Source organism: Bacillus cereus group sp. BfR-BA-01347, from assembly GCF_022663835.1.
GTDB lineage: Bacteria > Bacillota > Bacilli > Bacillales > Bacillaceae_G > Bacillus_A > Bacillus_A thuringiensis_K.
In genome coordinates, this window is record NZ_JAKUGG010000004.1 from 173,015 (window position 1) to 230,685 (window position 57,671).

Sequence of the window (57,671 nt, forward strand, 5' to 3'; positions counted from 1 at the left end):
CAAACGAATTCAGCATCACTATTCGTAACTTTTTTACACGTATTTAATAGCTCTTCCATCGTCAAATCATAATTCGGACCTGTTACATTGAATGTACCTGCATTTTTGTTTTCTGCCATGTTTAGTCCCCAGTTTGCGACATCTTTTATATCAACTATTTGCACTGGACGATCTTTTCTTCCTGGAACTAACACTTTACCTCCTTTTGCTACACGCTGAATCCAGTATGGAAGTCGATCTGTATAATCAAACATCCCTGAAAGAAGTCCTGCTCTTACGTGTAAAACACACCTCGGCCAATACTTCTCTGCTTCTTTTTCACATAATACTTTCAGCGCACCATAATGCTCATAAGGAGAAACTTCACCATTCTCTACAGCCTTTATTTGCTCTTCCGTTGGTTCAGGTTGTAATATATAGTCTTCTTTTATGTCATGCGGGATCCAATCTTTATATACGGAAAGGCTTGAGATGAATATATAATGTTTTATATTATCTTTTAAGACATCTCCAGTATTCCGAATGTGATGCGGAGAAAACCCACATGTATCCACGACAACATCCCATTTTCGATTTTCTAAACTTGATACATCACCATTTCTGTCACCGATAAGCTGCTCCACTTCAGGAAAAATTTCTTTGTTTGTTCCGCGGTTAAATAATGTAACTTCATGCCCTCTGTTCAAAGCCTCTTCTACAACAGCTCTTCCCAAAAATCGTGTACCACCTAGTATTAAAATTTTCATGGTTCTCCCCCATTCATCATTAAAAATCCTTTCTTTTGTTAAACGATTTTTTGCTCTTAAAAGTTACGGGTGGAATGCAGATTTTCACTATAATCTTAGTTCTATAAAATAAAAAGTAATTATTAGCGCCCATTCTTTACCTTTACACAATCTCCCCATCAATTAACTCAATAATTCTATTACACTTATTCGCTACCTCAATATCATGCGTTACAATAATAATCGTTCGTCCTTCTTCATTCAGTTGTAATAGTAGATCCATAATTTCTTCTCCTGTTTTTCTATCTAAATTCCCTGTCGGTTCATCAGCCAAAATTATTTCTGGTTCGCCTACTAACGCTCTAGCAATTGCGACTCGCTGCTGTTGTCCACCTGAAAGCTCGTCCGGTGTTTTATGCGTATGTTCTTTTAAACCTACTTTTTCTAAATAGAACTTCGCCTTATTTTCTCTTTCTCGTTGCTTTAGCTTTCTATATGTGAGTGGTAGTGCTACATTATCTAGTACAGTATGTTCTTTTAACAATGCAAAATATTGAAAGATAAATCCAATCATTTCATTTCTTGTTTTATGAACTTTATTTGCTCTTATTTCAGTTAATGTTTTTTCATTTAACGTATATTCACCCTCATTTGGCAAATCAATTAACCCTATAACATTTAATAGCGTACTTTTCCCCGATCCTGATCGACCCATTATCGCTATAATTTCGCCCTTATTTATCGTTAAGTTTATACCGTTTAATGCGAACGTATTATGGTTCTTGTTACTATACACCTTCTTAATGTCTTTCAATTCAATTAAACTCATTATTCCATCCCACCTATTAATGTTTTCGGTTCGAGTTTTCTAATAAATAAGAAGACAATTACATTCGAGACAATGATGATCAATAATAAGAAAAGAAATACTAAAAATAATATAGGCATGTCCAATTTAAAGTCTAATGCCGATACTGCTTTAAAATCCTTTGACATTTGCAGCAGCTTCCCATACCTCCATGAAAAGTAAGCTATTGACATTCCTAAGCCAGCTATTGCTACAATAATGTTTTCTAAAACAATTTGAATAAACATTCCAAATTTACTTTCGCCAAAAACTATTTTTATACCAAATTCTCTCTTTCTCATTAAAATAGAAACGATGGTTGTTACTGCCATTCCGACTATCGAGAATAGAATGAATAAGACTCCTACTATAAGTTGAGGTATTTCAGAATAGCTGTTAAGAGTAACATCTATATTTATTTCATCACCTAAATTTTTCAAATGAAACGTACCGCCGTTTCCTTTAAGTTGAATTAATTCTTCTAGTTTCTTTACATCTGCATCTTTTCGTAAATGTAAAACTGTACTTTGATGCAGTCTTAAAAACATTCCTTCATAATTTTCATATCTATTAGATGACATAGGCATTATCATTGCGTAATCCAACTTCAAATAAACGTTCGTTGTATTATTATCTACGATAAATTTATTCTCTGGTAAAAAGCCTATAATTGTATATTGATTATTAATTGTATCCCCAACTTGAAAATATTTCTTAAAGTAAGAACCCATTAATACTTTTGTTTTTTCTTCACTATTTTTGGGAAAATCTTCATGCAAGAAACCCTCTTTAGGTTTTAAATGTAAACCTAATAATTTATAGTAATTTTCATCTACAACAATTGTTTGAACAGTAGGTCTTTCATCGTGAAACGTTTTATGTTTCAAATCAGCAATCATACTGTTTTGAAGTGGTCTATTACTTGATTCTATTTCAATTAAACTCTCCTCGTATGTACCATACGAAATCACGTCTTTATTTTGATGAATTGTATTATAAACCGCTTGAATTTGCTCTTTATTAAATTGATTGCTTTGTAACCTATCTGTCATCCTTTCAAAAGTAACTAAATATGTTTTATCCACATTTAATGCTGAGCTGGATTTATCGTTTAAATGGTGTAAATTATAAAATACATTAATTGAACTCGTTATAGTTGCTAATCCAAATGTAATTTGTATTAGCAGAAGTACCGAAAATAGAAATCTCTTTTTTAATGCTATGAACGCACTTTTTATTCTCATCATTTTTACTCCTTTAATGCTTTAGCAGGTTCACTTTTAAGCACATATACAAATGGTATAACAGAGAGGATAAAAGCTATACTAAGTGAAAGAAATACACACATTACAATATGAGTAGGCTGTAAACTAATGCTATAGCTTGTAGACTCTATAATACTTTCACTCAAAGTGCTAAAAATCCATTGTATGCATATCGCACAGGCTGATGCGGTAATTGCACATAAAAATAATTGACTAAATATAAAAATAAAAAGATTTACATTAATTGCTCCCAAAGATTTCCTTAGCGAAAGACTTTTTTTCTTCGTATAAATCCAATAATAACTTACTACTATACTGGTAATTAAAGCTATACAAAAAAGCCTAAATGGAAAACTTAATAACTCTTTCACAGCTTTACTTGAGTTTTTTTCTTTCTCAAAATTCTCTTTTTCACTTATCACTTTGGCATTTATATCTTTATTGTTCTGGTTTATATGCTGTATGAAAGTGTTTATTTCCTTTATAGGGTTTTCGTTAGAACGAACGATCATTTGGAATGTATTTTCATTTTGGATCATTTTTTTCACTTCATCTGGCATATCATTTAAAGCGACGTAAATTTTAATATTATACTCATATCCAGTATTTGCTCCAGCTACACCTTTAACTGTATATTCCTTATTAAATAGTTTTATTGTTTCCGTATCCTTATAAATTTTCTTCCCGACTATTACACTATTTTCTTCATTTTGTTCCATCTGAGAACCTTTTAGCAAAGGTGGAGACCAATTTTTATTAAGGAGACCATTCATTGTTGCTCGGCCGATACCCGGAATAGTAATACGAATATCATTTGTAATAACACTAGCATTTTTAAAATCAGTCTCTACTAACATCTGGAATTGTTTAAAATTTAATTCGCCTATATTAGTAAGTTGAACGGAATAGTAATAATTAAAATAACCATTCTTTCTATCATAAAATTTCTCATCATAATAATCTTTCGTCGACATTGCTATAAGTATCGGCCATATTGTCAATACAAACGCAATAAATAACATAATGAATATTGCTTTGTTTACCACTATTTCTTTTAATACTAGATTCATATATCCTCCTCATTTTAAAAACCGCGAAAAAGGTATTTATCCTTTTTCACGGTTTTTGTTGATTGTTATCTAATTACCATTTCCTTAGAGGTGTAGGCACTATCCCCTTTCATTACCCATTCATGACCCGAATAACCAGTAGTAATTGGCCCTCTGGATGAAACTTTAACGTTCACACGATCTGTAATTTTAGCATTATTCTTTTCTGCCTCTTTAGAAGACCCATCATCAAAGCTAGCCCTTACAGTCATCTTGTAAAAATGAGGTTCATTTGTTTGCGCAGTGTAGGCGTGTCCTGTAGCCTTTCCTCCGCTCCCTTCCCATTTCCCATAAGAATCCCAACTAATCGAAGCAAATGAAACGGAAGAAACCATACCTAATAAACAAGCAGTTAGCCCTGTAGTAGCTAAAGTTTTTTGAAGTAAGTTTTTCATATAAACTCAATCTCCCTTGTTTAAAATATTCACTTAAATATTTAAGTATTTTCAGGCCTTGTCCTCATTATACATAAAAAAAATAATCTCATATTAAAAAATCCTAATTTTTACATTTTCCACACAACCCTTACATTGCTCTGAACTTTCCGTCATAAAAGAAAAAGATGGTATGAAACTCCCATTCACACCATCTTTTTGCTTCCGTTATTTATTTGATCCTGTATAAGGAAGAATGTATTTCACAATCAATTCCCATCTATCCCGTGCATTCGGCATAACTTCAGAAGCAATTACTACAACCAAATCCTTCTCTGGAATACAACAAATCATATTCCCACCATCACCCATTGCACAATACGAATAGACACCCTCTTCTTCTCGTAACCACCATAAGTAACCATATTGATTTGAATTCATCGCTATTGATTCTTTTATCCATGATTTTGATAGTATTTGTTTTCCATTATGAATACCTTCATTCAAATACATCTGTCCAAACTTAGCCATATCCCTAACCGTTAACGTTAGTCCCCAGCCGCCCGCCGAAATACCATTTGGATCGTGAACCCATCCTTTCACATCTTTTCCGAATAAGTCATCAAATCCAAATGCTTTCATATTATAGTTTGGAATTTCTCTCATGCCGAGTGGCTGAAATAAGTATTCATTCGCAAATTCACGCGCATTTTTTCCTATTGCGTTCGTTATGATCGCTGATAGTATATGAGCTCCTGCAGATGAATATTTAAAAGATCCAATTTCTCCGCCGTTTCCTATCCTATTTAACGTATATTGTATCCAATCTTGTTGTGTACATAGTTCTTCTAACGGTTCCTGCCAGTCTACGAATGGATGTGGAGCTGTCATCGTTAGAAGATGGCTTACTGTTACTTCAGATGAATTAACGTTATATTCCGGGAAAAATTCTATTACTCTTTGATCAACGCTTTTTATATAGCCCTTATCTATACATATCCCAATTAGCGCAGAGATTATCGTTTTTGTGACTGACGCTATGTGAAATGCATCATCTGGACCGTAACCGTTATAATATTTTTCAAAAATAACATTACCTTTCTGCATTACTAACATACCATTCATATTTTCATATTCTTCTTTTATAATCTGATCTAACTTTTCAGCAGTTTTCATTATTCTTTCCCCTTTAACCTGTAATTAAAAAGGTTCGATAGGTACATATATATCAACTATATGTTTATGCTTTGGATGCTGCTTTGGGTCATTTCTATATACTTCAAAAGGATACGAGTCTCTCGGTTTATATCCGCTATTTGGCAGCCACTCACCATATATAAAGTTCCACGCTCCCTTATATTCATCTTGGAATATTTCAAAATGTCCTACTGCATACTTGCCTGAAGGTATTATCATTATTCCAATATCACTCGTTTCTACTGCGGACGCATCCGGAATTGTTATACATAAACTTGTTCTTAAATGATAGTCCTCAGTAAATTCATGATGATCGTGGTAAATGGTTAATACTTTCGTATCCTCAAATACATGATATTTTTTCTTCGCCGCGTAACGAAATAATTTTTCTATCATTTCTGGAAAAGCTATAGCTAACTCTTCATATGTACCTGTATGTCTTATGTATGCGACGTTTATATTATCCGCTGTTACAATTTCAACATTTCCTCGAACCTTCTTACATTCATTGTATTGAGGAATTCCCCTTACGTCTTTGCAATTCTTGCTATTATCGTTTCGATATTGAGATGGACTTATTCCGTAATGACTTTTAAATGTGCGGGAGAAAACTGCTGAATCTGTAAACCCGAAGTGATACGCAATATGTGTAATCGTCATATCTGTGCGATATGTAAGTAGATTTGTTGCCCTTTCTAACTTCAATCGGTTTACATACCGTGATAATGGCTCGTCTACTATCCCCTTGAAAATCCGATGAAAATGAAACTTTGAAAATCCTGCTACATCCGCTAGCTCTTCAATGGATAGTGAACTGTCTATGTTTGATTCTATATAATCTTGAACCTTATGTATGCGTCTTACATACTCATTTCTACTCTGTTTATTCTCCATACTCTTTATCTCCTCACAACAAAAAGAACCATCCCAGAATACTTTTAGGACGGCTTTCTATTCGTAATAGATTCTTCCATATTCTATTGTTAAATCGATATAATTTCACTATATTTTTTAAATTGATGGTAATGTGGCGGTCTCCCGATTTAATTGAAAGAAACAACTATTTTTTTATAGCCCTACGCAAATTAGTAATATTATTGGGATTTAGCTCCCATTGTCTCATAAGTTCTCTTTGTCTTGTTTTTAAGTCTTCAAATGGTTCTTCCACTATGTCGATTTTATTAAATTTCCCTTCGAAAACTAAAGCATTTTTTATCTTTTTATATCCACCAAAACCTAAGTCATCATTTAGTAACCAGACTACTCTCTGTATTTTTGCGAATAAAATACCACCTGTACACATTGGACACGGTTCCAACGTGCTATAAATAGTAAACTTCTCATTTTTTATTTTTGCATCAAACATTGCTTCCCCTGCATTGCGAATAGCGTCTATCTCTGCGTGAGCTGTTATGTCTTTTTGTGGATGCACTCTATTTCTTCCTCTTGCAATGACATTATTATTTCCATCAACAATAACTGCTCCTACTGGATATGTGTTTTCTTTTAATGCCTTTTCTGCTTCTTCCAATGCCATCTCCAAAAAATATCTATCTCTTTCAAAATGCATATAAATCCCCTTCTTTTGATGAAATTATTTTACAGAAATTGCTTTTGACATCCCACTCACTTCTATCAAATTAACAAAACAAAAAAGGATATCATTATGTCTGCAACAACGGGGCAAGAATGGTGTTTTAATATAAACTTAATTGAATAGAATTTGTGATAAAATCCCATCTTCATTAAGCTAAGAAAAACAAATACTCTAAAACGAGAAATTTTGAGGTATCATAAAAATTTTCAAATTTTTAATTCTTGTTTTGACGTTTCTTTTGTATGCTCCCTATAACTCCAAATACAATCGCTACTGCTAAACATACGATTGAGAAAGTTTGTAATACGTTTGTCGAAAAATAGCCTACCCCTAACACTACTGCTAAAACGATTCCTGCTACTAACATTCTCCGTTGCTGCATATCCATGCAATCATTCCCCTTTTATTTACACATTTTTCAAAAACAAAACTCTACTAGCACCGTTCCCATCATAATTTGTATGTACCGATACACCCTCTACCTCATCATCCCCGGCCTCAATTCGAAAACCGATTTCTTGATGAAACTGTATCGACTTTTTGTTAATTGGTGACGTAATTGCTTTTACAACTTTACGGTTATTTGCACGTGCGACATCAAAGAAATACGAATACAATGTCGATGCAATTCCTCTTCTTCTATACTTCGGATTGACACCGATAAAATGAACGTACGCTTCCTCTTTATGCGTTTGTGAGAAGAATCCGCATAAGAAACCTAACGTTTCTCCCTCTTCTTCAATAATAAAACTCGTTTCTTGAAAGTGAATAAAGAACAATTTTGGCAACATGGCAGCCATGTCTCTCCCGCCCCACCAATCATTTAAAACAGAATGAATCTTTACATAATCTTCCCCTTGGATGTTTCTTACTCGCATATGTTTCTCCCTCTCACTCACTTCATTTTTTCATAAATTTTAATGACTGTTTCTACTAATAGGATGAATGCCCATATTATGTATAAATGGACCGGTTGAAAAAGCCATTAAAATTGATCCTATTAAATAAATCACACTCATTATTTTTAATATTTTTATAGAAAGATACGAAGTTTGTTCTTGCTCCACTTGTGATAATTCGATTTCTCCGTTCTCAATTCCTTTTTGTAAACAGTCTTCACATAGAAATTATTCCTTAATTTTTTTACCACCGTGCATCGTACCTGTTCTTTCTTTACATCTTGAGCATTTTCGATTTATCATGTTGTTACCACTCCAATCTATTAAGATTATACTTATACAATTCTATTTTTACCTTAATATCCCTTTTATGTATTTTATAGAGAAAGGTCGTGTTTTATGATTTCAAAACTCACGTTTGGCTCGAAAAAACGTACCGTTCATTATGTATTAAGACCTAGTTGTTATGCGATTATTTTCCATTCATCTTCTTCAAAGATTGCTGTTATCCAAAAAGGAGACCGTTACTTTTTACCTGGTGGCGGTATGGAAGGTAATGAAACAAAAGAAGAATGTTTGCACCGTGAACTACTAGAGGAATTAGGATGGGCAATTAAAATTGATCAGTATGTCGGTAATGCGGCTCGATATTTTTATGCAGAAAAGGAAGATATATATTATTTAAACGATGGATTTTTTTATATTGCGAATATGGTGCAGAAACAAACTGAAAACTGTGAGGAGGATCATGTTCTAAGGTGGATGTCTCCATTGCATGCTATAAAGCTTCTCATACACGATCATCAAAAATGGGCCGTTGAACACGCGCTTTTATTACGAAATAAAAAATGATCTCCTTCTATATGAAAGAGATCATTTTTACTGTTAACTTACTTTTTTCAAATTGAGAGCAGGCTTTTTCATTCCGCCTTTTTTTACAACATATAAACCGATAAAGATAATAAGCCCGCCAACGAGTTGCATCATATTAACTTGCTCCCCAATTGTCACTGCCGCAAAGATAACTGCGAATAAAGGTACAAGATACATATAAACCATTACTTTTGTTGAGCCTATTTGACTAATACCGACATACCATATTGCTAGTCCGAAGATGGTCGCGAAGATGATTGAATATGCTAGTGATCCCCAGCTTGGCGTATCTACTGGCCATGTTAATGAATTTACGTTGAATAAACAGTATATAACTAGCGGTACAATTCCAATTAAAGTAGACCATGATGTGACTCTCATTGCGGAGTATTTTGTGATAAGAGGTTGCGCTAATATTGGATACCATCCCCACGCAATTGCTGCGACTAATCCAATTACATTTCCGAGCCACGCATACTCATAAGTAGCTCCTCCTGTATGTCCTGTTAATAAAACGAATGCTGCACCAATAAACGCTACTATTGAACCAATTTGTACTTTCATCGAAAAACGTTCTTGTTTGTGTAATACTGCTAATATCCCTGTAAAAATAGGTGACATCGCAATTAATAATGAGGCGTTCGTTGCTGAAGTATATTTCACAGATAGCGTAAACATCGTTTGATACATTGCCGTACCAACGATGCCGACTGCTACTAATCGTAACCAATCTTTTCTTTCAATACGTAATGAACGTTCCATCATAAACGTAATAAGTAATAATACCGGAGATGCTACTAAAAATCGTAAACTATTAAATTGAATGGATGACATAAATGCCACGCCATACTTTCCAATTGTATAATTTGCTCCCCATACTAATGCAACTGATACTAGGAGCCATTCCATTTGCCATCGTTTCATCCGAATCTCCCCTTCCATATTTAGCATAGTAAAATTGGCTGGATATAACACCGTCCAATTGGCTGTTTTTTTACCCAGCCAATTTGTTATACTGAATATATATAAGAGATTCGGAGGCGTTTGTATGGAATGGAAGCTAGATAACGACAGTAAAATCCCCATTTATCAGCAAGTTGTTGACTTTATTGAAAAACGTATTACATATGGAGAACTTCCTCCAGGTAGCTTCCTCCCTTCCGAACGGAAATTAGCTACACAGTTAAATGTAAACCGAAGTACAGTAACGACTGCTTATAATGAACTACGTGCAATGGGAATTGTAGAAAGTACGACTGGTAAAGGTACACGTGTAAGTACACATATGTGGGGCGTTTCTCCAACATTAACGCCGAACTGGAGAAATTTCGTAGAAGGTGGTACGTTTTTACCAAACTTACCGTTACTTCGCCATATTCGGGCAGAAATACAACAAAATGAAAATATTATAGATTTCGCGAACGGAGAACTCGGTTGTAATCTTTATCCTCACGATCAACTACAAACGATTTTACGAGAACAACCGTTAACGCATTCATTAAGTTATGATCATCCGCAAGGCTATCTCCCGTTAAGACAAGCGGTCGTAAAATATATGAAAGAAGATTTAAAAGTTGAGGCGACTGAACAATCCATTATGATTACTTCTGGCGCACAGCAAGCACTTCACCTTATCGTACAATGCTTATTAAATCCCGGTGATGCAGTCGCTTTTGAAAGTCCTTCACACTGTTATTCCTTACCGTTATTCCAATCAGCAGGTATTCGTATTTTCCCGTTACCTGTCGATGAACACGGTATTAATCCAGACGATGTGCAAGAATTATATAGAAAGCATCGTATTAAAATGATCTTTTTAAATCCAAACTTCCAAAATCCTACAGGCACAATGCTGCATCCAAACCGTAGAAAAAAATTATTATCACTTTGTGCAGACTTACGAATTGCGATTGTGGAAGATGATCCGTCTAGTTTGCTGACACTAGAAAAGAAACAACCTTGTCCTACTTTAAAATCAATAGATGAAAATGGGACAGTCATTTATGTACATTCCTTATCTAAAATGATTGCACCAGGTTTACGAGTCGGCTGGCTTGTCGCCCCGCAGTCTGTAGTAGAAAGGTTATCCGACGCAAGACACCAAATGGAATTAGGTATGAGTATTTTCCCGCAGTGGCTTATGCAGCAATTTTTCGAAACTGTGCCATTTCACTCTCATATCGTACCGTTACGAAAACAACTCGCAGAAAAAAGAGACGTTATCGTTCGCGCCTTAAATGAGCAACTTCACGATAAAATCTCTTTTTCAAACCCAACCGGCGGTATATACATATGGGGAAAATTAAAAGAACCGATAAACGAAAAACAACTTATTATGCAAAGTTTAAAACAAGAAATCGCCTTTATGCCCGGTAGTATTTTCGGTGCGAAAGATGGTTATATACGTTTATCTTATGGAAAAGTGAATATTGATCAAATTGAGGAAGGTATTTCTCGTTTGCGTGAGGCTATTTTGGTTTGTGAAAAGTAACTTTAGATACAAACCCTCGTTTGACAAAACCTAAATCTACCATTATTATCAACACGAACCTAGTTACCCCGCATTAACGGGCAATAAAACTCCCAGCTCAAAATTTAGCTGTAACAAAGAAGTTAGGTGGGAGATTAACTGCCCGTAAATGCCCGATTGGTTCAACTAATAATCAGTGAAGGGTGAATCCCCCCACTGATTAAAGTTTCACTTTATAGGAGTGGTAAAAATGAAAATTTACGTTGATGCAGATGCTTGCCCTGTAAAAGATGTAATTATTTATGAGGCTACGAATGCAGAAATCCCTGTAACCCTCGTTACTAGCTTTTCTCATTATTCTAATGCAGAGCAGCCAAAAGGTGTCGAAACAATTTATGTTGATTCTGGAGCAGATGCTGCAGATTACCGAATTATGCAGTTAGCAAAAAAAGAAGATTTAATCGTAACACAAGATTACGGTCTTGCTTCGCTGGCTTTAGCAAAAGGCTGTATCGTTCTTCATCATAAAGGGTACAAGTATACGAATGATAACATTGAACAATTGTTACAAACACGATATTTAAGTGCAATGGTTCGAAAAAGTGGTAAACGTACAAAGGGACCGAAACCATTTACAGCAGAAGATAAAGAGAAATTTAGAGTGCTCTTTAAAAGTATGATTGCACTTCAGAAATAAACCTTCTATTTGTAGAGGAAGAAAAGAAGAGAATATCCAAATGAACATTCTCTTCTTGGGGTTTACCCGTTTAAAATGAAGGTAAATTATCTAAATTATTTTCTTTTATTCCATCCGGTTCACTACGTATAATATCTCTACCATACTTATGAAATACGTCCACATGAGCTAACTTCCCTGATTTTGCTTCACTAAGAGCAGTCGTATAATCTAACTCTCTCCCGCTACTTGTTTTAAAAGCAATCAAATCACCTTCATCATTTTTACGAACAGCAACAATTTGTTCTGCTCCTGAAGTAACTTCCTGAGCTATTTCAAATTGAGCTTGCTCTTCCCCTTGATGTAAATAATCATTATATACTTTTTCAAAGTCTTTTTTGTCCATTAAACTCACCTCCAACACATTTTATTAGTATGGTTGGGAGGTGTTGGTTTTATGTACCTTTCTATTAACTAAACAAGACTTTACTGCTTAATTTAAACTAAATTTAAGTGTTAATATTTTCCTGGGAACTTTATAATTTATTATATAGAGACGAAATATAATAGGGAGAGTGATTCAGGTGAATATAAATATTAATCGTTTAACTAATATTTGTTTAGAGTTTCAGCAATCTAGATTTTATGTTACTAGAATTCCTAAAGATTTCTTATCAATTGCCCAAAAACGTTTTTCTATACCAACAGAAGATCAAATCATCGCTTTTTTAAGTTGTAATTTATTTGGATCAGGCAAGTATGGTGTTTACTTTACAAGTTCGGGTTTATACTGGAAAAATTGGTTATTAGGTAAAGGAAATTTGAAATGGGAACAATTAAATAAAGTGCAACAAATTGAAATTGATAAAGATGGTTTCTTATCTTTTGATGCACAAAAAAGCTTCAATATTAACGGGAGTGATTATCCCCCACTGTTATTTAAAGAATTACTTATAGCCCTTACGAATTCATTCCAAAATTCAAAACAACATGATATACATCCAGTTATAAAAATTAATGAAATAAAATCAATTTGCTCTTTATTTGAAACGCACAATGAATTATTAGAACCTGATAATGGATTATTTGTAGACACTCATATTTCAGACAAAAAGTTAAAAGCAATTGAGGCACGATTTATCGTTCCAAAAGAAGAACAGATTATCGCTTTTTTAGATACATCTGTTCTTGGGAATATGGGGAAAGGATCTGATGGCGTATTAATTTGTCAATCAGGTATATATTTTAGAGAAACTTTTGTACACTTGTATTTCCCTTGGCATGTCTTTAAAGACATCCCTATTACTTTGGCTTCAGATGACTTGGAAATTGGGAAAGGAAATATATTTCACCTTCTACATGCTAGAATGACTAGTCAAGATATTTTATTGTTCATCAAGAATTTAAAACAGTATGTGAATAGTTTATATGAAGAAAATCCACAATTACATATTTAATACATTTGTTATTACATATAAGCTCGTGTATAGTTAAGTCTAAAATTTCAATTTCAATTACAAAAACGATCATTTTTGTAGGGAACCCACAGAAATGATCGTTTAAAAAATCTTATTCTTTATTTATATGCTGTTTTATGATGGAATCCGGTGAAGAAGCACACGCTCTAATTCGATGGCCTTTTTTAATATCTATGCCGTTTCTTCAAAATTTCCAATATATCATCTGTGTAAAAAACATACTCCACTCTTCTTTAGTTAAAAGTTTTTGGTTCTGTAACGACCTGATAGATGTTACTAATAAAACTTACACTAGAAATTTAAATATTCTTTTGAGTATTTTCAAATGAAAACATAGTACCCTCACTATTTGATTGTAAAGTGTATTTTATATCGAACATCTTTGATATATCTTCAATATTTTTCAAACCAAGTCCTGTACCTTTACTATTTATATCAAACCCAATCCCATTATCTCTAAAAGAAACAATATCTTCATCTATAATAATTTTGAGGTTTTTAGCTTTTGAATGTTTTAGGACATTTTGAAAAATATTATCAAATAACCTTTGAATCCATAACTCATTACTATTCCATATCAACTCTTTATCTTGTGGATTATATACTAATTCAATTTTATGAATGCTATACAAATAGCTCCATTTTTTAATCATATTTTCTATTAAATTATGTATATTAACTTCATCATTCACAATATAAGTATTCTCTAAGGTCTCTGTAGATTGAATATTAAATTCGTTAGTTAAATCACTTATATATTGTATCTGCTCATACATTGATTCAAGTACTGGTGCTTGTTCCTTGTACTCACCTTCTAAACAATATAATTGTAATCTGACCGCTGTTAAGGGTGTATTAATATCATGCCGTAATTTATTTAATAGTTCCTTTTTTATTTGTTCCTGTTGTTGTAGTTCTAATTCTCGATAAGTTGTTCTTTCTATAAGCAAGTTCACTGATTTAATCAGCTCTCCCATTTCATCATCGCTTTTAACATTTATTATATTAGGGATTTTTTTATCACTAGCTAAATCTCGAATCGTTTGATTTAATACATTAATTTTATTTAATACTGTGTTAATCGATTTTGAAAATACAAAAGCTAATATTAATAATGATAATAAAAATATGATTAACATCGTAGGATATGCATAGGATTCGTGAAAAGGAATGTTCTGATTTTTAGTTTTAAAGACAACATTATAAATAACTGATACTAAGATACTAATTGATAACAATAACAGTGGTACGCTAATAATAGCGGAGAATAATAGTAACTGATATTTTTTCTTTAAATTCATTTCTTCATATAGGTATTTAATCTATACCCTTCTCCATATATGTTCTGAATAATATCACCTGTTTTATCATCAATTTTGGTTCTAATTTTCTTTATATGTACGTTCATGATATTTTGATTTCTATCTTCGAGTTGCCATAGGTAATCATAGAAGTGTTCTTTAGATAAAACTCTATCTCTATTTTCATATAAATAAAAGAATATTTTACGTTCAATTGCTGTAAAAGCAACTTCATTACGCAAATCATTAATAAAAACTCTTTTATATTCTGCATCTATAAATAAATGGTTAATTTGCGTGAACGTACCATATTGATTATCTAACATTTTCTGAATCCTTAACAACAACTCTCTAGGGTCAAAAGGTTTTATCATGTATTCTTCTCCAATGGTCAAACCTTTTAGTTTACTATCCATATCATTCCTTGCTGATAGAAATATAATTGGAATATTTAATCCTAGATTTTTTATTTTCTTTGTAATTTGATAACCATCTTCGCCTGGTAACATAACATCCATTACGACTAAATCTATTTCATGAATTATATCAAGAACTTTCCTTCCCTCTTTCTCCCAACACACACTATACTTCTCACGCTGTAAAATTTTTTGTAATAAATCTCCTATAATCAAATCGTCTTCAACAATTAATATGTTATATACTTTCATTATGTAAGCCTTTCATCGCTAAAGTTACAATTGTTTAGTTCTTCACTACTTTATTCTTAATAAAATCCATAGCAATTTTGTATATTTCATCAGGAGCATATAAATAAATACTATGTGTACCTTCAATTATTTTTACATCAGCTATTAATAACTTGCTAGCAAACTCCTTATAATCTTTGTTTTTTTGCTTTGTATACTTCGAATCTTTATATTGCCTAGCAATTGCATCTATAAATAACATAGGTGTTTCTTTTGGGATCGATAAAGAATTTGATTTTTTACCGTTATTGTAGCTTTGTAAAAGTTCTTGCTTCATATCATCATTAAAAGCCCGCTTATACGTAAGCGCTTTATAAACATCTTTTTCCTGTTCGTTTAAAAAGGATTGACGAATGACTTCGGGATTATAAGTAATAGAGGGAGCTAATCTCTGAAAACCAATTTCCGTTAAAATATTCATCCCTTTTATTTTTAATGAATCAACCATACCTATTTTATTAGTCACGTACTGTTTAGGTAAACCAATATCTAACGCAATAATCCCTTTTACTTCACTTGGATATTTTTGTGCCCAATAAATGGCCTCAATACCCGATAAAGAGTGTGGTACTAAGATGTATGGTGGTTTATTCCCACTTCGAATAAGCGCTTCTCTTGTTTGTTCTAGTATCGTATCAATATCTCTATCATCTTGAAAAACATCACTGTATCCATAACCAGCTCTCTCAATTACAGAAATCTTGTTTTCTTTCGAAAATTTACTGTATAAGCCTTTCAACTCATAAACAGGAGCGGCAATTCCAGATCCGGCCATAAATACAAACGTATCTTCCCCGCTCCCCTCATTATAAACATTCACTTTTTTATTATCGAAATTAACAAGTTCACCTTTATTGTTCATTAATTTCGATTCCATTTTTAATTGACAGTTATGATATATAAATACAGCACCTGTACCAAAAAAAATAATACTAATACACATTAAAAAAATTATTTTCACTAACCTCAATATTTTTTTCATTTGACACCCCTTTCAGACTATACTAAAAGGGTACAATGTAAAAATAAATTTCTAATAAATTTTTCAAAATTAATATTTATTCTTGGTTTCTAAGGCTGGAGCATTTTTAATACCTACGCAAAACCCTCAAAGTCTCCAATATATCATCTGTAAAGGCTGTGCCACCCTCTGTCTCTAAAACTCTAAAATATAAACTTCTTAAGAAAGCTCTAATATTTTGTACTAAAATATCATACTGAGGATGCGGGATGTCTTCAACGATTGCTATACTATGTAACCAGTTGCTCCACTCTTCTTCTGTTAAAAGATTTTGATTACGTAACGACATAATTGGCGTTACTAATCTCTCATCCTCAAAGTGTATGTAAACATAGTCATTTAGGCGAACTTTCTGACGAACAGCAGCCAATATTGCATATGAAAATTCACGATTTTGTATTGTACGAGCTAACGCATCGAGTGCATCAGCAGCATGTGCAGTAGAGTGTGCCCATCCTTTTCCTTCTACGTAACCCCTTACATCCTCTTCTAAATAGACATATTCCAGCACTTGTTCTGTCACGCTGTATAGTTGTTCTTCAGATAATAGCGGCTCTCTTTCATGAACCGATAAAATAAGTGGCGGGATTAATACAGAGAACGCACGTTTAAATACAGAATCTGTTCCCTTTTCACCAATTTTATAAAATAAATAATCAGGGCTAATTGCTTGTAGCATTAGTCCTCTTAACTCTTTTTGTCTAAATACATCATTTGTAATCCATTTATGAAGCGTACTATAAATTAAATCATCACGTAATTCAGCATCAGGTGAACCGATATAATCTAGCATCCACTGTGCATATGGATATGCATCTACGTCTTCTGGTACAGCATAATTGTTATTTTTAATTTGTAGCAGTTCTTCTTTTAATTCTAGTACTTCATTCATTATATTTTTTCTCCCCTTTTTGCGTTTCTTATTGCCTTATCCCCCGTTTTTCACTTTCTAAAGCTAATATAATTATACGAGAATTATAACTATTAATAAAAGGCTATACATATACTTTTGATTGTGTATTACATTCGCTCTTGAAATATAACTTCTGGATTTGCTAAATCAGTATTCTGAAATACAACATCCGCACACTCTTTCGGATTATGCTCATCTATATACATCTTACAGGCAGCATGATATCTGTTTAAAAACATCTTCTCTGCTTCTTCATAACTTCCAAAAGCTTCAGTTTCCCGCTTAGCACCACGTTTTCTCGCAATCTCAAAATTTGTATCTACAAAGATTTTGTAATCAAATAAATGCGCAACGTCTTTTTTCAATAGAAACGTTCCATCTACTATTAATATCATATTTTGCGTGGCCAATAGCGGCTCATTATGTACAGGCATATCCGTTATTAAGTTATGAGAAATCGTTTCATATTGTAAATTCCCGTTAGGTCCTAAAGGCATTAATAATCTTTCTTTGAAAGCTGTATAATCGTGTGCATCTTCATAATACCCCCTTGCAGATTCTTTTCCTTTTGCATAGCGAATCACTCTTGGATTATGAAAATCATCAATGCTGGCGCGTGTTACTGGTAATCCTCGTTTTTTTATTTCTTCCGCTAGTTCGTTTGCAAATGTTGTTTTTCCTGATGCTGTAATACCACTTACTCCAACTCTTGTTGGATAGGTTAAGTTTAGCTTTAAAATATAATCTGCAATTTTTTTGATTTGTTGTTTTCGGTTCATGATATCTCCCTTTACATTTAGTTTACATAATATTATTACAAGTAATAATACATGTCGCTATTTGTCGGTAAGTCGATATTCTTTATCGAATCGTCGATATATCGAAAAAATCGTTGATATATTTTAAGTTACGATAGATATATTTGAAAAATCGTTGATATATTATGAATGGCTTACTTTCCCTTAAACCCTCGATATAAAGCGGTCCGTAATTCTTGTTTGTATTCTTCAATTTCGGGCATATCGAGTTCTTCTGCTAGTCTGATAGCTAATTCAATATCATACGGTACACGTACGAGTTGAATGGAAAAGCTTGCGGCTTCTTTTTCATTGTACGTTCCTTCAAATATTAAATAAGAAGCTTGTGTAATTTCAAGAGGATTTCCTACGCTACCAGCATTACATAACGTTTTTCCTCTGAAATTTTGAACGAATGCTTGGTGAACGTCACCGTAGCAAACGACATCTGGCTTTCTTTCTCCTTCTATGTTCTCTGTGACCTCACTGTTTTCGAACATACTAACACGCTCTTCTCTTGAAGCGTGCGGTTGAATTCTTTCATATAAACTTCTCGGTGAAGCGTGGAACATACGAATCAATTTGCCACTCATAAAAAATTCGATTGAAAATGGTAAGCTTCTTAAATAATCATTTTGTTCTTCCGATAATTGTTTTTGATGCCATTTTAACGCTTCAAATTCAGTCGGTTTTGTAATAAAATCATCCCAGTTACCCATTACAACTACTTCACATTCTTTACGAATGATTTCAATTACTTCGCTAGAATGAGGGCCTTTTCCGACTAAATCTCCAAGACAAATAATGCGTTCAATTCCTCTTAATTTAATATCTTTCAGTACAGAATCTAATGCCGGAATATTGCCGTGAATATCTGAAATTACTGCTATTTTATCCATATGAATCCCTCCATTACTTATAGTTTATTATATCCTCATGTTGTGATTGATACCATTTTGGAATATAGGATGAAAAATGATTATGATCTTCTAAAATTCTGTTCAATCTTTCTTTCATATCATCTACTAAATGGGGCATGCTTCGGTTTGTCCATACGATATCCGCTGGGAATGTCATTGCTGCATATAAGGAGTACAGTTTCCAAAAATGAAGTGACGGTTCTCCCCCGCAATAACCATGAACTTGTCCAACTGCAAATGGTTTACTTATTCTTGTAGTAAAAATCGCTACGTTATAGAAATCGTGTATTGGATCGCCAAAATCATATCCACCAAAATCGATAACGATAAACTCCTTATTATGAATCATACTATTTGCTGGATGGAAATCATCGTGTAAAAAGGTGATTGGACGATTTTTCAATAAATACTTATGATTTTCTACAAAGGTTAATATGGGCTTCAAATCGAGAAATTTCACCTCGTAACCTTCTAATGCTTCTATATATCTTTCATACTTATTCCATCGAACCGTTTCCCATTTATTACTTACACTTTCTTTTTCAATTGAATGAATCCTCTTTAATACTTCCCCTGCTTTTCTTCCTGCATAATACTGTTCTTCCACCGATAGCTTCCCTAAACCTTCTTCACCATTTACACCTTGGACCCATTCAAATACTTGAACACATTTATTTAATTCCTCAAGTTTTATGAAATGAATTAACTTCGGCGTTGGAATATGTAATAACTCTAATTGTTTCATATACGTATATTCTTCTTGTTTACGTTCAAAATGAACAGCATCACATACTTTTACAAAATATGTTACTGTGTTTTCTAACTCTATTTTATATTTCTCTTCATGTGAAAAACCTTTCGAAATAGCTGTACACTTTACAATACGAGGCCATTCTAGTTCTCTCTCTATCTCTCTAAGCATTTCTTCCACAACTTTCACCTCTATCAATATATGTACAAACTACCTAACACTTCATGCTCTCGTTTATTTTCACCTTTAAACTCCACTGCAAATGGATATTCGCCATGATTTTTTTTGTATTCTTGCACTAGACCTTCTCCAACCGGTTCACAAAACTGCACATGAATGTCACCAAACGATACACTTTGACACTCCGCATTCCATTCTTCATTTTTCACGACCGAGCTTGCAGTTAACTCCATTACTTCTTTCCATTTCTGCACCGTTTCTCGAACATTTTTCACCGCATAATGAACCGTTTCAATTTGTTGTACCTTGTTTTTATGTTCCGTGATTGTTCCAATGTTACGTAAATCTTTTCTTCTTTCTTCATCTGTTTCATTCCATTGTATAAAGAAAGGTAATTTCGGCCCGTTCTCTTCTTGCTTTACAAATAACATTTTCCATTCTAAAAGGCGACCATCTTTTCTCATACGTTTCCCTTCAAATGGTCCTTTTGTTTGTAAACCGTATTTACTAAACTTATCTGCTAATTCTTCAATGGCATCTGTTCGAATTGCGATTTGTAGCATCCCTTCGCCATCTTGTAATTTCACTACCGTTTCTTGTACTAACGGATTTTCTGCTTCTTTCGCTTTTTCTTCATGTTGAACTGCTAAAAATTCTATATATGATAAATCAAAATAACTTAAACTATTCCAAGTACCCCAATTCGTATGCTCTCCGCCTAATACAGTATGAAATCCAAGTTCCTGCATTTGTTTTGCTGCTTCCTCCGGTGTACCATGTACTGCGTGTACGAGATGATCGAATCGTAACATGTCTTTCTCCCCTTTCTCTCCATCCTTTTATTGTATATTTTATTTTTCTTTCATTCAATTCAAAAAACTTTAAAACCCAGTTGATTTATACGATTAATATGTATTATAATGAAACAAATTTAATTATTGCTGATTGGAAAAACCAAAGGCACTTTTCTCATACGGGAAAAGTGCCTTTTTCATTTATTATTACAGGGGGATTTTTTATGCAGAAATTAATTGTCTTTGCTATTATTGGATTTTTCGCTCAATTAATCGATGGAGCGCTTGGAATGGCGTACGGGGTAACGTCTTCCTCTTTATTATTAATGTTTGGTATTGCACCAGCTGTCGCTTCCGCATCTGTTCATTTAGCTGAAGTCGTTACAACCGCGGCTTCTGGTGCATCTCATATCAAATTTGGAAATGTTGATAAATATACAGTTTCCAGGCTTACATTGCCAGGAGCAATTGGCGCATTTGTTGGGGCATGTTTTTTAAGCAATTTACCTGGTGATGTCATTAAACCGTACATTTCTGTATTTTTATTTACTTTAGGGGTTTATATTTTATTACGATTCATCATTCAAAAACAAATTGTTGCTTCAAAAAAACGTATGTCTGCAAAACAACTTGTGCCGCTTGGCTTATTCGCTGGATTCGTTGATTCAACTGGTGGTGGTGGCTGGGGTCCGATTACGACACCTGTACTTTTAGCAAGAGGAAATGAAGCGAGAAAAGTTATCGGATCTGTAGATACGAGTGAGTTTCCTGTTTCACTCGCTGCAACAATTGGCTTCTTCATCTCACTTGGCTGGGAACAAGTAAGCTGGGTTTGGGTATTTGCGTTAATGCTTGGCGGTATTGTCGCTGCACCAATTGCTGCATGGTTAGTTCGCATCGTTCCAGCACATTTACTTGGCGTATTAGTTGGCGGTCTTATTATCTTCACAAATATTCGTACACTGCTTACTACATTTAAAGTGGATCCAACTATTATTTCACTTTCTTACGTTGCAGTTGGTCTTGTCGTTATTATTTCTATTTTCATTGCTGTTCGAAATCATTCCAATCGGCCTAACGCATCAACGGCTGAGTATCCGAATGATCAGAAGCAAATGCTACCATAACTATAAAAATACCGCCCAATTTAGAGCGGTATTTTTTATTTTTCTATTTTCCAATTAATCATCGTTTCTGTAGCATTTACTCTCTTCATATGTAACTTTTCTAAAACACGCATCGAACTATAGTTATCTAGGAGTGTCTCTGCAATTATTGTTTCTACCTCTCCTGTTTTGAAAGCCCAATCGATTAGTTCTCTTACAGCTTCTGTTGCATAGCCCTGATTCCAATATTTCTCAATAAATCCATAGCCAATTTCTACTGTTTGATCCTCTTTTGGTTTCCCTTTAAACCCGATATCACCTAAAACGCTATCATCTTCTTTCCGAAGAACATACCACGCCCCCCATGGTAATAAAGCCGAATCTTGTTTTACATTCTCTACATGCCCTACAATATGCGGACCGCTATTATATCCTTGCTCGTTAGCGACTTGAATACTCTCTTCTGTACACGGCACTATATAGAGCCTTTCTGTTTCTAATTTCATTTTGATTTCCCCTTTTTGCTTAAACGTTACTCTAATTATAACAAATAATATGACTTTATCATGAATGTCGAATTATATTTTTCTGAATTTTCTTTTTATTTAGAGGGTTTTTCAATATTTTTTGCGAAACATTTGTATAACAATTTTTTCTTTGCTTATTGCTACATAATAGTAGGTTCGGGTGGAGTTTTGCAAGCGTTTCCTATACAATAACCGATATTTTTTGACTTTTCTTAACAAAATATCTTGCAATATATTCAGAAAGTCATTACAATTGCCATATATTAAAAATCTTAGCAATATATAAATCCTCATCAATCCGATGAGGTAGAGGTTGCGACTTTTAAGAGTACGACGGACGAGACACAGAGAATGTCAGCTGACTCCGTTTGAAAGGAAAAGTTGCCGAAGTTTATATTTCTTCTCTGGAAATATGAGCTGGGGCTGTCTCCGAAAGGAACAGAACTGTCACGTTTACAAAATTACCGTGTAAACGTGGGGTGCTATCTTAACGGAAGGGTATGATGGGGTGGTTATTTGTGAAACGTTCCGCCAAATTCCTTTGGCGGTTTTTTGTATTTTTCTCCCCCGCTCCTTCCTAACCTACAAGAAAAGGAGTGTTGAACATGAATAGCGCAACAAATCAATCTACCTCTAAAACGCAAACTACACAAGGACAAGGTGAATTAAAACGCGGATTAAAATCGCGTCACCTTACGATGATTTCTCTCGGTGGTACAATCGGTACCGGACTATTTCTTGCCAGCGGTGGTGTCATTCATTCAGCTGGTCCTGGCGGTGCACTAATCGCATACGCCGCAATTGGAATTATGGTATATTTCTTAATGACAAGCTTAGCTGAACTTGCAGCTTACATGCCTGTTACTGGATCTTTTAGTACGTATGCAACAAAATTTGTTGATCCATCACTTGGTTTTGCACTTGGATGGAACTATTGGTATAACTGGGCGATTACAATTGCGGCAGAACTAGCGGCCGTAACATTAATTATGAAATTTTGGTTCCCAGATACCCCTTCTCTTATTTGGAGCGGATTATGTTTAGCTATTATTTTCCTTTTAAACTACTTATCTGTTAAAGGGTTTGGTGAATCTGAATATTGGTTCGCACTTATTAAAGTAGTTACTATTATTATCTTTTTAATTGTTGGTTTCATGATGATTTTCGGAATTATGGGCGGCGAAACGGTTGGATTCAAAAACTTCACTGTTGCAGATGCACCATTTAACGGCGGTATCATGGCAATTATCGGTGTATTTATGGCAGCTGGTTTCTCTTTCCAAGGAACTGAATTATTAGGAGTAGCTGCTGGTGAAACATCTGATCCAGAACGTAATATTCCGAAAGCAATTCGTTCGATCTTTTGGCGTATTCTTTTATTCTATATCCTTGCGATTCTCGTTATCGGTTTATTAATTCCTTATACAACTGAAAGCCTTGCAGCAAGTGATGTAACAGTAAGTCCATTTACACTTATTTTTGAAAAAGCGGGCGTTGCCTTTGCTGCTTCTGTTATGAACGCTGTTATTTTAACTGCTGTACTATCTGCTGGTAACTCTGGTATGTATGCATCAACTCGTATGCTTTGGGATTTAGCTCGCCAAGGAAAAGCACCAAAATTCTTAGGCAAATTAGATAGCCGCGGTGTACCTGTTAACGCGTTAATCGTAACGTCAATTGTTGGTAGTATTGCTTTCATTGCTTCTTTATTCGGTGACGGTGTTGTATACATTTGGTTATTAAACGCATCTGGAATGTCTGGCTTTATCGCATGGGTTGGAATCGCAATTAGTCATTACCGTTTCCGTAAAGCATATATCGCACAAGGAAAAGATTTAAATGACTTACCATATAGAGCAAAATGGTTCCCATTTGGTCCAATCTTCGCATTTACACTTTGTATCATCGTAATTTTAGGACAAAACTACGGGGCATTTATGGGTGAATCAATCGATTGGAATGGCGTACTCGTTTCTTACATCGGTTTACCACTCTTCTTAGTACTATGGTTAGGATATAAATTTACGAAAAAAACAAAAGTGATTCCACTTGATAAATGTGAACTAAAATAAAGTGAAACGAGCAAACAAATTTGTTTGCTCGTTTTTTGTTGCAAACCTCTTTGCTTCCCTATTGCTCCTGTTTTTGCAATAATAAAGGAAATATAAATAAAGGTTGGGATACTATGAACATTCATATTACTGATGAAGCAAAAGCAGCTATACATAGATTAGAACGTGAAGACAAAAAGATCATTCGCATTAGAGGGACAATGACAAACTCTTGTAGTATTTTCGTTGATGTCGATTTAATTTGGGATACATATAACGCAGATGATGTTGTATATGAAGATGCAGAGCTTATCGTACAAATGGATTCATTCACGAAAGACTACACTGGTGATACAGTGAAGCTTGATTATAAGACGACTGGTTTTAGTATTACGACTCCGAGTGAGACGTTAGTTTATGGATTGTCGATAAAAAAATAACAATTGCTTTTAACTGGCCACCGAGGTGAAAAAATGGGTAAATACGTTCCATTAAAATTTTTATTCAACGAAGAATTAGCAGAAAAAATGGCTGATTCTATTTGTAAATACGATCCGAATTTCTCTAAAAAAACTTTGTATCCTCTGTAACATGTAAAGTTGAAGGTTTAGAGTTAAAACAACGTATTGAAGTAATAGCAGATGAATTACAAAATGCTTTACAAAAAGATTTTAATGCAGCAATACATATATTACTGAAAACATTAGGACCAGAAAATACAACAGAAGTAGGCACGTTTACAAATGGATATATGTACATGCCTCTTGCAAAATACGTTGAAAAATATGGACTTAACAACTTTGAAACCTCATTCAACGCCATGTATGAAATAACGAAAAGAAATACTGCTGAATATGCCATTCGGCCTTTTCTTGAAACATACCATGAAGACACACTAAATATATTACAACAGTGGATTCATGACGAAAACAGCCACATTAGAAGATTAGTTTCTGAAGGTACAAGACCAAGGCTTCCTTGGGCTAAAAAAATAGGAGCTCTGAAAGGTGACTTTAAGTACAATTTACAGCTTCTTGAACCATTAATGAATGATACTTCTAAATATGTCCAAAAATCAGTAGCCAATCATATTAACGATATTACGAAAGAAGATAAAGAACTCGTTTTTCAATGGTTACAGCAATTACGTGATAAACAGCATCCTATTAATCCTTGGATTATAAAACATGGGTTAAGAACAGTTATTAAAAATGGTACTTTACCAAAAGATTTTTATTTTTGAGTATATTAAACAAAAACGCTATCCTTTCCTATGATTCTAGAAAAAGAATAGCGTTTTTTTACTCGTCCAGTATTTAGTAGGTATAACTTTTTATATTTCAAAAGACTTTTCTCTCTAAAAATATTTTTCATACAAATTTTCACATTCTAAAAAATCTATAAATTTCTTATAATGTGTCACTGTTCTTTCTAAAGCAATCATTAAAACAAAAATAAAATAAATTGCTTGGATTCCATTCATATAATTAAAGAGTGATTCAAATATATATACAATACTTGCAATCATAGAACAAAACCATAAATAAAACTTCATTTTCAACTTTTTAATTTTTTGCTTAGTTGTCTTACAATACTGACCATGAACTCTTATAAACAAATAAATTGCTGTATGTAAAATAATAATTGAAAATTGAAAACTTCGATTATCCTCCGAACTAAATTCAGAAAAATCTATTTCTAATGAATGTAATACTATCCAAATAGAAAATAAAGATAGCAGAAATACATATAAAAAACCAATTAATAATTCAAAAATAAAGAGCCAAGGTTTATTTATGATTGAGTAAAATGGATTTAGATATTTTATGGTTAATAAAAATTTTCTCACTAAATCAGTAATAATAATTGATGTATTAGTTATATTCATATAGAAAAGTAATGTTATTGGAACTAATAACATTATAGTGATGCCCCAAACAGTAATCTTAATGCCTGATAAAAAGAAAACAGCTCCATAAATTATAACTGAAAAAATAAAAGTTGATATTGGAACAAACATTAAAAATGTAAAAGTTCTTATTAAGATTAAATCCCCTAAAAAATCTTTTATTATGGAAACGTGTATTTTTTCCTCCTTGTATTTTTTCACAGTATCAACTATTTCTTTCTCAGATAAAAGAAAACACTTCAATCTATTAAACATAAAAAAACCCCTTTATATTAAAAAGATTAAAATATATACCAAACTGTTATTAAAATTTCATAAAAATAATTGTAAATTTTGTATAAGCATTTTTTTCACTTTCAACTGTAATTAAGGCGTGATGTGCCTCTATAATAGCTTTGACAAGTGCCAATCCAATTCCGGTCGATCCGTGCTTTTTAGAACTACTTGATTTATAGAATCGTTCAAAAATATGAGGTAATTCTTCAGCTGAAATTCCCTCTCCAAAGTCTTGGATTACTAGTTCTGTATAGATTGGAGAATTTTTGGCCTGAATCATTATTTTACCACCGGGTTTAGAATGTTCGATTGCATTCTTCAACAGGTTTAACAAAGCTTCCTGCATCCATAATTTGTCGTGAATAACGACTATTTCTCTTGGTGCATTCCAATCAATCAAAATATTTTTATCACTTATCATGCTTTGCAAGCGATTTAGTACTTCCTCAGTCGTATCTACTAAATTCCCTGGCTCTTTATCAAACGAAATCGCTTTTGCATCAATTTTTGCTACTTTTAACAAATTCTGAATTAAGACATTCATTCTAGAAATCTGAATATCATTATTTTGTAGTAATTGAGCTTGTTGCTCTCGGGATAGTTTCTCATTTAACAACATTTCATTATAGATAGAAATAGTTGAAAGCGGCGTTTTTAACTGATGAGATATATCCTGCAACATTTCTCCTAAAAACCGTTTCTCTTCAAGCAAATCATGCATATTTTTTCTAATGATATCCCTCATTGAACGAAATGAAATCGCCAGTTTCGCGAAATCCCCCTCTTTATTTTCATTGATGACAACCGAGTAATCTCCCTCGATTATCTTTTTTGCAGCTCTAGTAAGCTGGCTAATCTTATTGAAAATAATTTTTTGTTGCATGTAGTTTGCAACAAAAAGTAAAAATCCAAAAGCAATCAATCCCCACATCATAAATTGATTGTGATTAATAATTAGATTATTTAAGTGAGGAAAAAATTTTGAATCCAAGTCTTCATATAATCCATATTGCTTTAGGATCTCTGTCCCTTTTTCCTGATATTTACTTGAGTGAGACGAATGACTTGATAAGACTTTCATAATTTCCGCTTCATTTTCTGGATTCTGCTCTACCAACCTAGCTGTAATTTCCCCCCATGTTGCAATAGAGTCTCTTTTCAAATGATCATAAAATAATTGTTGAATAATAAATTGGTAAATCACAAATATAGATAAAAGGACGGCTAGTATCGTCATATAGCTTTTTAACTCGGTATTTTTCATTATCTTGCTCACCCAATCACGTCCTTGCTCCAACGATAACCATATCCTCTTTCGGTAACGATAAACTGTGGTTTTTGAGGATTGTCTTCAACTTTAGCTCTTAAACGCTTTATGTATACAGATAACGTGTTTTCATCAAAAAAAACATTTTCTCCTTCTGTTATTTGTTGTAGGAGTTCATCTCTTTTTAATGCTTTGTGAGAATTCTTCATGAAATTCAATAGCAGCTTGTATTCTAAATTCGTCAATGTAATACTTTCACAATTTTTATAAACCTTGACTAGGTTCGTATCGATTCTTATATTCTCAGATCTTAAAATTTGAGATGGAGTTTCTAGCGACGCTTGTTTACGCAATTGTACTTTCACTCTGGCCATGAGTTCCCTAACCCGAAAAGGTTTGGTTATATAATCATCACCGCCTATATCCAGCCCCATTACCACATTTGCTTCTTCATCTAGTGCAGTTAAGAAAATAATAATCGAATTCTCGTTTTTCTTTTTAAAATACAAACATAAGTCATAACCATTACCATCTGGTAGGCCGATATCAAGGATGGACAAATCAAATGTATTGTGAACAAACTGGTGTTTAGCTTCTTTTACACTGGACGCTCTAATCACCTCATAACCTTCATTTCTCAATGAAAATTCGATGGCTATGCCAAGAGCTTCATCATCTTCAACTAGTAATATTTTTTTATTCAAGTATGCCCTCTCCTTTTTTCCCCTAGCTTATATTCCAATTACAATAGCCTGGCTATAATCTAGCCAGGCTTATAATATTATTGTTCTCTGATATTATCAATAATATTATCTTGTTGAATTTTTTTCAATGGATTTAAGACTGATAAATAACTAATTATTAAAGCTGAAACAAACGTAATGATACAAGCCTCATAGGGAATTGTCCATGTCATTTTCAACATATTAGATATAGCTAAATATATAATATAAGACAATATACAGCTAAAAAAGATTCCTTGTAAACTTCCAGAAAAACCGTAAATCAAAGCTTCATAGGTAATCATTTTTTTCAAATCCTTTTGTGACATACCAATGGATTTCAACGCGGCCAATTCTTTTCGTCTAGTCATGATACTTATAGTTATAGTATTGAGGATATTAACGCTACTAATTAAAGAAATGACTGTGATGAAACCATATGCAAGCACTTGTAAAGTAAGTTTTTCTTCTTTTTTTGTTTTATTTTCTTGATAATTATTTACGATTGTAATGGAATATCTTTTTCCAATCGTGTTTTCTATTTCCTTTACTGTCGCGGAAGATTGAGTTACATCCTTTAATTTAGTTTCAAAGCTATTCTCCTTTTTTTCGTATACTTTAGATATATTTTCAAGTGATTTCAATTGATGCAAAACTTGTTCACTCTCAGCTAAATGATCTGGATTATTATCCTCTATCTTAATTGTAATATCCGATTTAACAGATAACTTATCAAAAGATTTAGATGCAAATGCAACACTCATTAAATACGAGAAAGTAATAAATAACACACTACTTATAATAATTGATAAGATTGTAATGGTATAGCGATTTTTATTTCGCTTAACATTTTTCATAGCCATGCTCAAAGGAATAGATAAAGGTTTTTTCACCATGGAATTCTTTTGTTTTTTGATTTGTTCCTTTTTAATTGACAACCTGCTACTAATTGCCAACAAAGGGGAGATTTTCCCTGCAAAATAAGCTGGGTACAAACTTGACGCTATTACAGAAAGCAAGGTAATAATCGAACTGATTAGTAAAATATTCCAATCGACATGGAATATCGAGACCGCTTTACTATTTTCCATTAAAAGTGAAAAAGTGAACTGCAGAGAGGCAAGTGCTATTAGGCTACATATAATTCCAATTGGTATAGCGATGACAGCCAGAAAAGTAGCTTCTCTCAGAACGATTTGTCTAATTTGCTTTCGTGTTGCACCAATGCTTCTCAACAAGCCAAACTGCCTCGTTCGTTCTACGACACTGATTTGAAAAGCGTTGTAAATCACAACAATTGTCGCTATCACAACAATGCTGATTGTAATAATTAGCGTAGCCATAATCGAATTATTGTAACCTGGTTTCTCTAATTGAATTAATTCATTACTTATATTAATATTATTCTCTCCGGAAATGGTCTTGAGTCCCTCTAAAACCTCATTAAAGTTTGCTTTTGAGCTAATTCCAACTAATATTTTCCCTTCACGAGCGCTAAACTTACTCTTATAGGTTAGTAACCGTCCCACCTTATTCTCCTGTGTATATGTACTATCACTTAGAAAACCAACCAATTTGTATTTTTTTTCATTTAATTCGAATGAATCACCTATTTGAATATTTTCTTTTATATAAGGTAATACCCAGGGATCAACAGCAACTTCTTGATCATTAGATGGCAATCTGCCCTTAATAATACTGTATTTTAAAAATTCCAAGGCGTTATCATCAGCAAAATTCATTTGTACAGCAGCCTCTCCAACTTGGACTGTTTCTCCCTGTGACATTAAACCAAATGATTCAATTTGCGAGTTATATTTAATTTTTTTCAATATCGATTCATCGTAATTTAATACAACGGCATGAAAAGAATACCCTTGCCTCTTTTTCGTATTCTCGATTTGAGAAATCTGAGTACCGTTCATAAATAGGCCGATTGTAGAAATTAACGATACAGAGAGTACGATTCCAATCAAAGTTAAAATTGTTCGTTTCTTATTTCCCTTTAAGTATCTCCTGCTTAATTGTTTATAATTACCAATCAAGATTAGTTTCCTCCCGTCTTAAGGCTTATTCGTAGCTAGCCACTGATCAGAAATGATTTGGCCATCTTCAATTGTAATAATACGATCAGAAGTTGATGCAATTTTTAAATCGTGAGTAATCAATACAATAGTTTGATTATATTTTTTTGCTGTCAATCTTAATAAATCCATGACTTCTTTTGTATTTTGAGTATCAAGATTTCCTGTAGGTTCATCAGCTAAGATTAAATGTGGGCGATTTATAAGTGCCCTCCCAATCGAAACCCGTTGTTGCTGACCTCCTGATAATTCAGATGGTAAATGATTTCGTCTTTCATGAAGTCCCAGAATTTCAATAATTTCGTCCATATAAGGATTATCTACAGGTTCATTATCTAGTAAAGTGGGCAAAGCTATATTCTCTTGCACATTCAATACAGGAATTAAATTAAAGAACTGAAATATAAAACCAACTTTTCTTCTTCTAAATATCGAAAGTTCATTATCTGAATAATTATAAATATTGTTCTCTCCAATAAATACTTGTCCTGAACTCGGACGGTCCAACCCTCCCAAAATATGCAACAATGTACTTTTACCTGAGCCAGAAGCTCCTACGATTGAAACAAATTCCCCCTGATGTATTGTAAGGTTTATTCCCTTCAAAGCATCTACCCTACTATTGCCTTCACCATAACTTTTGACGACATCCTCTATTCTTACGATTTCCACTCATATCACCTTATTTTCATTTTAATTTAGTCTTGTACCTCTACAAAGTTTATTTTATTCTGATTATTCGAAGAGAGCTTATCAATCTGTTGTAAAACTTTGTCTACTTCTTGTTTGTTTTTATAATCAAAATTACGTTTTTGAAATTGAATCAATTTCATTATTGACTCTGATTCAGAAAGTGTATTATATTCTTGGTCGTTTAGAATAACAAGGTTCATTGGAACATACCCAATCCAAATTTGCTGTTTAACATACTGAGCAGGTACTATCTTATCGTTCAAATTCAACTGGTTATTTTCAAAATTATCAACCGTAGAATTATCACCCGCATAAGAAAATAATAGATTCTGATCACTAGATACTTTATTTTTATCTTTCACCCTCTCTGAAATAATAGATGCTGAATTTGGATCTTTTCTAGCTCTTAGAAGTCCCTTATTAAATAATTTTACCGCGGTAGAACTATTAATAACTGCATATTCTGTAGTGTTGATTTCAAATTCTTCATTTGTATCATTTTGTTTCTTATCTTCTTCTGATAATGGAATCCTTTTTGTTGTTGTGACGTACTTTATCTTATAGTCTATTGATTGTTTAGTGTCATCTTTAAACTCTTGTTTAACTTTTTCTACGTCAGTTGCAGTACCACTAACTAGAATCCCATCGACTGGTTGTCCTGGACCTTGCACATAACGTTTTACTCCTAATCCTATTCCTATAAAAATAGCAATAACAACCGTATAACTGATAATTTTTTTCATTAGAATACTCCTTTAGTAAATGATTTATATCTGGATTATAGATGAGTTTTTTTCATAAGTTAATGACTTCTATCTAACTATGTGACTTCTAATCTTACAATTTTGTAAGATTAGTATTCCCCATGCTCAACAAGCTAAATTTATATAATAATAATCTTATACATTATTATTCTCTTTTTTATTGGAACGGGTCGAATCACAGGCAATAACCCGACCTATAATGATTAATGTTACAGATAATAACTTAAGGCCCGTCTTATATATAATCTAAATCTTTAAAATAAACAAAGGATATTACTCCTAATACAGCACCAACTATCCCTAGCATCAAACCCTTATACTTTTGTATAAACATCTTATTCCTCTTTTCGCACAAACAAATTATCCATATATAAAAATACTAAGTTATGGAATGTTTTCAAAGAATTAAAGCGTTTTTATATTCAGTTTATATGTCTACTTCTTTTCTTATCCCATAGTTAAGTAAATCCAAAGGGATACAAAAACGTCACTTCTTTTATAAACAGTACGACTTTATTGTTACTTAATAGTAGTGAGAAATATCACATATCTCATAAAAGGGCTGGGCGGAAATTTAAGTTTACTAAATACCTTTTCTAAAGTTTGAGTGCACCCTTTTTCTGTACACTCCATCCAATCTTTCATTAAACAACTACCTTCTCCCATAATTTCAAAGGATTTCCACTCGGTTATCCCGAATATATAAATTACCATTCTCACAAGGAGCGAATCTATATGAATCTATTCGAACACGAAACGTAAAACTGCCTCTCTTTCATAAGAGGTCCTCCCTTTTTCTTTTCTCATCATATCATTCATTTACGAAATAGGAGGAAATAATTATGAAACGTAATCCATTATTTTTAACTTTATTAAAAAGTGCAAATACAAACTTTAGCGGCTGGGATTTTTCTTTCATTTCAGAAACGGGTCGAATGAAGAGCGAGCCTTTATCGTGGTCGTACGGCAGCACTGCTTTTCAGCTTATGCAATGTGCAGAATCAATGCTCGATATGGGTACTGGCGGCGGAGAGTTTTTATCTATGTTACAACCGTTCCCGTCAACTATATTCGCTACTGAGGGCTACACTCCAAACGTGTCAATTGCTCAAAACAAATTAGAGCCTTTAGGAGTTACTGTTTTAGAAGTAACTGATGATACTGCATTACCATTTCAAGATGGGCAGTTTGATTTAATTATAAATCAACATGAATCGTATGCTGCTTCTGAGGTAAACAGAATCCTTTCTCCAAGTGGCGTTTTTCTTACACAACAAGTTGGCGGTCTTGATTGCGCGGAACTTAATGAGCAGTTTGGCTCAACACTAAATAGCGACTTTGCAAGTTGGTCTCTCGAAACAGCATGCAGTGAGTTAAAGCAAAATGGATTTACTATTTTAGAAGCAAGGGAAGAATTCCCTTTCCAACGCTTTTATGATATTGGCGCTATCGTCTATTATTTAAAAGCGATTCCGTGGCAAATTCCTGATTTTACTGTCGAAAGATATTATGAGGATTTATATCGCATACATGAGAGCATCTTGCAAAAAGGATATTTTGATGTGAAGCAACATCGATTTATGATTAAGGCGATTCGCAGCTAGCAAAAAGGAGGTGGCATAGCCACCTCCTTTTTGCTCCGTTTACGTATGTTCTCTACTCTTTCATCATAAGAAAAGTTATATCATACATATTACAATTATGACCAATGAGTTGTATTTCTGAAACATATAATCACCTCGCATATATAATGAGAGCAAAAACGTGATTTTTCACTTTCCTCTTCTATTGAGAAACAAGTTGTTTTTCATATCGCTTGTTCGTATCATCTTCTGTCAAATATGCAGTTGTGTAATTAATAATATTCCGGTTATCGTACGTGAATATATGTTTTAACTTATTTTCTTCTGTTAATACTGTCGGTAAGTATTTTGGTAAGTTGCTAACTACACCTCTATTATCACCATCTAATATCCAATCAATTTCTTTCCATTCTAATAATCCTTCAGCCGTACGAAATGGTGTATTCATCTGCATTTCATCTGGCAAATCAGCAACGAACACATACATTCCTTCATTAGCCTGGGGCTCATCTTTACCTTTAAAAACAACAGTCCCTTTATACGTTACACTTGAAAGTTCTATGCCCGTTTCCTCAAATGTTTCTCTAATTATTCCTTCGTATGGCGTTTCATTATCTTCTATTTTTCCTCCGACACCATTCCACATCCCCATATTCGGCTTTTTATTTCTATTTAATAGCAGTATTTTATCGCTTTTTCTAATAAAGCAAATTGTGTACTTGTACATACAATCATTTCCTTTCATTTTCCACATGAGTTATTTGGCTTATTTTCAAGTAAAAACACTCGCCTTACAATTCCTTACTACATAATATATAGTACAACTTTCATGCGTAAACACTTTACGTCAAACGAGAGAATCCTTTTTAGAAAGGAGAATTTAAAATCGATACTATAAGCAATGAATTTTTAAACCAATATTACAACAGCCTTGTGTGGTTAAACGATACACACTGGCTCGGGGTTCCAATCTGTAAACTTCCCTCTGATCTCTTTTTGTATCAAGAAATCATTTATGAATTAAAGCCCGATTTAATTATTGAATGCGGGACTTTTCATGGTGGTAGTGCACTGTATTTAGCTTCTATGTTAGATTTAATTGGAAAAGGTCACGTACTTACTATCGATATAACTCCGCAGCCAAATCGGCCATCACATAATCGGATTACGTATTTAACAGCCTCTTCTGTTTCTGTGCAGGCCGTTCAAACAATAGTAAGTATGCGCAAACCTGATGATGTGATTTTAGTTATTTTAGATTCTGATCATAGTAAAGAACATGTATCCAAAGAACTCTTACTATATAAATCTATCGTCACTACTGGCAGTTATATAATTGTAGAAGATACCTCCATTAATGGAAATCCACTTCTTCCTGATTGGGGTCCTGGCCCGATGGAAGCTGTGGATGAGTTTTTAACAAAAAATAATCACTTCATAATCGACGACTCTAAACATAAATTTTTCATATCATTTAATCCAAAAGGGTTTTTAAAGAAAATAAAGTGAAACTTTAATCAGCCCTCACCAATCGGGCTTTTACGGACAGTTGATCCCCCACCTAACTTCTTTGCTTTCCCTGAACTTTGAGGTGGAGGTCTTACTGCCCATTAATGCGGGGTAAAGTGAAACTTTAATAAGTGGGGTTTTGCTCCTCCCCCACTTATTCTATCATTTTCATTTTTGAAAAAGGATAATATACGAATTCCACCTTGCCAATTATGTTATCTTCTTCAATATATCCTAAGCCATTGCGACTATCTCTACTTACTTCGCGGTTATCTCCCATTACAAATAACTTATTTGGTGGAATTTTTGTCTTTTGAAAGTTATAAAACACTTGTGTGTTGTTAAATAAATCTTTGTTCGTATATGGTTCTTCTTGCTTTTTATCGTTCACATATACCTTTCCATTCGTTATGTTAATTACATCACCCGGAAGCCCTATTACACGTTTCACATAATATTTCGATTCATCCTCTTCTTTTATAATGACAATTTCTCCGTGTTGTAAATTAGAAAGACGTACTGCTGCTTTATTTACAAATACGTAGTCTGCTTCATATAAAGTCGGCTGCATCGATTCCCCTTCCACCTTACATAAAGTAAAAGAATGGTAGCCTATGACTATCACCAATATAAATAGTATGTACTTTCCCCAGCCTCTCTTAATCTCCTTTTTCATATCCATTCCCACCTTATAAAGCGCTTTTTAACTCAAAAAATATATCACTGCACAATAAGTTTCCATGCAGTGATACTATTTTTACTGTGCCTTGTTCGGTTGTTCTACTGGAATTGAATTTGCATTTGATCTATTTGTTTTTAATTCAAAATACGCATCCAAAATCTCTTTACCAATGGCAGAATTAATTCCTGATTTATCATCATTCACCCATGGCACAACAACTGAAAAGGCTATTTCCGGATCAGCATCATATGGCGCATAACCGGCAAGAGTTAAATTATAACATTTTTTTCTGTTGTTGTTCTCATCTCTTCCAATATCACTTTCTCCACCATATACTGTCTCAGCTGTTCCTGTTTTTCCCGCTGGTTTATATGGTAAACCTTTAAACGTTCCAGTACCTGTTCCGTCAGCTTCTTGAAAAACCCTTCTAAATCCTTCTTTTACATGATTAATGTACGAAGTGTCCATATCCACTCGATTTAATACAACTGGTTCAATCGACCGAACGACTTTTCCTACATCCTCTGGTCTATTCGGTTGTTCTCTAACTTCTTGTACAATTTGTGGTTTCATTCGGTAACCGCCATTTGCAATGGTTGAAATATATTGCGCAAGCTGAAGCGGCGTATATGTATCATACTGTCCAATCGCGTAATCAAGTAAAAATCCGGGTATGTTATCAGTTCTACCTACTTGACCAATTGATTCATTTGGCAGGTCAATACCAGTCGACACACCTAGGCCAAATTGTCTAAAATAGTAGCGCATTTTATTAAATGTTTCTTGTTTAATGTCTAATGGATTGTTTGGGACATAATTAATGCCTGCCATTTTTAAAGCCGTATTAAACATATAAACGTTCGATGACACTTGCAAAGCTCTTAAATCATCAATATCCCCAAATTCTTTCCACGATTTCTTCGGCTTAGAACTTCCTTTAAAATACATTGGTGCATCAAAGAAATGTGTATACGGCTTAATCGCTTCTGTTTGATATCCAGTTAATAAAGTAGCACCTTTTACAGTTGACCCTAACTCATAAGAACTTGTCATCGTTCCTAGTGCATAATCTTCTATTTGCATACCGCCATCTTTATTTACAATTTTCTTTCCTGCCATTGATAAAATTTGACCGTTTTTCGGATTCATCATTACTACGAACGCACGATCCATCATCGGCTCTGCAGCATGAAAAGCTCGTAAATTCTTTTCAAGGCTTCCCTCTACTCTTTTCTGTAAATCCATATCGACTGTTAACATCAAGTTATTTCCACTTTTTCCTTCAGTCACTTTTTCAGTTCGAACAATCTTCCCTGCTTTATCCATAATATTTTTAGACTGTTCTTTCGTTCCATGTAGTGCATCTTCGTATTGTTTTTCGATGTAACTTTTACCAATACGGTCGTTTCGATTATAATCACGAACTAAATAATAATCTAATTGTTCTCTTGGCAACCCTTCATTTTCATTAGAAACGCTACCGAGTATAGAGCGCAGTATTTTATCATTTGGGTATTCACGTTCCCAATCTACTGTTGTATCTACCCCCGGTAAACTTGCCAACCTTTCACTAACGACAGCATATTCATTTTGACTTACATCTTTTTTAACGATTTGCGGCGTCATTTTATATCCCGCATTCATTTTGCTTTTAATTACTAATACTTCTATATCTTCCTTTGAAAGCTCATTTAATTCTTCTTGTGTAATTCTTTCCCGGCGCAGTTCTTCTACTTTTTTATCTAACTCTTTTCCTTCTATTTCTTGCTTTCTAAATTTACTCTCATCTTCTTTCGTTACTTTCGCTGCTGCCCGCTTTTCATTTAACTGCATCCAAAAATCTTTCTTATCTGTCTCTGTTAACTTATCCATGTCCTCTTGCGACATTTCAATTAGCTTAGCTAAATCTTTTGCTACCTGTAAAACTTCTTTCGAGTCTACTCCTCTCATTTTCGTATATGTAACGGTTCGCAATGGTTTATTATTTACAATAACGTGACCTTGCCGATCAAACATTTTCCCTCTAGGAACGGGAGTGCTTACCGTTACATCTTCCTTTTTGTTTACTTCATTTCTATACGTTTCTCCATCAATGATTTGTACTTTACCTAATTGAATTATAATAGCTGAAAATAAAAGAAAGACAATAAAAAATAGTACATTTAACCGAAATGGAATATGAGTCTTTTTCTTTTTCGATTGTTTTTTCTGCTCCTTTTTCTGTCTCATTTCGCTCCCTCGCTTCATTCTATTAACATTTCTACGCAAAATCATTATGTATCAAATTTATTTATATGATATATATAGAATTTTATATTAATTACAAAAGAAATAAAAGATTTAATTTTCAGTTTTTTATTTCGCTATCCTATTTATTACCATTCCCTTAATGCACAATAACATGAATATTATTCTAAAAGAAAAATGGGACAAATTGATTTTTATACCATTAATTCACATTTCTTTGTATACTAAAGAAATAGATTCATAAAAGACATTACTTAAGGAGAGAACGAAAATGACAGATTCGTTTATCATACATACTAATACGCCACATTGTTTAAACTTTATGATTTACATTCAAAATATTTATCTCAATCAAAAAGGAAAAAAAGAAAATTTTCGTTTTCCTTACATAACAAAAACATTACATTTCTCCACTGACTTTAAAACAAACTTCAAAGAATTATGGCTGACTCTTCGTAAGCAAACTGCTAACGACAGATATGATTTACAAATTTTTCACGAGGAGAATCATATATTTTACGAGAAGCTTTTTGACACTCAATTATGTAATGAGGAATCTTTTAAAGAATTACTGTGTAGTTTTAAAGTATGGTGGACTAGCATAGTAGGTCAGCATTCATTAGAATGGTCTGTAAGTGAGTATAGTACGCAACTTTATAATGATTTAGTTTTATACTTAAAACAAAACCAAATAAAACCTTTACAACAGGTACACATTAGCTTACTTTATGACGATTGTGTATTCGCTAAAGAAAATATTACTTCTTACTCTGCCATTTTACCTACCAAACTCTTTTTTATAAATTATAAAGATGTTGTTACTACGTTATCAAAATGTTTTCATATCGCTTTAAACAGCGATTACTCAAATAAAAAAGTGAGGTAGATACCTCACTTTTTTAGATAACTTATTTCACTGAAGATACCCCTTTAACAAACTCACCAATCTTATTTTGAAAAACAAAATCAAAGTTATATTCTTGCCCTGTTAACTCTTCATTTACTAAAATTGTTGTTGCCCCTATTTCCCTCTTTGCGATTTGCGGGAATGAAGCGACGGGTTGTACTTTTAATGACGTTCCCATAACGATAAATATATCTGTTTCATATAAACGTGTTATCGCATTTTGATATTGCGGTAATGTATCTCCGTATAAAACTACGTCTGGATTTAAAATGAAATTACACTTCTCACAACGCGGTACTTCATGATCAATCATATACTGTAAATCATAGCCTGATTTACATTTTGGACAATGTGCTGTTTGAAGTGTTCCATGTAAATCAATAACATGCTTACTGCCACCTAATTGATGTAAACCGTCAATATTTTGCGTTAAAATCGTAATATCTTTCCCTTGTTCTTCTAGCTCAGCTAAAAAACGATGTCCACGATTTGGTTTATATTGATGGAACGTATTAATTTGAAAGATTTCTTTATAATGCTTCCAAAATTCTTTCGGACTTTGGTTATAGTACCCTCTTGATAAATACATCTCCACATTCGCATCAGCATACAATCCATTTGCTGAACGGAAATCTGGGATACCACTTTCCGTACTTGCACCAGCGCCTGTTAATACTGTAATTTTCTTCGCTTTTTCTAAAATTGAACGTACTTCTTCAAATTGTTGCACAAAAATCACCTCTATGTATTTTCCTATTCTTATTATACCAGTTGTTTACAGGAGGTGTTGTACAATTCATTTTACTTAATGCGTTGCGCCCCCAATCTCTACAATATCTACTTCAACTGTCATCGTTACTTCAATTGCCAATTCTATTCCCTTACTAATAGTAGAAAGTGACATACTCGGTTGCCCTGGATAATTACTCGATTGTTCTGGTAAAAACGGAATATGAATGAATCCGCCTTTTATTTTCTTATCATGTTTCTCTAGTTCATGCATAAGTCCATAGAATAAGTGATTACAAACGAATGTGCCTGCCGTCTGTGAAACAGATGACGGTATGCCCTCTTCGCAAAGTTTTTTTACAATTGCTTTCATCGGAAGTGCAGACCAATAGGCAGCTGGTCCTTCTTCTACAACCGGTACATCTACCGGCTGATTTCCTTCATTGTCAGCAATTCTTGCATCATCAATATTAATTGCAACACGTTCTATCGTAATATCTGGTCTGCCCCCAGCTTGTCCAATGCATATAATAATTTCCGGCGCTAGTTCTTCTATATACTCTTTTAATACGCTTATTGATTTATGAAATACAGTTGGTACTTGTTTGCTTATTACCTTGTATTCTCCAATTGTTTTTTCATGCAAACCTTTTGCTACTTCCCAAGCTGGATTGATATTTTCTCCGCCAAATGGATCAAACCCTGTTAATAATACTGTTTTCATAGTTTTCTCCTCCTAATTAGAAACGATATACTAGGCCATACATAATAAACATATTGATAATAAAGATTGAAAGAGCAATTGGTACTTGTGCTTTAATAACTGCATTTTTGTCTTTTAGTTCTAATAGCATCGCCGGAACGATATTAAAGTTTGCTGCCATTGGAGTAAGCAGTGTTCCGCAATATCCAGCAAACATACCAAGCGCTGCCATAATCGCTGGGTTTCCGCCGTGCATTTGAACAATTAAAGGTAAGCCAATTCCGCCGGTAATAACGGCAAACGCTGCGAATGCATTTCCCATTACGACTGTAAATAACATCATGCCTAAACAGTACGCCATAACAGCAACGAACGGATACTCTGTCGGTAACACTTGTCCGACTAAGTCTGAAACAACTTGTCCAACGCCAGACTTCGCGAATATACCACCAAGTGCTGCTAACATTTGTGGTAAAATGACAGCCCAGCCGACAGCTTGTAATAGTCTGCTTCCTTCTTGTACAGGCGTTGTTATTTTTGATTTTGTAATACGCATTGCCGCGACGAATGCGAGTAATGCACCAAGCGCTAATGTAACTAATGTTACTTTATCTGGATCAACAAGAGAGACATTTCCCCATTTAATTTTCCCTAACGTTAACGTACCGATAATTGTAAAAATAGGAATTAAAAGTGCAGGCATAAAAATTTTATTTTTTAATTTCTCAGAATGTTTCACACGTTCTTGTACTGGTACTTCTTTTTCCTGAGACTTTGTTACTTTATTTAGTGAAGCTAAAACGACCATAGTAAGCACTATACAACCAACGTAAAACGAAGGAATTATATTTCCGAATAAAAATGTAACTGCAAACAATGCCCAAAATAAACTAGAACCGAATCTGTTTGGATGTTCACGATCGAATGCGATACGAACAGCGATAAAGGCAACGATTATCCCTAATACATAATAGATTGTATCCATTGTGATGATGTTCATATTAGATTACCTCCTTCTCTTCTTTTCCTTCTGCCTTCATTGTTTTCTCTATATATTTATCAAACCTTCTAAATCTAATCCAGCTTACAATAAGTGCAGATATTGCTGTCGGAATGCCCCAAAGTGCCATATCCCATACACCGACATGCATACCTACTGAATCGAAGAATCCTTTCATTAATAAAATAGCACCAGTTGCGATGAAAATATCTTCTCCGAAAAACCAAGCTGTATTTTCCGCAGCAGCTGCGTTTGCTTTAATCTTTTCTCTTAATTTTTCAGGGAGTTTACCGTATTTACCTTGTGCGGCTCCTTCTGCCATCGGTGCAACGAGCGGTCTTACTGTTTGTGCATGACCACCAATATTCAGTCCAAGTGCTGCTGAGGATTCTCTTATCGTAAAATATGACATTAATACTCTTCCAGTTGTTGCTCCTTTTGATTTCGTTATAAGTGCTTCTGCTCTTTCTTTTAAACCGTAACGCTCTAAAATTCCGATTACCGGTAATGTTAATATAATTGGCATAGACATATATCTATTTTCTATGAAAAATTTACCGAACATACTGATCACATCATAAAAACTTAATCCTGAAACCATACCAGTAACAATACCTGCAACCATAACTACTAAAAGTGTATTTAATCTAAATAAAAAGCCCACTGCAACAAGTAATATCCCGATTAATTTCACCAATTCCAACACTTCCCCTCATTTTTTACTTCGGTGCACAAATAGAAATGCCGTTAAGTTTGAATGTTCTGTATATTCTTTCTGCAAATTGCACTGCTTTTTCCCCATCACCATGTAAACAAATCGTTTGCGCCTGAACTACTACTTTCTTTCCATTGACCGAATTTACATGGCCTTCTTTCACCATTTGAAGTACTTGCTTTATCGCTTCGTCTTCATCTTTTATAAGCGCATTTTCTTCTGTACGGCTCGTTAATGTACCATCTTGCTTATATGTACGATCCGCAAAAGCCTCTTGTACGAGAGTTACTTTGTATTTTTTTGCAGCCTGTATAAATGCCTCACTATTTGCTAATCCGTAAAGTAATAGATTTGGATTACTATGATAAATTACCTTCGCAATTGCATCTGCAATTTCCGGATTAGTCGCCGCCATATTATATAGAGCACCGTGCGGTTTTACATGATGCATCTTCCCGCCAGCTGCTTTCAAAAAAGCGTCTAATGCACCGATTTGATACAATACATAGTCGTATACTTCACTTGCTGAAACATTCATGTTTCTTCTACCAAATCCAATTAAATCAGGAAATCCAGGATGCGCCCCTATTGCTACGTTATGCTCCAAAGCTTTTTCAACAGTTTGACGCATAACAGACGGATCACCCGCATGAAAACCGCAAGCAACGTTTATAGAGGAAACGAACGGAAGAATTTTATCATCATTCCCCATTTTATAAGCGCCAAAACTTTCTCCTAAATCACAATTCAAATCAATTGTAGTCATGATATTTCCCTCCTGCTCTCAGCTTCGTAAAGCGATGAATTTCTTTAATAGATTCATATTTACTTCTTGTTCTATGTACAATTGTTCCGCTTCTTCAAGCGTAATTTTCTCAAAAGAAACATAGTCCCCCGGCTTTAGCTGGGCAAGAAGAGGTAAATCTACTGAAATGATATTTCCAATTCTCGTATAGCCACCTGTCGTTTGTCTATCTGCCATTAATATAATCGGCTGTCCACCATTTGGAACTTGAATGGTTCCAAATGTAACAGGACTCGATAAAATCTCTTTTTCTTCAATCCTATTTAATACTTCTCCCTCAACTCTATAGCCCATACGGTCAGCATGATTAGATACCTTATACTCTTTCGTAAAAAATGCCTTTCTACTTTCTTCTGTAAATTGATTATATTCAAAGTCAGCTATGACACGAAGCTTAGGATGTTTCTTATACTTTGGTAGTACGCTGTTGCTAATTGCCCATTTCGTTTTTATTCGCTCATCTTTTTGTAAGTCTTGAATGAAACAATTCGCCATTTCTGGTTGTGCACCAATTTGGAAGTAGTCACCCTTTTTCAACATTCTTCCTTCTATACCGCCAATCGTAGCACGTATGTACGTACTTTTACTTCCCATAGTGCGATCAATATGGATGCCACCCGCAAAAGTCACATACGCTCTGCAACCACTTTTCACCTTTCCAAAACAAAGCATACTACCTTCTTCCGCTAAAATGGGACGCCATAACGGGATACGTTCTCCATTCAATAACGGTTCCATGTCTGCTCCGCCAATCGCAAGTAAAGTCGGTTTCTTTATTAACAATTTAGGTCCCATAATCGTAATTTCGAGTCCGGCTTCATTCTCTTCATTACCCACTAACATATTGATCATCCGAAGCGCACTTTGATCCATTGCCCCGCCAACGGGTACACCGTATTGTTGATAATGTGATCGCCCTAAATCTTGGACTGTTGTAAACATTCCCGCATGCAAAACTTCTACATCCATTCTTTAGCCCCCTCAAGTGATACGTACTCTTCCTTCGTTATTGGGATAAATCGTAAATACATACCACTTTGAATATATGTTGGTATTTCTTCTTCTGGATTAAATAATGAAATAGGAGTTCTGCCGATAATATTCCATCCTCCTGGTGTTTCAAGTGGATATATACCTGTTTGATTCCCGCCAATACCCACTGAACCAGGAGAAATTTGTAACCGTGGTGTTTCTTTTCTAGGTGTTTCTAATTCTTTTGATAGTCCTCCTAGATACGGGAACCCTGGTGTAAAACCTAGCATATATACAAAATATGTAGTTTCACTATGTATTCGAATCACATCTTCTACTTGTAAACCTTTATAATGTGCGACATCTTCTAAATCAGGTCCATATTCTCCCCCGTAACAAACTGGTATAGAAATATGTTGCACATCCTGTTTTACTTCTTCTTTATTAGAATCATAAAGCTCCTTTATATACTGGCGAACATAATCATATGGTCTTTCACTTCTTTCACTTCTCTTCCATACTTTATATACATTGTAGTAAACAGCTAATGAAGTAAACGATGGAACGCACTCAATCATTCCTGCAAACGGATGTTGCTGCAGTGCTTGAAATAACCGCTGTACTTTCTCATATATATCCATCTTAATTTCTTCACCAAATGTAACAATAATTGCTTGATCCCCTAACGCAGAAAATTTCATCCTACTCCCTCTTTCTATGCCAAAAAGCCGAGTTCTTTCGAAATGCGATGTGCTGTTTCTTTCACCTTAGCGATAAAATATGAAATGTTACTTTCGCTGTACTCAATTGCTAATCCTGAAATACTAATGCCTGCTACAACCGTTCCATCACTTGCGAAAATGGGCGCTGCTATTGCGGCTGTATGATTTTCTAACTCAGAATAACTAATTGTATAGCCTTCCTTTTTTGCCATTTGCAACACTTCTAACAATTGTTTCTTATCCACGATTGTTCCATCTGCAAACTGTTTTAAATCCACTTCCTCTATGTATCTCCGTTTCTCTTCCTCAGAGAAATACGATAGTAAAATTCTTGGACATGCACCAGTATAAAGCGGTGCTCTTCTTCCAACCGCCGTATACACGCGTACCGGCTGAACACCTTCCATCTTTTCAACGTAAATTGCGTCATTACCATCTTGAATTATTAAATTAACTGCCTGTCCTAAACTATCTCTAAGTTCTTTCATATAAGGAATTGCTATATTTCTTACTGATAATCGTTGTGAAACAAGTTGACCGAACCGTAAAAATACGACCCCTAAACGATATTTCCCCTTTTCGTTTTTTTGTAAAAACGCCATCTCTTCTAACGAGCCAATTAAACGATAAACAGATGTTTTCGGCATATTGGTAAGCTGAACCATCTCAGTTAAACTTAGCTCTTCATGCTCATAAAACAACTCTAAAATATCCATTGTCTTAACTGCCGTTTTATTTATACTCATTCTATCTCCCTTTCGTTCCGAATTACGGAACTTAAATTCCGTTTTTCGAAACAAACATATAATTTAAAATTATAAAATATTCTTTCAATTCAATCAATAGATTTTAAGCAAATAAAAAAGTATGGAAGAATATCTCTCCCATACTTCACTACACTTTATAACGCTCTTACTTGTTTCAACGGCCAGAAAACAGCTTGTCCTTTTCCGACAATTTCATCTTCTGAAATAAAGCCAAACATGCGACCATCCTTAGAAACTTCACGATTATCCCCTAAAACAAATACTTGGCCTTCTGGCACTTTCGTTTTTCCTGTGATTTGTTCTAACGTAAAGTCTGGAGTTAATACACGGCCTACTGCTTTTTCTTTAAACTGTTTTAAATATGGTTCTTCCATCGCTTTGCCGTTTACATATAAAACATCATTTTTATACTCAACTGTATCGCCTGGCAAACCAATTACTCGTTTTACTAAATCGTATCCTTCTTTTCCGTGGAAGACGATAATATCAAAGCGATCTAATCCACTTATACTATAACCAATCTTATTCACGAGCACTCGTTCGTTATTTTTTAAAGTGGGCATCATTGATTCACCTTGCACTAAAGAAGGTGTAAATAAAACACCGCGAATAATAGCAATTAATACAAGGGTAAAACCTATCGTTTTAGCCCAAGAGAATAATTCTTTCTTCGTATTTTCCTTCATCGTTTCTCCTCTTTCTTAAGCACTTATTTTATGATTTTAACTAATTCTTGTACTAAATTAGGGTCTATTTCAGAAAAACATGATTTTCCTTCTCTTACCGCTGTACCGACATGAGCTTGCGAAATTCCAGTTTCATCTAGCAATCGCTTTATATTTTCTTTCGTCACGCCAGCTCCAGCTACAAGCTGAATTTGACCATCACTTACCTTTTGCATTTCTGTAAGCACCGGAATATTCTCTACTATATTTCCTTGTCCACCTGAAGTTAAAACGTGAGTCACTTTATGAAACTTCTTTAAAGTGTTCATCGCTTCTACTGGATTTTCTATATCATCTATCGCACGGTGGTACGTTACATTTATTCCATCTACAACAGATAGTAAATCCGCTAATTTCTCTTCATCCACTTCATTTCGTTCGCTTAATACGCCTAATACTACACCAGCTGCTCCTAACTTCTGTGCAACTATAATATCTTCTTTCATCATTTCAATTTCTTCTTCCGTATATGTAAAAGACTTCGCATGCGGACGAATCATAACATGAATTGGTATACTTACCGCTTCTACCGCTTTTTTTATAAAAGCATAACTCGGTGTTAAACCACCTTCTGTATAAGATGAAATTAATTCAATCCGCTTCCCGCCAGCGCTTTCAATTCGTTTTACATCTTCTAAACATGTTGCAATAACCTCTAGCATGAGATGACCTCTTTTCGTGCTTTTTTCTTATTATAACATTAGTAAAAATAAGAAGCCTAGCTTTCTCCTTTAAAACTTAAAAAAGAAGAATGAAAAGAAAGATTTTTTTATTGGCAACAATTATTGGTAACATCCTATTATTCATGTACACTCCTACCATAATGAAAAAAACCCGTCATTTTGACGGACTTTTCTAATTTCAAGCTTTTCTTTCCTCAGTTTTCATATCAATGCCTAATTGATCTTCCAATAACTTTACACCTTTCTTTGTAAGATGGACAGCTCGGTTCTTATCCGTTTTGGTAATCCATCCCTGTTCAAAAAGCAGTTTTGCAATTGCAGACCCTAACCAACCGGAAATATGGTAACGCCGTTCACTCCAATCAAGGCAAGGTTTTGCAAATACCCTCCTTTTTGTATCTGCCTCATCAACATTTATTCCAAAATTCAGAAACCATTTCTTACCTTGTTCCGTTACAATGTATTCTCCATCCTCTAAAATTATAAATTGCCTATCTAGTAATTTTTCAGTTATCTCTACACCAAGTTTGCCTGCAAGATGATCATAACAAGTTCGAGCATAACGAATTTGTTTTAGTTGACCTGATTGTTTTAAAGAGCGAACTTGAACTGTTGGTGCGATTGTCCCTAACTTTTCAAGCACTTCTGCAACTTCTTGATTAGCAAGTCGATAGTAACGATGTCTACCATGTTGTTCAACTGTAAGTAAATTCCCTTCTACTAATTTAGAAAGATGAGAACTAATTGTTGGATGTGACACTTTTGCCATATAAGCCAATTCACTAGCGGGTAGTGCCTGATTATTCATTAGACAATCTAATATGATTGCTCTTGTAGGTTCAGCAATTAGTTTAGCTATATATGAGATATTCGGATATACATTCATATTTCGATGATACCCTAACTATTAAATTGATACAATTATTTTAAGTTTAATAGTAAAGGAGAATTTATTATGAATGCAATTGATCTTAGTATATTAAATTTGAAAGAAACGAGAAGGCGCTCAGAAAAATTATGGAATTCTCTTCCTAATAATTTTCTTAATTGGAAGCCTGATCCTGAGGCTATGTCTTTTGGTGAGATGATTCGTCATGTATGGAGTTCAACTTTTTACTACCATATGATTATAAAAAACAACGGTTCAATAAACGACATACGTATCACGTATGATGACGAGCCGATTACTTGTGTAAAAAAAGAAATTGAATTGGCACAATCATACTTTACTGACTTCATAGAATATGTTCAATCAATAAGCATAGCCGAACTAGATTCAAGACTTATTGATAGAAGCGATGTTGGCTATCAACGATATTTAGGCGATATGCTATTACGAATTGCCTATCATGATGCGGTCCATGCAGGTCAATTTTTACAATATTTACGAATGGTAAACTTAGAAAGACCATTAATTTGGGATTAAATACGAAAAATGTTTATACAGCCTCCAAACTGGCATTACAATAAGAATTTTTCAACAAGAAACAATCACAAACCATGATAATCATTTATATTAAAAACCTACATCTCAACTAAGTACTTCATACACATAAAAAGCACGGGTTTGATTACTAATCAAACCCGTGCTTTCAAAACAACTATAATATCCACAAACAATAAAATGTAAAATTTAAAAACTACGACCGAAACGCCGCATCCGCCAACATAGACAATGTTGCATCATCCATCGGTGGATTGTGTAATCCTGCTCTGACATTTAAATAGTAACGATGGAGCGGATTTTTTTCTGATAAACTTTTTGCTCCTACGATGCGCATCGATTTATCCACTATAGATATCGCCGCATTTGTTACGGCGTATTTCACGGCTGCTAATTCTGCTTGCAGTGATAGTTTATCTTCTGCCTCATCGTACTTTTTCGCAATTTGATATAAAAAGACACGAGCCTGCATAAGCTCAAGTTCTAATTCTCCAATTAATTTTCTAACATTTGGCAATAAACTAATAGAATGGTTTAAACTGTTTGGCTTATATGATTCCGCAAATTGAACTGCATAATTTCTTGCTGATTGTGCAATTCCTAAATAACATGCTGGTATATGTAGCAACCAGCCAACACCCTTTTGTTTTACTTTCCCGCCTTTTATATCTGTAAAAAAGCGACTTTCTATCTCTACATTTTGTAAGACAAGGTCGTGGCTAGCAGTCCCTCGCATTGCAACGCTATCCCACGTTTCTTCAATAGATACACCGAGTGTATTTCTTGGAATAACAAACTCACCAACTTCTTCTTGGCCTTCCATACTTGCTGAAATAATAAAATAATCAAGTACTGGCGCCATCGTTGTAAAAGTTTTTCTTCCATTTATAACCCACTTCTCGCCTTGTTGAACCGCTATTGTTTCTGGTTTGCCGCCACGCGTCGGACTCCCTGTTTTCGGTTCTGTTGCTGCCCTGTTAAAGAGCGCACCATTACGTACTTCTTCGCAAAACCATTTGAACATCTCATCATTCCAAGAGCGATTTTCCGCTAGCTCTTTCACAATGCCAAGATGCCAGCCAATCGATAATGCAGTAGCTCCGCAGCCTTCCGCGATTTTCTCTTGAAATAAAACAAAGTCATATAAAGAAATCGCACTACCACCAAATTCCTTCGGTAATGTTAATTTCGTATATCCGATATCTTTCAAATCATTTATATTTTCATACGGAAATGATCCTAATTCACTTAGCTGATGCTCCCTTTCCATGAACTTCGGAATCAATTTATTTATTTGTGCAATAATGAAAGATTGTTCTTCTGTTTCAACAAATGAGAGTGCCATACTATAATCTCCTTTATGTTCGATTCATCAACCGCTCACTTTTTCATTATGATTATATGAAGCTACCTCTCTATTGTTTCACTATTCCGATAAAAATACAATGTTTTTGACTAATAAGAAAAGTTCCTATTTAAGGATAGGTTCTTTTCTTATGTTAATCTCCCTTCAATGCCTTTAATGGCAAAGAGGTTACATATCCAATATACGAGAATAATTCTTTAAAGAAGAATGGAATTTCTGTGTCTAACGTTTTATATGCTGATGTCGGCGTTGGTGAAGCATACGCTTCAATATTAATATGTTTTGCAATTCTCATTGCGCGTTTCATATGAAGTGGATCACTTACAATCGTGTATGTGCGTATTCCGTTCTCTATTCCAACTTGCTTCGCATTTTTTAAATTTTCTTCAGTGAAAAGGGATTTAGTTTCAATTAAAATATCTTCCTCTTTTACACCTTGTTTCATTGCATATACTCTTGCAGTACGTGCTTCCTCAAGTTCTGCCTCGAACTTTGTACCACCTGTAAAAATAATCTTTTTAATATTTCCGTTCTTATATAAAGAAATCGCATGATTAATTCTTTCTTTAAATACAGGAGATGGTTTTCCGTTCCACGAAGCTGCTCCTAGTACGATACCAGCATCCGTTTTCACGTCATCATTTGCTTTAAAACGATAACTCCAAATATCGTAAGCTGCATAACTTACATATAAAATAGCAGAACAAATCATTAGTAAAAATACTTGAAAGATTCGTCTTTTCTTACTCTTCTTATTCTCTTTCATTTGTAATTGCCTCCGTACATCATCCATACTTCTATAAAAAACATTTATATCAAATCGTTTTGTTTGAGTTTATTTAAAAGAAGGAACTTTACTTGTTATTTATATATAAAAGGGTTTTCATTTAAAATTGAGGATTATCAATTCATTTTCATTTGCGGTTTTCATTACATTTTTTAAATTCATAAGTTTATTACCATACAACTACATTGTAACGAATTTTTTCTCAGAAGGGAACGATGAAACAAAAGGAATTAAAATAAAGTAGCATTTTGTAAGAAAAAAGGTATATTTTTCATATATCACGAACAATATACCTTTCAAAACACGAATTATAACTTTTCTTTATATAACTCTAATTTTTCTAACAATTGTTTTTTTACGCCTGGCCATTCACTCGAGATAATACTGTACACCACCGCATCTCTCACATAACCATTCGGTAATTTTCTTTCATTTCGAAGCACACCCTCTTTTACTGCTCCTAACCTTTCAATTGCTCGTTGTGCTTTTTCATTTCTTGCATCCGTCTTAATTTGTACCCTAAGCATATGCAGTTTTTCAAAAGCATACTGGAGAAGCATATACTTACACTCTGTATTTATACTCGTACGTTGCACACTCGGATGATACCACGTTTGCCCTAACTCAACTGTCTTATCTTCTACTGAAATATTATATAAACGTGTACTTCCTACAATCTTATTCGTCTGTTGATCTACGACTACGAAAGGTATTTGAGTACCTCTTCCGTAACCCTTTATCGCTTTTTGAACGTATTGTTGCATATCTTGCACACTATCCGTTTTAGAGATTAAATACGCCCAAATATCCCGATTTCCTTCTACAATCGAAAACAAAGTTTCGACATCAGTATTATCCATTAACCGCAACTTTGCTCTTTCGTGAATAAATTCCATTTGTAAGCCCCCTTTGTTGTTACTATATCATAAGAATTAAAAACGTATTATAAGAATAAAAAAATATAATAAAAAAATTCTTTTCAAATATATTCTTCTCGTATTATACGGTAGGAAGACTCATCAGTAACCCTTAAAAAAGAAGCTTTTCATAATTTCCAATAAATCCTATATAATGATAAACGGGAGGGGATAAAAAATGTTAGATCAAATTACTTGGGGAACGCCAGGCAGCTTATTATGCTTAGGGTTCTTTTTTGCGGGACTAGGAATCTTCTTAAGAAGCGTTACGTCATATACGAAAAATAAATAAAAATATCCCGCTTTTAAACAAAAGAAGCCCTCTTTTTACAGACGGCTTCTTTTTTATAACTTTATCTTATTAAAACTTCAAAGCAACAAATAAGCAATCGGCGTAATGATAAGCAACGTTAAAATCGTTCTCTGCACATATAAAATAATAAGTTCAGATACTTTTAACGGAATATCTGTTGATAATATACAAGGAATGGAAGCAGAGAAAAACAGTATAGATGATACGGAAACAACTGCAATAACAAACTTTGTCACAAGTGGTGCACTTACTACTAATAATGACGGTAAAAACATTTCTGCAATACCAACTGATGCGGCTTTAGCAGCTAATTCTGCTTCCGGTAATTGTAATAGCCATGTAAATGGATAGAAAATATAACTAATCCAATCAAATATTGGCGTGAACTTCGCTAAGACGATACCAATTAATCCTACTGACATAATAGATGGTAAAATTCCCATCGTCATAATAAATCCATCTTTTAAATTCACTGCAATGTTTTTCATAATGCTCGGTGCAGATTTTGATACTTCTAACGCATCTTCCCAAGCACGTTCTAACATTTTCTCTTTATAAACAGGCTCTGGGAACCCTTCTTCTGTTACATATGTATCTGGTTTTCTACTGAGGGGCGGGATTCTTACGGTGATAGCAGTCACGATGAATGTTACAACAAGTGTAGTCCAAAAATAAACATTCCATAAATGCATAATATCTAATGTTTTTGCGATGATGATCATAAATGTAGCGGATACTGTAGAAAATCCTGTAGCGATAATCGCCGCTTCTTTTGTCGTATACTTTCCTTCTTTATACACGCGATTCGTAATAAGGAGAGCAAGCGAATAACTTCCAACGAAGGACGCAACTGCATCGATTGCCGATCTCCCCGGCGTATTCCATAATGGCCTCATAATCGGACGACAGAATGTACCGATAAATTCAAGCAATCCATATCCGACTAATAACGCTAAAAACGCCGAGCCAATTGGAACGAGCAAACTTACTGATATGACTAGCTTCTCATATAAAAACGGTCCAACATCTGGCGCAAAGAACCAAGCTGGTCCTACTTTTAAACAATATAATATGCCAAAAACAACGCCAACTACTTTTAAAATAGAAAAACAAATGTCTACGATAGATGCATTCCATTTCTTCGTATAAAATGGATAAATCGCACCAATCGCCATAACGAACAATGCATAATAAGGTACTACGCCTGGAACCGAAGCCCTAATCCACGATACGATATGATCAATCATAATAGACGATGCACCGTTTATCGTAACAGGAACGAAAAACATAAACACCCCAACGAGACTAGCAAGTATAAACCGAAGAATAATCCCCTTCTCTCGCCCTGTCTTAATTACATTACTCTTTAATTCAATTTCACTCAAAATTCGACACCTCCTATTATCTAAATATTCTGTATAATTATGTTATATTCCTTCTTTCCATTTCTACTATTTAATCATATGAAAAAGCCTATTTTAAAATAGGCTTTTCTATTACCTCTCATAATCATCCACAATCACTTGAATGATACGATACGATTCTTCTGCTACTTTTTCATTACTATCCCTATTCGCATCATATGTAATTAACGCCTTCCAAAGAGCCCATCCTCTCGCTCTATTCCACTTTTCTTCATCCATGCGTAATACTTCTTTAAATACATTTCTACTATTTTCATCAAAAAACGTCCACGCCATCGCTGCATCACAAGCAGGATCTCCTACACCTAAAATACCAAAATCAATTACAGCACAAAGTTTTCCCTCTTTAACGAGTAAATTCCCCGGTGCTACATCTCCATGAATCCAAACTGGCTTACGGTCCCATGTTGAACTAAGTGCTACATTCCAAAGGTGCTTTAATAATGCCTCGTCAAAAACATCCTTATTATTTTCAATAGCAACTCTCGCCTCTTCATCATATACAGATATAAGTCCGCCTCGGTAAAAATTATGTGTTCCAGCTAAAGGTCCGTTACTCGCATTAATAGATTGCAATTCTACTAAAAAAGATCCTAAGTCCGCCGCAAATTCATTTAAATCCCGAACGTTTTGTTTCGTAACTGTTTCTCCCTCTATCCACTTATTAATAGACCAAGGCAATGGATACGCTTCAGACGGATTTCCTTTCGCAAGTGGGGTAGAAATCGGTAAAGAAAGCCCCTTACTTAATAGTGGTAACCACTTATTTTCTTTCTCTACTTGCGGTGCATATGCCACATCACTTGGCAATCTTACACTCATCTCATCCCCTAAGTGAAACGTCCTATTATCATGCCCACTAAACTTTACAGGTTTCACTTCTAAATGGGCCCATTCAGGAAACTGTTCCTGTATTAACTTTTTAACTAAACTTACATTAATTGGATGCATTCACATTCTCCTTTTCTTTTGAAACTTACTAAGCCCATCCGTACTCCCAACATATTCAAAACTATTTTTCTTATAAAAATCATTCAACGTACGATTATGCCCCACGCAATCTAACTTCAAATACTCTTTGTCATGTTGTACATTCTCTTCTATCCACTGTAAAATCCATTCGCCAATTCCGTTCCCCTTATACTTCCGTTTCACCGCAAATCTATGAATATATAATGAATTAGAAACTTCCTCTAAATATTTTATTCAATTGTTGCACTACGTTTTAAAATGTTTTCTAATATATGCACCACATTAGCCGTTCATTCTTAATGCTCACTTCGACTTCAGGAAGTAATATAAAAACCATACTGCATGATTTTGTTCATCTTGTATAGCAAACTCTAATCCTTGTAAATACGTATTCGAACAGTTTTCAGTAATTTGTGCTTTCGGCTGCCTGCCAGTTAAGTTCGTATAAATTTGTACAAAGTTGTGGAAATGCTTTATTTCATCATTACGAATTTCAAAAATTTATTTTTGTTCTACTTGATTTGGAGCCATATTCGCTAATTTTGCATAGCAGCTTATAGCGCTATACTCTCCATTTATAGCTTTTTCAATATCACTAATCAACTTATCATTTTGTCTATACCAATCATAATAATTCGAATTATACATCGTATCCCTTCATACTTTCGCTTAACATTTTATGCATTTAGAAATAGTAGGAGCCTATGTATATAACGGGACGGCTTTAGATTGAAAGAAAAGTTTGAGAAAAGGGTCTATTTTGCAAAGGAATTGCTTATTCATAAAGTGAAACTATATTCAGTGGGGATTTTACTACACGACAAATAGCGGATAAAATATCACTATTTTTTTGTACGCTGTTGCTATAAATTCGCGAATGAATCAGGTTTCCAACCAGATGTGGTGTTGAGATGCGAAGCTATTATGAATCCAGTCATATAACTAGGAGGTACCACTATGCCATCTTTATTTAAAACTATGGCCTTCCAGCTGAAAACCGAAAGACTTGAGCTTAGTATGTGGGAGGAATCCGATTCCGTTTGGCTGAGCAAATTAATTGGCGAACGTGGCGTGGACATTCCAGCCGTTGATTCCGTTCGTAACCGGCTCATTGAGATGCGCAAGAAGGCAGACGAAAATGGCATTTCTCTTCTCACTATTCGAAGGCGCAATGAAGGTGATTTCATCGGATACTGTGGCTTAATTATTGGACGTTCCACAATTGAAGAGCCGGAGGTTGCATACGAGTTGTTCCGTAGCGTTCATGGTAAAGGTTATGCGACTGAGGCGGCATCTATTGTACTGGACGCAGCGATTGCTACTGGGCGCCAAAGACTTTGGTCGACTGTAGGTGCTTGGAATATCGCTTCCCTCCGGGTGCTAGAAAAGATAGGATTTAAGCGTCATCACAGTACGTGGGATGATGAACGTGGTGAGATTGTTTGGAACGTACGCGATTTTTAGAGATTCCGACTTAATTCTAAACAATACACTTTTCAACAATCAGGCATTTACATTGAGAAAAAATCAAAAACAAGCCGTTTCACTAATTAGTGAAACAGCTTGTTTTTAAGCATTCAATTCTGTTTCATGCCCTTTTACTACACTACGTTTGAGTGCAGTTGCTAATATAGTAACCATACTTACTATACCAATCCAAACGAGTACAGTAACAGGAGTATTCCAACTTAACCCTTTTCCGAAGAAGAAGATTTCTCTTAGGCCTTCAATCATAAATTTCATTGGTAACCATGAGTAAACCCAGTCTTGATAAAACGGAGACAACATCTCAGGTGCTAACGATAATAACGGCGCCCCGAAGAATAGTAATAAAGCGAATAAACCGATCCCTTTTAGCCCAACTAATGAAAGTACCGCAGATATCATTAAGAAGAAACTAAAAGAAGTAATGGATAAGAATAGAGCTGTATCCGTGAAGTTCGAGATATTTAACCCTACCATCCCATCCGCAATCCATGTAAGACCAAACCCAATTACAAGTGTCGCAATAATACTTAACTTCTTATATGGCATCTGCGCATATAGGTGTCATCCAACAATGGTTAAATAATGGACAAAAAGAAACACCTGAGGAGATTGCTCGCTTTTTATCAACAATCGCAGTTCATGGTCCTTTTTATGCGGCTGGTTTAAAGAAATGAGTTGTTGCAAAATAAAAGATCATCCACTATTTATAGCGGATGATCTTTTATTTCATTACAACACTTCAATATACCCTTCTGTTCCATGTACCCGTATTCGTTGCCCATCTTTTATTAATTTCGTAGCATTCTCTACCCCGACAACTGCTGGTAATCCATATTCACGTGCGATAACCGCTCCATGGGTCATCAGCCCGCCGACTTCAGTGACTAATCCTTTTATAGATACAAATAATGGTGTCCAGCCAGGATCAGTAAACGCAGTAACTAATATATCTCCTTCTTCTAAATTCGCTTCTTCCATGTTTAAAATAACGCGAGCTCTTCCCTCAATCACTCCTGAAGAAACAGGCAGGCCTACAATCGCGTCAGCTGGAAGGTTTTCACGTTTATATTTACCTGTAATGATTTCTCCATCAGACGTCATTACACGCGGAGGCGTTAGTTTTTCATATAATTTATAATCATTTTTTTGTTTATGAATAATTTCGTAATCTAGTTTCTTCGTGCGAACAACTTCGTGAAGCTCTTCAAAAGTTAAATAGTAAATATCATCAACTTCATGAATGACACCGCTCTGCACAAGTTGCTCAGCTTCTTTCAATAACGCCTGCTTATATATGAAATAACGATTAATCATACCGTATTTTGGATATTCACGATAGCCAATAAAATTACGGATATTACGAATCATTCGCTTCGTTTCTTCTACTTTTTGTTTACTATCCGGCACGTGCTGCAATCGGTCTAATAATTCTTCTTCTTTTTTCAAAGCTTCTTGCAGTCCTTCTTCAAACTTCCGCTTACTCGCACCATATTCAAAGTCTCTTATATTATTTAATATCATTGGGATAATGGTTGTTGGCTTCTCACTCCAGCGCGTTTTCGTAATGTCGATTTCTCCGCTACATCTCATTCCATATTTATTTAGGAAAGCAATGATTGTATCTCGAGTTTTTTCTCCGCCGTTATACTGAACAAGTTCATCTAAAAAGTTATCCTCTTCTACATGTTGTAAATACGCAATAACTTCTGGATACGGCCGAATCACATCAGCAACATCCATTAATGCTAGCCCCATTTCTGACGTAATATTATTTTGTACCGATTGAGAAAGCGCGTCTGCTACATTCTTTTCGCCTAGCCATTGCTCCATTTTTTCATTGATCCAAGCCGAAGCATTCATACCTGCCATAATGACCGCTATACTTTGCGGGTTAAATAATACTTTCTTTAATTGCTGA

General features: G+C 34.3%; 59 protein-coding genes, 6 pseudogenes and 1 riboswitch (2 of these 66 running past the window's edge). Of the genes and pseudogenes, 14 read left to right on the forward strand and 51 right to left on the reverse strand.

Annotation, left to right across the window (positions count from 1 at the left end):
• From MR143_RS09045 to MR143_RS09095, 11 genes and pseudogenes are all read right to left on the reverse strand, one after another.
• Positions 1-746, reverse strand: partial view of an SDR family oxidoreductase gene (locus tag MR143_RS09045; RefSeq protein WP_199717596.1) — the 5' portion only. Its footprint begins 280 nt before the window's first position; only the first 746 of its 1,026 coding nucleotides appear in the window; the start codon lies at positions 744-746; the stop codon falls past the left edge of the window.
• Between the two features lie 142 nt (positions 747-888).
• Complete coding sequence (locus MR143_RS09050) at positions 889-1,554, reverse strand: ABC transporter ATP-binding protein (RefSeq protein WP_098096397.1); 666 nt, start codon at positions 1,552-1,554, stop codon at positions 889-891.
• Positions 1,554-2,819: an ABC transporter permease gene (locus tag MR143_RS09055; RefSeq protein WP_242280710.1), complete on the reverse strand. Its 1,266-nt coding sequence runs from the start codon at positions 2,817-2,819 to the stop codon at positions 1,554-1,556. Before MR143_RS09055 ends, MR143_RS09050 begins: the two co-directional genes overlap by 1 nt.
• 2 nt (positions 2,820-2,821) lie before the next feature.
• Positions 2,822-3,907 (reverse strand): FtsX-like permease family protein, encoded by a 1,086-nt coding sequence (locus MR143_RS09060; protein WP_242280711.1) that lies wholly within the window; start codon positions 3,905-3,907, stop codon positions 2,822-2,824.
• A 65-nt stretch (positions 3,908-3,972) separates the two neighbouring features.
• The gene (locus MR143_RS09065; RefSeq protein ID WP_016091180.1) at positions 3,973-4,341 is read right to left on the reverse strand and encodes a hypothetical protein; all 369 of its coding nucleotides are present in this window, start codon (positions 4,339-4,341) and stop codon (positions 3,973-3,975) included.
• 207 nt (positions 4,342-4,548) lie between these two features.
• Positions 4,549-5,496 carry a serine hydrolase domain-containing protein gene (locus tag MR143_RS09070; RefSeq protein ID WP_199717597.1) on the reverse strand — a complete coding sequence of 316 codons (948 nt, stop codon included), beginning with the start codon at positions 5,494-5,496 and terminating at the stop codon, positions 4,549-4,551.
• Positions 5,497-5,520: 24 nt separating this feature from the next.
• Positions 5,521-6,411, reverse strand: a complete 891-nt coding sequence (locus MR143_RS09075; protein ID WP_199717598.1) for an AraC family transcriptional regulator — start codon at positions 6,409-6,411, stop codon at positions 5,521-5,523.
• Positions 6,412-6,577: 166 nt separating this feature from the next.
• Positions 6,578-7,087 carry a nucleoside deaminase gene (locus MR143_RS09080; protein ID WP_000545360.1) on the reverse strand — a complete coding sequence of 170 codons (510 nt, stop codon included), beginning with the start codon at positions 7,085-7,087 and terminating at the stop codon, positions 6,578-6,580.
• Between the two features lie 241 nt (positions 7,088-7,328).
• Complete coding sequence (locus MR143_RS09085) at positions 7,329-7,502, reverse strand: hypothetical protein (RefSeq protein ID WP_000367555.1); 174 nt, start codon at positions 7,500-7,502, stop codon at positions 7,329-7,331.
• A gap of 19 nt (positions 7,503-7,521) precedes the next feature.
• Positions 7,522-7,992 carry a GNAT family N-acetyltransferase gene (locus MR143_RS09090; RefSeq protein WP_001266039.1) on the reverse strand — a complete coding sequence of 157 codons (471 nt, stop codon included), beginning with the start codon at positions 7,990-7,992 and terminating at the stop codon, positions 7,522-7,524.
• 17 nt (positions 7,993-8,009) lie between these two features.
• A pseudogene (locus MR143_RS09095) lies at positions 8,010-8,316 on the reverse strand (DUF3980 domain-containing protein).
• Between the two features lie 96 nt (positions 8,317-8,412).
• On the opposite strand from MR143_RS09095, the gene MR143_RS09100 reads away from it, so the two are divergent.
• Positions 8,413-8,865, forward strand: coding sequence for an NUDIX hydrolase (locus tag MR143_RS09100; protein WP_000624002.1), 453 nt, complete (start codon positions 8,413-8,415; stop codon positions 8,863-8,865).
• 33 nt (positions 8,866-8,898) lie between these two features.
• Here the strand turns inward: MR143_RS09100 and MR143_RS09105 are convergent, their stop codons facing one another.
• Complete coding sequence (locus MR143_RS09105; protein ID WP_000832954.1) at positions 8,899-9,810, reverse strand: DMT family transporter; 912 nt, start codon at positions 9,808-9,810, stop codon at positions 8,899-8,901.
• A gap of 124 nt (positions 9,811-9,934) precedes the next feature.
• On the opposite strand from MR143_RS09105, the gene pdxR reads away from it, so the two are divergent.
• Both pdxR and MR143_RS09115 read left to right on the forward strand, forming a co-directional pair.
• Positions 9,935-11,377, forward strand: a complete 1,443-nt coding sequence (gene pdxR / locus MR143_RS09110; protein ID WP_000454886.1) for a MocR-like pyridoxine biosynthesis transcription factor PdxR — start codon at positions 9,935-9,937, stop codon at positions 11,375-11,377.
• Positions 11,378-11,606: 229 nt separating this feature from the next.
• A complete protein-coding gene (locus MR143_RS09115) occupies positions 11,607-12,053 on the forward strand; it encodes a YaiI/YqxD family protein (RefSeq protein ID WP_000708785.1) in 447 nt (148 codons plus the stop codon).
• A 70-nt stretch (positions 12,054-12,123) separates the two neighbouring features.
• Here the strand turns inward: MR143_RS09115 and MR143_RS09120 are convergent, their stop codons facing one another.
• Complete coding sequence (locus tag MR143_RS09120) at positions 12,124-12,438, reverse strand: DUF3892 domain-containing protein (RefSeq protein ID WP_000358164.1); 315 nt, start codon at positions 12,436-12,438, stop codon at positions 12,124-12,126.
• A 178-nt stretch (positions 12,439-12,616) separates the two neighbouring features.
• Between MR143_RS09120 and MR143_RS09125 the strand changes: the two genes are divergently transcribed.
• Positions 12,617-13,489 carry a hypothetical protein gene (locus MR143_RS09125; protein ID WP_001024542.1) on the forward strand — a complete coding sequence of 291 codons (873 nt, stop codon included), beginning with the start codon at positions 12,617-12,619 and terminating at the stop codon, positions 13,487-13,489.
• 320 nt (positions 13,490-13,809) lie between these two features.
• Here the strand turns inward: MR143_RS09125 and MR143_RS09130 are convergent, their stop codons facing one another.
• From MR143_RS09130 to MR143_RS09165, 8 genes are all read right to left on the reverse strand, one after another.
• The gene (locus MR143_RS09130) at positions 13,810-14,811 is read right to left on the reverse strand and encodes a sensor histidine kinase (protein WP_001049596.1); all 1,002 of its coding nucleotides are present in this window, start codon (positions 14,809-14,811) and stop codon (positions 13,810-13,812) included.
• Positions 14,808-15,479: a response regulator transcription factor gene (locus tag MR143_RS09135; RefSeq protein WP_000870368.1), complete on the reverse strand. Its 672-nt coding sequence runs from the start codon at positions 15,477-15,479 to the stop codon at positions 14,808-14,810. The genes MR143_RS09130 and MR143_RS09135 overlap by 4 nt, the downstream gene beginning before the upstream one ends.
• A 34-nt stretch (positions 15,480-15,513) precedes the next feature.
• On the reverse strand, positions 15,514-16,500 hold the full coding sequence (locus MR143_RS09140; protein WP_000722771.1) for an alpha/beta fold hydrolase: 987 nt from the start codon (positions 16,498-16,500) through the stop codon (positions 15,514-15,516).
• A 106-nt stretch (positions 16,501-16,606) separates the two neighbouring features.
• The gene (locus MR143_RS09145) at positions 16,607-17,431 is read right to left on the reverse strand and encodes a DUF2785 domain-containing protein (RefSeq protein ID WP_242280712.1); all 825 of its coding nucleotides are present in this window, start codon (positions 17,429-17,431) and stop codon (positions 16,607-16,609) included.
• A 128-nt stretch (positions 17,432-17,559) separates the two neighbouring features.
• Positions 17,560-18,231 (reverse strand): nucleoside/nucleotide kinase family protein, encoded by a 672-nt coding sequence (locus MR143_RS09150; protein ID WP_001080544.1) that lies wholly within the window; start codon positions 18,229-18,231, stop codon positions 17,560-17,562.
• 173 nt (positions 18,232-18,404) lie between these two features.
• Positions 18,405-19,148, reverse strand: coding sequence for a metallophosphoesterase family protein (locus MR143_RS09155; RefSeq protein ID WP_000357617.1), 744 nt, complete (start codon positions 19,146-19,148; stop codon positions 18,405-18,407).
• Positions 19,149-19,161: 13 nt separating this feature from the next.
• Complete coding sequence (locus MR143_RS09160; RefSeq protein WP_000392072.1) at positions 19,162-20,100, reverse strand: aminoglycoside phosphotransferase family protein; 939 nt, start codon at positions 20,098-20,100, stop codon at positions 19,162-19,164.
• Positions 20,101-20,114: 14 nt separating this feature from the next.
• Positions 20,115-20,912, reverse strand: a complete 798-nt coding sequence (locus MR143_RS09165; protein ID WP_000943347.1) for a VOC family protein — start codon at positions 20,910-20,912, stop codon at positions 20,115-20,117.
• A gap of 98 nt (positions 20,913-21,010) precedes the next feature.
• Here MR143_RS09165 and MR143_RS09170 point away from each other — a divergent pair, with 98 nt between their 5' ends.
• Positions 21,011-22,021: a sulfite exporter TauE/SafE family protein gene (locus MR143_RS09170; protein WP_002181419.1), complete on the forward strand. Its 1,011-nt coding sequence runs from the start codon at positions 21,011-21,013 to the stop codon at positions 22,019-22,021.
• A gap of 35 nt (positions 22,022-22,056) precedes the next feature.
• Here MR143_RS09170 and MR143_RS09175 read toward each other — a convergent pair whose 3' ends face one another.
• Positions 22,057-22,506 (reverse strand): GNAT family N-acetyltransferase, encoded by a 450-nt coding sequence (locus tag MR143_RS09175; RefSeq protein WP_000764634.1) that lies wholly within the window; start codon positions 22,504-22,506, stop codon positions 22,057-22,059.
• A gap of 320 nt (positions 22,507-22,826) precedes the next feature.
• A riboswitch (Lysine riboswitch) is annotated at positions 22,827-23,020 on the forward strand.
• Positions 23,021-23,132: 112 nt separating this feature from the next.
• On the opposite strand from MR143_RS09175, the gene MR143_RS09180 reads away from it, so the two are divergent.
• The 3 genes and pseudogenes from MR143_RS09180 to MR143_RS09190 all read left to right on the forward strand — a co-directional run bounded on the left by MR143_RS09180 (position 23,133) and on the right by MR143_RS09190 (position 25,821).
• Positions 23,133-24,599: an amino acid permease gene (locus tag MR143_RS09180; RefSeq protein WP_001083386.1), complete on the forward strand. Its 1,467-nt coding sequence runs from the start codon at positions 23,133-23,135 to the stop codon at positions 24,597-24,599.
• A 113-nt stretch (positions 24,600-24,712) separates the two neighbouring features.
• On the forward strand, positions 24,713-25,018 hold the full coding sequence (locus MR143_RS09185; RefSeq protein WP_001020817.1) for an iron-sulfur cluster biosynthesis family protein: 306 nt from the start codon (positions 24,713-24,715) through the stop codon (positions 25,016-25,018).
• 33 nt (positions 25,019-25,051) lie between these two features.
• Positions 25,052-25,821, forward strand: a pseudogene (locus MR143_RS09190) (DNA alkylation repair protein).
• 114 nt (positions 25,822-25,935) lie between these two features.
• Here MR143_RS09190 and MR143_RS09195 read toward each other — a convergent pair.
• The 6 genes from MR143_RS09195 to MR143_RS09220 all read right to left on the reverse strand — a co-directional run bounded on the left by MR143_RS09195 (position 25,936) and on the right by MR143_RS09220 (position 32,272).
• On the reverse strand, positions 25,936-26,742 hold the full coding sequence (locus tag MR143_RS09195; protein ID WP_000483292.1) for a hypothetical protein: 807 nt from the start codon (positions 26,740-26,742) through the stop codon (positions 25,936-25,938).
• Between the two features lie 49 nt (positions 26,743-26,791).
• Positions 26,792-28,027 carry a HAMP domain-containing sensor histidine kinase gene (locus tag MR143_RS09200; protein WP_000798888.1) on the reverse strand — a complete coding sequence of 412 codons (1,236 nt, stop codon included), beginning with the start codon at positions 28,025-28,027 and terminating at the stop codon, positions 26,792-26,794.
• Positions 28,028-28,035: 8 nt separating this feature from the next.
• On the reverse strand, positions 28,036-28,734 hold the full coding sequence (locus MR143_RS09205; RefSeq protein ID WP_001035094.1) for a response regulator transcription factor: 699 nt from the start codon (positions 28,732-28,734) through the stop codon (positions 28,036-28,038).
• A gap of 77 nt (positions 28,735-28,811) precedes the next feature.
• Entirely contained in the window at positions 28,812-30,797 is a 1,986-nt protein-coding gene (locus MR143_RS09210; RefSeq protein WP_000580037.1) for an ABC transporter permease, read from the reverse strand.
• An 18-nt stretch (positions 30,798-30,815) separates the two neighbouring features.
• Positions 30,816-31,508 (reverse strand): ABC transporter ATP-binding protein, encoded by a 693-nt coding sequence (locus MR143_RS09215; RefSeq protein ID WP_000407084.1) that lies wholly within the window; start codon positions 31,506-31,508, stop codon positions 30,816-30,818.
• A gap of 26 nt (positions 31,509-31,534) precedes the next feature.
• Positions 31,535-32,272 (reverse strand): lipoprotein BA_5634 family protein, encoded by a 738-nt coding sequence (locus tag MR143_RS09220; protein ID WP_000720909.1) that lies wholly within the window; start codon positions 32,270-32,272, stop codon positions 31,535-31,537.
• Positions 32,273-33,135: 863 nt separating this feature from the next.
• Between MR143_RS09220 and MR143_RS09225 the strand changes: the two genes are divergently transcribed.
• Complete coding sequence (locus MR143_RS09225; protein ID WP_000828139.1) at positions 33,136-33,897, forward strand: class I SAM-dependent methyltransferase; 762 nt, start codon at positions 33,136-33,138, stop codon at positions 33,895-33,897.
• Between the two features lie 181 nt (positions 33,898-34,078).
• On the opposite strand, the gene MR143_RS09230 is transcribed toward MR143_RS09225, so the two are convergent.
• On the reverse strand, positions 34,079-34,603 hold the full coding sequence (locus MR143_RS09230) for an NUDIX hydrolase (RefSeq protein ID WP_000280185.1): 525 nt from the start codon (positions 34,601-34,603) through the stop codon (positions 34,079-34,081).
• Between the two features lie 158 nt (positions 34,604-34,761).
• On the opposite strand from MR143_RS09230, the gene MR143_RS09235 reads away from it, so the two are divergent.
• A complete protein-coding gene (locus MR143_RS09235; RefSeq protein ID WP_265411132.1) occupies positions 34,762-35,385 on the forward strand; it encodes a cephalosporin hydroxylase family protein in 624 nt (207 codons plus the stop codon).
• Between the two features lie 154 nt (positions 35,386-35,539).
• Here MR143_RS09235 and lepB (MR143_RS09240) read toward each other — a convergent pair whose 3' ends face one another.
• Both lepB (MR143_RS09240) and MR143_RS09245 read right to left on the reverse strand, forming a co-directional pair.
• Entirely contained in the window at positions 35,540-36,061 is a 522-nt protein-coding gene (gene lepB / locus MR143_RS09240; RefSeq protein WP_002164083.1) for a signal peptidase I, read from the reverse strand.
• An 81-nt stretch (positions 36,062-36,142) separates the two neighbouring features.
• Positions 36,143-38,296 carry a peptidoglycan D,D-transpeptidase FtsI family protein gene (locus tag MR143_RS09245; RefSeq protein WP_001249187.1) on the reverse strand — a complete coding sequence of 718 codons (2,154 nt, stop codon included), beginning with the start codon at positions 38,294-38,296 and terminating at the stop codon, positions 36,143-36,145.
• A 289-nt stretch (positions 38,297-38,585) separates the two neighbouring features.
• Between MR143_RS09245 and MR143_RS09250 the strand changes: the two genes are divergently transcribed.
• The gene (locus tag MR143_RS09250; protein WP_000132268.1) at positions 38,586-39,200 is read left to right on the forward strand and encodes a hypothetical protein; all 615 of its coding nucleotides are present in this window, start codon (positions 38,586-38,588) and stop codon (positions 39,198-39,200) included.
• A 22-nt stretch (positions 39,201-39,222) separates the two neighbouring features.
• Here MR143_RS09250 and MR143_RS09255 read toward each other — a convergent pair whose 3' ends face one another.
• The 11 genes from MR143_RS09255 to MR143_RS09305 form a co-directional block, all read right to left on the reverse strand.
• On the reverse strand, positions 39,223-39,960 hold the full coding sequence (locus MR143_RS09255) for an NAD-dependent protein deacylase (RefSeq protein WP_080029608.1): 738 nt from the start codon (positions 39,958-39,960) through the stop codon (positions 39,223-39,225).
• 66 nt (positions 39,961-40,026) lie between these two features.
• Positions 40,027-40,674: a pyroglutamyl-peptidase I gene (gene pcp, locus MR143_RS09260; RefSeq protein ID WP_000859714.1), complete on the reverse strand. Its 648-nt coding sequence runs from the start codon at positions 40,672-40,674 to the stop codon at positions 40,027-40,029.
• 16 nt (positions 40,675-40,690) lie between these two features.
• Positions 40,691-41,653: a DUF979 domain-containing protein gene (locus tag MR143_RS09265; protein ID WP_242280713.1), complete on the reverse strand. Its 963-nt coding sequence runs from the start codon at positions 41,651-41,653 to the stop codon at positions 40,691-40,693.
• Position 41,654: 1 nt separating this feature from the next.
• The gene (locus MR143_RS09270) at positions 41,655-42,350 is read right to left on the reverse strand and encodes a DUF969 domain-containing protein (protein ID WP_000239810.1); all 696 of its coding nucleotides are present in this window, start codon (positions 42,348-42,350) and stop codon (positions 41,655-41,657) included.
• Positions 42,351-42,372: 22 nt separating this feature from the next.
• On the reverse strand, positions 42,373-43,134 hold the full coding sequence (pxpA, locus tag MR143_RS09275; RefSeq protein ID WP_000207349.1) for a 5-oxoprolinase subunit PxpA: 762 nt from the start codon (positions 43,132-43,134) through the stop codon (positions 42,373-42,375).
• An 18-nt stretch (positions 43,135-43,152) separates the two neighbouring features.
• Positions 43,153-44,142 (reverse strand): 5-oxoprolinase subunit C family protein, encoded by a 990-nt coding sequence (locus tag MR143_RS09280; RefSeq protein WP_000382225.1) that lies wholly within the window; start codon positions 44,140-44,142, stop codon positions 43,153-43,155.
• Positions 44,133-44,846 carry a 5-oxoprolinase subunit PxpB gene (gene pxpB / locus MR143_RS09285; protein ID WP_000672270.1) on the reverse strand — a complete coding sequence of 238 codons (714 nt, stop codon included), beginning with the start codon at positions 44,844-44,846 and terminating at the stop codon, positions 44,133-44,135. The genes MR143_RS09280 and pxpB overlap by 10 nt, the downstream gene beginning before the upstream one ends.
• Positions 44,847-44,860: 14 nt before the next feature.
• Positions 44,861-45,613: an IclR family transcriptional regulator gene (locus tag MR143_RS09290; RefSeq protein WP_000026351.1), complete on the reverse strand. Its 753-nt coding sequence runs from the start codon at positions 45,611-45,613 to the stop codon at positions 44,861-44,863.
• 155 nt (positions 45,614-45,768) lie between these two features.
• Positions 45,769-46,320, reverse strand: a complete 552-nt coding sequence (lepB, locus tag MR143_RS09295; RefSeq protein WP_000662502.1) for a signal peptidase I — start codon at positions 46,318-46,320, stop codon at positions 45,769-45,771.
• A 23-nt stretch (positions 46,321-46,343) separates the two neighbouring features.
• The gene (locus tag MR143_RS09300; protein ID WP_000895114.1) at positions 46,344-47,021 is read right to left on the reverse strand and encodes a copper homeostasis protein CutC; all 678 of its coding nucleotides are present in this window, start codon (positions 47,019-47,021) and stop codon (positions 46,344-46,346) included.
• A gap of 199 nt (positions 47,022-47,220) precedes the next feature.
• Positions 47,221-47,928 carry an ArsR/SmtB family transcription factor gene (locus MR143_RS09305; protein ID WP_001103802.1) on the reverse strand — a complete coding sequence of 236 codons (708 nt, stop codon included), beginning with the start codon at positions 47,926-47,928 and terminating at the stop codon, positions 47,221-47,223.
• A 69-nt stretch (positions 47,929-47,997) separates the two neighbouring features.
• On the opposite strand from MR143_RS09305, the gene MR143_RS09310 reads away from it, so the two are divergent.
• Positions 47,998-48,468: a DinB family protein gene (locus tag MR143_RS09310; protein WP_000991285.1), complete on the forward strand. Its 471-nt coding sequence runs from the start codon at positions 47,998-48,000 to the stop codon at positions 48,466-48,468.
• A 214-nt stretch (positions 48,469-48,682) separates the two neighbouring features.
• Here MR143_RS09310 and MR143_RS09315 read toward each other — a convergent pair whose 3' ends face one another.
• The 7 genes and pseudogenes from MR143_RS09315 to MR143_RS09345 form a co-directional block, all read right to left on the reverse strand.
• Positions 48,683-49,831 (reverse strand): acyl-CoA dehydrogenase family protein, encoded by a 1,149-nt coding sequence (locus MR143_RS09315; protein WP_001218340.1) that lies wholly within the window; start codon positions 49,829-49,831, stop codon positions 48,683-48,685.
• A gap of 154 nt (positions 49,832-49,985) precedes the next feature.
• Positions 49,986-50,618 carry a YdcF family protein gene (locus tag MR143_RS09320; protein WP_000662216.1) on the reverse strand — a complete coding sequence of 211 codons (633 nt, stop codon included), beginning with the start codon at positions 50,616-50,618 and terminating at the stop codon, positions 49,986-49,988.
• Between the two features lie 329 nt (positions 50,619-50,947).
• The gene (locus tag MR143_RS09325; protein WP_242280714.1) at positions 50,948-51,535 is read right to left on the reverse strand and encodes a GNAT family N-acetyltransferase; all 588 of its coding nucleotides are present in this window, start codon (positions 51,533-51,535) and stop codon (positions 50,948-50,950) included.
• Between the two features lie 390 nt (positions 51,536-51,925).
• Complete coding sequence (locus MR143_RS09330; protein WP_001289420.1) at positions 51,926-53,254, reverse strand: YjiH family protein; 1,329 nt, start codon at positions 53,252-53,254, stop codon at positions 51,926-51,928.
• A 111-nt stretch (positions 53,255-53,365) separates the two neighbouring features.
• Positions 53,366-54,244: an aminoglycoside phosphotransferase family protein gene (locus MR143_RS09335; RefSeq protein ID WP_000553384.1), complete on the reverse strand. Its 879-nt coding sequence runs from the start codon at positions 54,242-54,244 to the stop codon at positions 53,366-53,368.
• A pseudogene (locus tag MR143_RS09340) lies at positions 54,245-54,487 on the reverse strand (GNAT family N-acetyltransferase); the annotation flags it as partial.
• An 81-nt stretch (positions 54,488-54,568) separates the two neighbouring features.
• Positions 54,569-54,913 (reverse strand): annotated as a pseudogene (locus tag MR143_RS09345) (ferritin-like domain-containing protein).
• A gap of 309 nt (positions 54,914-55,222) precedes the next feature.
• On the opposite strand from MR143_RS09345, the gene MR143_RS09350 reads away from it, so the two are divergent.
• On the forward strand, positions 55,223-55,729 hold the full coding sequence (locus tag MR143_RS09350) for a GNAT family N-acetyltransferase (protein WP_001139525.1): 507 nt from the start codon (positions 55,223-55,225) through the stop codon (positions 55,727-55,729).
• A 105-nt stretch (positions 55,730-55,834) separates the two neighbouring features.
• Here MR143_RS09350 and MR143_RS09355 read toward each other — a convergent pair.
• A pseudogene (locus MR143_RS09355) lies at positions 55,835-56,275 on the reverse strand (ABC-2 transporter permease); the annotation flags it as partial.
• Between the two features lie 2 nt (positions 56,276-56,277).
• Here MR143_RS09355 and MR143_RS09360 point away from each other — a divergent pair.
• Positions 56,278-56,427, forward strand: a pseudogene (locus MR143_RS09360) (TetR-like C-terminal domain-containing protein); the annotation flags it as partial.
• A 55-nt stretch (positions 56,428-56,482) separates the two neighbouring features.
• On the opposite strand, the gene ppsA reads toward MR143_RS09360, so the two are convergent.
• Positions 56,483-57,671: the 3' end of a phosphoenolpyruvate synthase gene (gene ppsA, locus MR143_RS09365; protein WP_000094228.1), read on the reverse strand. Its footprint extends 1,418 nt past the window's final position; only the last 1,189 of its 2,607 coding nucleotides appear in the window; its start codon lies beyond the right edge, outside the window; its stop codon occupies positions 56,483-56,485.

Excerpts from the sequence above, each read along its gene's own strand:
- MR143_RS09250 (WP_000132268.1), top strand. The coding sequence starts at position 38,586 with ATGACAGATTCGTTTATCATACATACTAATACGCCACATTGTTTAAAC.
- MR143_RS09265 (WP_242280713.1), bottom strand. The coding sequence starts at position 41,653 with ATGAACATCATCACAATGGATACAATCTATTATGTATTAGGGATAATC.
- MR143_RS09155 (WP_000357617.1), bottom strand. The coding sequence starts at position 19,148 with ATGGATAAAATAGCAGTAATTTCAGATATTCACGGCAATATTCCGGCA.
- MR143_RS09135 (WP_000870368.1), bottom strand. The coding sequence starts at position 15,479 with ATGAAAGTATATAACATATTAATTGTTGAAGACGATTTGATTATAGGA.
- MR143_RS09200 (WP_000798888.1), bottom strand. The coding sequence starts at position 28,027 with ATGAAAAATACCGAGTTAAAAAGCTATATGACGATACTAGCCGTCCTT.
- MR143_RS09120 (WP_000358164.1), bottom strand. The coding sequence starts at position 12,438 with ATGGACAAAAAAGACTTTGAAAAAGTATATAATGATTATTTACATCAA.
- MR143_RS09075 (WP_199717598.1), bottom strand. The coding sequence starts at position 6,411 with ATGGAGAATAAACAGAGTAGAAATGAGTATGTAAGACGCATACATAAG.
- MR143_RS09140 (WP_000722771.1), bottom strand. The coding sequence starts at position 16,500 with ATGAAAAAAATATTGAGGTTAGTGAAAATAATTTTTTTAATGTGTATT.
- MR143_RS09175 (WP_000764634.1), bottom strand. The coding sequence starts at position 22,506 with ATGAAATTAGAAACAGAAAGGCTCTATATAGTGCCGTGTACAGAAGAG.
- MR143_RS09050 (WP_098096397.1), bottom strand. The coding sequence starts at position 1,554 with ATGAGTTTAATTGAATTGAAAGACATTAAGAAGGTGTATAGTAACAAG.
- MR143_RS09300 (WP_000895114.1), bottom strand. The coding sequence starts at position 47,021 with ATGCTAGAGGTTATTGCAACATGTTTAGAAGATGTAAAACGAATTGAA.
- MR143_RS09100 (WP_000624002.1), top strand. The coding sequence starts at position 8,413 with ATGATTTCAAAACTCACGTTTGGCTCGAAAAAACGTACCGTTCATTAT.
- pxpA (WP_000207349.1), bottom strand. The coding sequence starts at position 43,134 with ATGACTACAATTGATTTGAATTGTGATTTAGGAGAAAGTTTTGGCGCT.
- MR143_RS09320 (WP_000662216.1), bottom strand. The coding sequence starts at position 50,618 with ATGAAAGAGAATAAGAAGAGTAAGAAAAGACGAATCTTTCAAGTATTT.
- MR143_RS09055 (WP_242280710.1), bottom strand. The coding sequence starts at position 2,819 with ATGATGAGAATAAAAAGTGCGTTCATAGCATTAAAAAAGAGATTTCTA.
- MR143_RS09105 (WP_000832954.1), bottom strand. The coding sequence starts at position 9,810 with ATGAAACGATGGCAAATGGAATGGCTCCTAGTATCAGTTGCATTAGTA.
- MR143_RS09130 (WP_001049596.1), bottom strand. The coding sequence starts at position 14,811 with ATGAATTTAAAGAAAAAATATCAGTTACTATTATTCTCCGCTATTATT.
- lepB (WP_002164083.1), bottom strand. The coding sequence starts at position 36,061 with ATGAAAAAGGAGATTAAGAGAGGCTGGGGAAAGTACATACTATTTATA.
- MR143_RS09335 (WP_000553384.1), bottom strand. The coding sequence starts at position 54,244 with ATGCATCCAATTAATGTAAGTTTAGTTAAAAAGTTAATACAGGAACAG.
- MR143_RS09225 (WP_000828139.1), top strand. The coding sequence starts at position 33,136 with ATGAAACGTAATCCATTATTTTTAACTTTATTAAAAAGTGCAAATACA.
- MR143_RS09305 (WP_001103802.1), bottom strand. The coding sequence starts at position 47,928 with ATGAATGTATATCCGAATATCTCATATATAGCTAAACTAATTGCTGAA.
- MR143_RS09080 (WP_000545360.1), bottom strand. The coding sequence starts at position 7,087 with ATGCATTTTGAAAGAGATAGATATTTTTTGGAGATGGCATTGGAAGAA.
- MR143_RS09070 (WP_199717597.1), bottom strand. The coding sequence starts at position 5,496 with ATGAAAACTGCTGAAAAGTTAGATCAGATTATAAAAGAAGAATATGAA.
- pxpB (WP_000672270.1), bottom strand. The coding sequence starts at position 44,846 with ATGAAATTTTCTGCGTTAGGGGATCAAGCAATTATTGTTACATTTGGT.
- MR143_RS09350 (WP_001139525.1), top strand. The coding sequence starts at position 55,223 with ATGCCATCTTTATTTAAAACTATGGCCTTCCAGCTGAAAACCGAAAGA.
- MR143_RS09315 (WP_001218340.1), bottom strand. The coding sequence starts at position 49,831 with ATGGCACTCTCATTTGTTGAAACAGAAGAACAATCTTTCATTATTGCA.
- pcp (WP_000859714.1), bottom strand. The coding sequence starts at position 40,674 with ATGAAAACAGTATTATTAACAGGGTTTGATCCATTTGGCGGAGAAAAT.
- MR143_RS09150 (WP_001080544.1), bottom strand. The coding sequence starts at position 18,231 with ATGAACCGAAAACAACAAATCAAAAAAATTGCAGATTATATTTTAAAG.
- MR143_RS09310 (WP_000991285.1), top strand. The coding sequence starts at position 47,998 with ATGAATGCAATTGATCTTAGTATATTAAATTTGAAAGAAACGAGAAGG.
- MR143_RS09290 (WP_000026351.1), bottom strand. The coding sequence starts at position 45,613 with ATGAGTATAAATAAAACGGCAGTTAAGACAATGGATATTTTAGAGTTG.
- MR143_RS09165 (WP_000943347.1), bottom strand. The coding sequence starts at position 20,912 with ATGTTACGATTCGATCATCTCGTACACGCAGTACATGGTACACCGGAG.
- lepB (WP_000662502.1), bottom strand. The coding sequence starts at position 46,320 with ATGAAGGAAAATACGAAGAAAGAATTATTCTCTTGGGCTAAAACGATA.
- MR143_RS09325 (WP_242280714.1), bottom strand. The coding sequence starts at position 51,535 with ATGGAATTTATTCACGAAAGAGCAAAGTTGCGGTTAATGGATAATACT.
- MR143_RS09115 (WP_000708785.1), top strand. The coding sequence starts at position 11,607 with ATGAAAATTTACGTTGATGCAGATGCTTGCCCTGTAAAAGATGTAATT.
- MR143_RS09065 (WP_016091180.1), bottom strand. The coding sequence starts at position 4,341 with ATGAAAAACTTACTTCAAAAAACTTTAGCTACTACAGGGCTAACTGCT.
- MR143_RS09145 (WP_242280712.1), bottom strand. The coding sequence starts at position 17,431 with ATGAATGAAGTACTAGAATTAAAAGAAGAACTGCTACAAATTAAAAAT.
- MR143_RS09185 (WP_001020817.1), top strand. The coding sequence starts at position 24,713 with ATGAACATTCATATTACTGATGAAGCAAAAGCAGCTATACATAGATTA.
- MR143_RS09180 (WP_001083386.1), top strand. The coding sequence starts at position 23,133 with ATGAATAGCGCAACAAATCAATCTACCTCTAAAACGCAAACTACACAA.
- MR143_RS09220 (WP_000720909.1), bottom strand. The coding sequence starts at position 32,272 with ATGAAAAAAATTATCAGTTATACGGTTGTTATTGCTATTTTTATAGGA.
- MR143_RS09170 (WP_002181419.1), top strand. The coding sequence starts at position 21,011 with ATGTATTATAATGAAACAAATTTAATTATTGCTGATTGGAAAAACCAA.
- MR143_RS09090 (WP_001266039.1), bottom strand. The coding sequence starts at position 7,992 with ATGCGAGTAAGAAACATCCAAGGGGAAGATTATGTAAAGATTCATTCT.
- MR143_RS09230 (WP_000280185.1), bottom strand. The coding sequence starts at position 34,603 with ATGTACAAGTACACAATTTGCTTTATTAGAAAAAGCGATAAAATACTG.
- MR143_RS09280 (WP_000382225.1), bottom strand. The coding sequence starts at position 44,142 with ATGGATGTAGAAGTTTTGCATGCGGGAATGTTTACAACAGTCCAAGAT.
- MR143_RS09085 (WP_000367555.1), bottom strand. The coding sequence starts at position 7,502 with ATGGATATGCAGCAACGGAGAATGTTAGTAGCAGGAATCGTTTTAGCA.
- MR143_RS09060 (WP_242280711.1), bottom strand. The coding sequence starts at position 3,907 with ATGAATCTAGTATTAAAAGAAATAGTGGTAAACAAAGCAATATTCATT.
- MR143_RS09245 (WP_001249187.1), bottom strand. The coding sequence starts at position 38,296 with ATGAGACAGAAAAAGGAGCAGAAAAAACAATCGAAAAAGAAAAAGACT.
- pdxR (WP_000454886.1), top strand. The coding sequence starts at position 9,935 with ATGGAATGGAAGCTAGATAACGACAGTAAAATCCCCATTTATCAGCAA.
- MR143_RS09195 (WP_000483292.1), bottom strand. The coding sequence starts at position 26,742 with ATGTTTAATAGATTGAAGTGTTTTCTTTTATCTGAGAAAGAAATAGTT.